The 57671-nt window shown below is 42.2% G+C and carries 58 protein-coding genes (2 of these 58 cut by a window edge); 46 read left to right on the top strand and 12 right to left on the bottom strand.

Features of this window, described 5'->3' with window-relative positions; all coding sequences use genetic code 11:
- Together MKY15_RS01655 and MKY15_RS01650 are read left to right on the top strand one after the other, a co-directional pair.
- Nucleotides 1-828 carry the 3' portion of a nitronate monooxygenase family protein gene (locus MKY15_RS01655; protein ID WP_342538805.1) on the top strand. The gene continues 129 nt to the left of window position 1, outside the view, so only the last 828 of its 957 coding nucleotides appear in the window; its start codon lies beyond the left edge, outside the window; it ends in the stop codon at nt 826-828.
- A gap of 24 nt (nt 829-852) precedes the next feature.
- On the top strand, nt 853-1134 hold the full coding sequence (locus MKY15_RS01650; RefSeq protein WP_342538804.1) for a UPF0223 family protein: 282 nt from the start codon (nt 853-855) through the stop codon (nt 1132-1134).
- A gap of 258 nt (nt 1135-1392) precedes the next feature.
- Here MKY15_RS01650 and MKY15_RS01645 read toward each other — a convergent pair whose 3' ends face one another.
- On the bottom strand, nt 1393-2022 hold the full coding sequence (locus tag MKY15_RS01645) for a DUF1054 domain-containing protein (RefSeq protein ID WP_342538803.1): 630 nt from the start codon (nt 2020-2022) through the stop codon (nt 1393-1395).
- 159 nt (nt 2023-2181) lie between these two features.
- Here MKY15_RS01645 and MKY15_RS01640 point away from each other — a divergent pair, with 159 nt between their 5' ends.
- Together MKY15_RS01640 and MKY15_RS01635 are read left to right on the top strand one after the other, a co-directional pair.
- The gene (locus MKY15_RS01640) at nt 2182-2379 is read left to right on the top strand and encodes a hypothetical protein (protein WP_067211583.1); all 198 of its coding nucleotides are present in this window, start codon (nt 2182-2184) and stop codon (nt 2377-2379) included.
- 118 nt (nt 2380-2497) lie between these two features.
- Nucleotides 2498-3292 (top strand): inositol monophosphatase family protein, encoded by a 795-nt coding sequence (locus tag MKY15_RS01635; protein WP_067211581.1) that lies wholly within the window; start codon nt 2498-2500, stop codon nt 3290-3292.
- Between the two features lie 66 nt (nt 3293-3358).
- Here MKY15_RS01635 and MKY15_RS01630 read toward each other — a convergent pair whose 3' ends face one another.
- Nucleotides 3359-3544 (bottom strand): YlaF family protein, encoded by a 186-nt coding sequence (locus MKY15_RS01630; RefSeq protein WP_067211578.1) that lies wholly within the window; start codon nt 3542-3544, stop codon nt 3359-3361.
- Nucleotides 3545-3643: 99 nt separating this feature from the next.
- Here MKY15_RS01630 and typA point away from each other — a divergent pair, with 99 nt between their 5' ends.
- Together typA and MKY15_RS01620 are read left to right on the top strand one after the other, a co-directional pair.
- The gene (typA, locus tag MKY15_RS01625) at nt 3644-5473 is read left to right on the top strand and encodes a translational GTPase TypA (RefSeq protein ID WP_067211576.1); all 1830 of its coding nucleotides are present in this window, start codon (nt 3644-3646) and stop codon (nt 5471-5473) included.
- 170 nt (nt 5474-5643) lie between these two features.
- Entirely contained in the window at nt 5644-5991 is a 348-nt protein-coding gene (locus MKY15_RS01620) for a YlaH-like family protein (RefSeq protein ID WP_067211573.1), read from the top strand.
- 813 nt (nt 5992-6804) lie between these two features.
- Here MKY15_RS01620 and MKY15_RS01615 read toward each other — a convergent pair.
- A complete protein-coding gene (locus MKY15_RS01615) occupies nt 6805-7008 on the bottom strand; it encodes a YlaI family protein (RefSeq protein ID WP_067211571.1) in 204 nt (67 codons plus the stop codon).
- 13 nt (nt 7009-7021) lie between these two features.
- Nucleotides 7022-7522, bottom strand: a complete 501-nt coding sequence (locus MKY15_RS01610; RefSeq protein WP_187045465.1) for a peptidyl-prolyl cis-trans isomerase — start codon at nt 7520-7522, stop codon at nt 7022-7024.
- A 396-nt stretch (nt 7523-7918) separates the two neighbouring features.
- On the opposite strand from MKY15_RS01610, the gene MKY15_RS01605 reads away from it, so the two are divergent.
- The 3 genes from MKY15_RS01605 (at nt 7919) to pyc (ending at nt 12894) form a co-directional block, all read left to right on the top strand.
- A complete protein-coding gene (locus MKY15_RS01605; RefSeq protein ID WP_067211564.1) occupies nt 7919-8212 on the top strand; it encodes a YlaN family protein in 294 nt (97 codons plus the stop codon).
- A 62-nt stretch (nt 8213-8274) separates the two neighbouring features.
- Nucleotides 8275-9438, top strand: a complete 1164-nt coding sequence (locus MKY15_RS01600; protein WP_067211561.1) for an FtsW/RodA/SpoVE family cell cycle protein — start codon at nt 8275-8277, stop codon at nt 9436-9438.
- Between the two features lie 18 nt (nt 9439-9456).
- Nucleotides 9457-12894: a pyruvate carboxylase gene (gene pyc / locus MKY15_RS01595; protein WP_187045464.1), complete on the top strand. Its 3438-nt coding sequence runs from the start codon at nt 9457-9459 to the stop codon at nt 12892-12894.
- Between the two features lie 105 nt (nt 12895-12999).
- On the opposite strand, the gene MKY15_RS01590 is transcribed toward pyc, so the two are convergent.
- On the bottom strand, nt 13000-13911 hold the full coding sequence (locus tag MKY15_RS01590) for a heme A synthase (RefSeq protein ID WP_067214026.1): 912 nt from the start codon (nt 13909-13911) through the stop codon (nt 13000-13002).
- A gap of 325 nt (nt 13912-14236) precedes the next feature.
- On the opposite strand from MKY15_RS01590, the gene cyoE reads away from it, so the two are divergent.
- The 7 genes from cyoE to MKY15_RS01555 all read left to right on the top strand — a co-directional run bounded on the left by cyoE (nt 14237) and on the right by MKY15_RS01555 (nt 21151).
- Nucleotides 14237-15154: a heme o synthase gene (cyoE, locus tag MKY15_RS01585; RefSeq protein ID WP_067211558.1), complete on the top strand. Its 918-nt coding sequence runs from the start codon at nt 14237-14239 to the stop codon at nt 15152-15154.
- A gap of 100 nt (nt 15155-15254) precedes the next feature.
- Nucleotides 15255-16328: a cytochrome c oxidase subunit II gene (gene coxB, locus MKY15_RS01580; RefSeq protein WP_342538802.1), complete on the top strand. Its 1074-nt coding sequence runs from the start codon at nt 15255-15257 to the stop codon at nt 16326-16328.
- 34 nt (nt 16329-16362) lie between these two features.
- Complete coding sequence (gene ctaD, locus MKY15_RS01575; RefSeq protein ID WP_342538801.1) at nt 16363-18237, top strand: cytochrome c oxidase subunit I; 1875 nt, start codon at nt 16363-16365, stop codon at nt 18235-18237.
- The gene (locus MKY15_RS01570) at nt 18237-18863 is read left to right on the top strand and encodes a cytochrome c oxidase subunit 3 (RefSeq protein WP_067211552.1); all 627 of its coding nucleotides are present in this window, start codon (nt 18237-18239) and stop codon (nt 18861-18863) included. Before ctaD ends, MKY15_RS01570 begins: the two co-directional genes overlap by 1 nt.
- 1 nt (nt 18864) lies before the next feature.
- On the top strand, nt 18865-19212 hold the full coding sequence (locus MKY15_RS01565; protein ID WP_067211550.1) for a cytochrome C oxidase subunit IV family protein: 348 nt from the start codon (nt 18865-18867) through the stop codon (nt 19210-19212).
- 407 nt (nt 19213-19619) lie between these two features.
- Nucleotides 19620-20543, top strand: coding sequence for a cytochrome c oxidase assembly factor CtaG (ctaG, locus tag MKY15_RS01560; protein ID WP_067211548.1), 924 nt, complete (start codon nt 19620-19622; stop codon nt 20541-20543).
- A 146-nt stretch (nt 20544-20689) separates the two neighbouring features.
- Nucleotides 20690-21151 carry a DUF420 domain-containing protein gene (locus tag MKY15_RS01555; RefSeq protein ID WP_067211545.1) on the top strand — a complete coding sequence of 154 codons (462 nt, stop codon included), beginning with the start codon at nt 20690-20692 and terminating at the stop codon, nt 21149-21151.
- A gap of 40 nt (nt 21152-21191) precedes the next feature.
- Here the strand turns inward: MKY15_RS01555 and ytvI are convergent, their stop codons facing one another.
- The gene (ytvI, locus tag MKY15_RS01550; RefSeq protein ID WP_067211542.1) at nt 21192-22250 is read right to left on the bottom strand and encodes a sporulation integral membrane protein YtvI; all 1059 of its coding nucleotides are present in this window, start codon (nt 22248-22250) and stop codon (nt 21192-21194) included.
- A gap of 134 nt (nt 22251-22384) precedes the next feature.
- The gene (locus tag MKY15_RS01545; RefSeq protein WP_067211539.1) at nt 22385-22750 is read right to left on the bottom strand and encodes a YugN family protein; all 366 of its coding nucleotides are present in this window, start codon (nt 22748-22750) and stop codon (nt 22385-22387) included.
- Between the two features lie 234 nt (nt 22751-22984).
- Here MKY15_RS01545 and MKY15_RS01540 point away from each other — a divergent pair, with 234 nt between their 5' ends.
- Nucleotides 22985-24055 carry a CAP-associated domain-containing protein gene (locus MKY15_RS01540; protein WP_067211536.1) on the top strand — a complete coding sequence of 357 codons (1071 nt, stop codon included), beginning with the start codon at nt 22985-22987 and terminating at the stop codon, nt 24053-24055.
- A 13-nt stretch (nt 24056-24068) separates the two neighbouring features.
- Here MKY15_RS01540 and MKY15_RS01535 read toward each other — a convergent pair whose 3' ends face one another.
- A complete protein-coding gene (locus MKY15_RS01535) occupies nt 24069-24800 on the bottom strand; it encodes an aspartate kinase (protein WP_067214025.1) in 732 nt (243 codons plus the stop codon).
- A gap of 110 nt (nt 24801-24910) precedes the next feature.
- Between MKY15_RS01535 and MKY15_RS01530 the strand changes: the two genes are divergently transcribed.
- Nucleotides 24911-26350: a UDP-N-acetylmuramoyl-L-alanyl-D-glutamate--2,6-diaminopimelate ligase gene (locus tag MKY15_RS01530; protein WP_067211534.1), complete on the top strand. Its 1440-nt coding sequence runs from the start codon at nt 24911-24913 to the stop codon at nt 26348-26350.
- A 57-nt stretch (nt 26351-26407) separates the two neighbouring features.
- Nucleotides 26408-26848 carry a YlbF family regulator gene (locus tag MKY15_RS01525; RefSeq protein WP_067211531.1) on the top strand — a complete coding sequence of 147 codons (441 nt, stop codon included), beginning with the start codon at nt 26408-26410 and terminating at the stop codon, nt 26846-26848.
- Between the two features lie 406 nt (nt 26849-27254).
- On the opposite strand, the gene MKY15_RS01520 is transcribed toward MKY15_RS01525, so the two are convergent.
- Nucleotides 27255-28166, bottom strand: a complete 912-nt coding sequence (locus tag MKY15_RS01520) for a glycerophosphodiester phosphodiesterase family protein (RefSeq protein ID WP_340740449.1) — start codon at nt 28164-28166, stop codon at nt 27255-27257.
- 524 nt (nt 28167-28690) lie between these two features.
- Between MKY15_RS01520 and MKY15_RS01515 the strand changes: the two genes are divergently transcribed.
- Nucleotides 28691-28963, top strand: coding sequence for a YlbG family protein (locus MKY15_RS01515; RefSeq protein WP_067211526.1), 273 nt, complete (start codon nt 28691-28693; stop codon nt 28961-28963).
- A gap of 3 nt (nt 28964-28966) precedes the next feature.
- Here MKY15_RS01515 and MKY15_RS01510 read toward each other — a convergent pair whose 3' ends face one another.
- Nucleotides 28967-29362, bottom strand: coding sequence for a methylthioribose kinase (locus MKY15_RS01510; protein ID WP_067211524.1), 396 nt, complete (start codon nt 29360-29362; stop codon nt 28967-28969).
- Between the two features lie 96 nt (nt 29363-29458).
- Between MKY15_RS01510 and MKY15_RS01505 the strand changes: the two genes are divergently transcribed.
- From MKY15_RS01505 to coaD, 3 genes are read left to right on the top strand one after another with little or no spacing between them, the layout of a single operon-like run.
- Nucleotides 29459-30898, top strand: coding sequence for a hypothetical protein (locus MKY15_RS01505; protein ID WP_342538799.1), 1440 nt, complete (start codon nt 29459-29461; stop codon nt 30896-30898).
- Nucleotides 30895-31443: a 16S rRNA (guanine(966)-N(2))-methyltransferase RsmD gene (gene rsmD / locus MKY15_RS01500; RefSeq protein WP_338655773.1), complete on the top strand. Its 549-nt coding sequence runs from the start codon at nt 30895-30897 to the stop codon at nt 31441-31443. Before MKY15_RS01505 ends, rsmD begins: the two co-directional genes overlap by 4 nt.
- 10 nt (nt 31444-31453) lie before the next feature.
- Complete coding sequence (gene coaD / locus MKY15_RS01495) at nt 31454-31939, top strand: pantetheine-phosphate adenylyltransferase (protein WP_067211517.1); 486 nt, start codon at nt 31454-31456, stop codon at nt 31937-31939.
- A 49-nt stretch (nt 31940-31988) separates the two neighbouring features.
- Here coaD and MKY15_RS01490 read toward each other — a convergent pair whose 3' ends face one another.
- Nucleotides 31989-32909 (bottom strand): hypothetical protein, encoded by a 921-nt coding sequence (locus MKY15_RS01490; protein WP_342538798.1) that lies wholly within the window; start codon nt 32907-32909, stop codon nt 31989-31991.
- A 129-nt stretch (nt 32910-33038) separates the two neighbouring features.
- Here MKY15_RS01490 and MKY15_RS01485 point away from each other — a divergent pair, with 129 nt between their 5' ends.
- Nucleotides 33039-34085, top strand: a complete 1047-nt coding sequence (locus tag MKY15_RS01485; protein ID WP_342538797.1) for a SepM family pheromone-processing serine protease — start codon at nt 33039-33041, stop codon at nt 34083-34085.
- A 145-nt stretch (nt 34086-34230) separates the two neighbouring features.
- Here the strand turns inward: MKY15_RS01485 and MKY15_RS01480 are convergent, their stop codons facing one another.
- On the bottom strand, nt 34231-35460 hold the full coding sequence (locus tag MKY15_RS01480; RefSeq protein WP_342538796.1) for a nucleotidyltransferase: 1230 nt from the start codon (nt 35458-35460) through the stop codon (nt 34231-34233).
- A 117-nt stretch (nt 35461-35577) separates the two neighbouring features.
- Between MKY15_RS01480 and MKY15_RS01475 the strand changes: the two genes are divergently transcribed.
- From MKY15_RS01475 to ftsA, 22 genes are all read left to right on the top strand, one after another.
- Nucleotides 35578-36111: a YceD family protein gene (locus MKY15_RS01475; protein ID WP_067211507.1), complete on the top strand. Its 534-nt coding sequence runs from the start codon at nt 35578-35580 to the stop codon at nt 36109-36111.
- Between the two features lie 23 nt (nt 36112-36134).
- Nucleotides 36135-36308, top strand: coding sequence for a 50S ribosomal protein L32 (rpmF, locus tag MKY15_RS01470; protein ID WP_067211505.1), 174 nt, complete (start codon nt 36135-36137; stop codon nt 36306-36308).
- A gap of 395 nt (nt 36309-36703) precedes the next feature.
- Entirely contained in the window at nt 36704-37462 is a 759-nt protein-coding gene (locus tag MKY15_RS01465) for an enoyl-CoA hydratase/isomerase family protein (protein ID WP_338655782.1), read from the top strand.
- Nucleotides 37463-37852: 390 nt separating this feature from the next.
- Nucleotides 37853-39214, top strand: a complete 1362-nt coding sequence (locus MKY15_RS01460; RefSeq protein ID WP_342538795.1) for an acetyl-CoA carboxylase biotin carboxylase subunit — start codon at nt 37853-37855, stop codon at nt 39212-39214.
- Complete coding sequence (locus tag MKY15_RS01455; protein ID WP_067211496.1) at nt 39211-39426, top strand: biotin/lipoyl-binding carrier protein; 216 nt, start codon at nt 39211-39213, stop codon at nt 39424-39426. Before MKY15_RS01460 ends, MKY15_RS01455 begins: the two co-directional genes overlap by 4 nt.
- 103 nt (nt 39427-39529) lie before the next feature.
- Entirely contained in the window at nt 39530-41080 is a 1551-nt protein-coding gene (locus tag MKY15_RS01450) for an acyl-CoA carboxylase subunit beta (protein ID WP_342538794.1), read from the top strand.
- 228 nt (nt 41081-41308) lie between these two features.
- Nucleotides 41309-42211: a 2-dehydropantoate 2-reductase gene (locus tag MKY15_RS01445; RefSeq protein WP_342538793.1), complete on the top strand. Its 903-nt coding sequence runs from the start codon at nt 41309-41311 to the stop codon at nt 42209-42211.
- Nucleotides 42208-42597: a DUF3397 domain-containing protein gene (locus MKY15_RS01440; RefSeq protein ID WP_342538792.1), complete on the top strand. Its 390-nt coding sequence runs from the start codon at nt 42208-42210 to the stop codon at nt 42595-42597. Before MKY15_RS01445 ends, MKY15_RS01440 begins: the two co-directional genes overlap by 4 nt.
- Nucleotides 42598-42692: 95 nt before the next feature.
- Nucleotides 42693-44309 (top strand): bacillithiol biosynthesis cysteine-adding enzyme BshC, encoded by a 1617-nt coding sequence (gene bshC, locus MKY15_RS01435; protein ID WP_342538791.1) that lies wholly within the window; start codon nt 42693-42695, stop codon nt 44307-44309.
- Nucleotides 44310-44501: 192 nt separating this feature from the next.
- Nucleotides 44502-44933, top strand: a complete 432-nt coding sequence (gene mraZ / locus MKY15_RS01430) for a division/cell wall cluster transcriptional repressor MraZ (RefSeq protein ID WP_067211481.1) — start codon at nt 44502-44504, stop codon at nt 44931-44933.
- Between the two features lie 32 nt (nt 44934-44965).
- Nucleotides 44966-45898 carry a 16S rRNA (cytosine(1402)-N(4))-methyltransferase RsmH gene (gene rsmH, locus MKY15_RS01425; protein ID WP_187047944.1) on the top strand — a complete coding sequence of 311 codons (933 nt, stop codon included), beginning with the start codon at nt 44966-44968 and terminating at the stop codon, nt 45896-45898.
- A gap of 16 nt (nt 45899-45914) precedes the next feature.
- Complete coding sequence (gene ftsL, locus MKY15_RS01420) at nt 45915-46286, top strand: cell division protein FtsL (RefSeq protein ID WP_067211479.1); 372 nt, start codon at nt 45915-45917, stop codon at nt 46284-46286.
- Nucleotides 46283-48484, top strand: coding sequence for a penicillin-binding protein (locus MKY15_RS01415; protein ID WP_342538790.1), 2202 nt, complete (start codon nt 46283-46285; stop codon nt 48482-48484). Before ftsL ends, MKY15_RS01415 begins: the two co-directional genes overlap by 4 nt.
- Before the next feature lie 132 nt (nt 48485-48616).
- The gene (locus MKY15_RS01410; RefSeq protein ID WP_082786648.1) at nt 48617-50455 is read left to right on the top strand and encodes a penicillin-binding transpeptidase domain-containing protein; all 1839 of its coding nucleotides are present in this window, start codon (nt 48617-48619) and stop codon (nt 50453-50455) included.
- Between the two features lie 70 nt (nt 50456-50525).
- The gene (mraY, locus tag MKY15_RS01405) at nt 50526-51497 is read left to right on the top strand and encodes a phospho-N-acetylmuramoyl-pentapeptide-transferase (protein WP_067211472.1); all 972 of its coding nucleotides are present in this window, start codon (nt 50526-50528) and stop codon (nt 51495-51497) included.
- Between the two features lie 27 nt (nt 51498-51524).
- On the top strand, nt 51525-52847 hold the full coding sequence (gene murD / locus MKY15_RS01400; RefSeq protein ID WP_067214024.1) for a UDP-N-acetylmuramoyl-L-alanine--D-glutamate ligase: 1323 nt from the start codon (nt 51525-51527) through the stop codon (nt 52845-52847).
- A gap of 199 nt (nt 52848-53046) precedes the next feature.
- Complete coding sequence (gene ftsW, locus MKY15_RS01395; RefSeq protein WP_067211470.1) at nt 53047-54138, top strand: putative lipid II flippase FtsW; 1092 nt, start codon at nt 53047-53049, stop codon at nt 54136-54138.
- 15 nt (nt 54139-54153) lie between these two features.
- On the top strand, nt 54154-54942 hold the full coding sequence (locus MKY15_RS01390; RefSeq protein ID WP_342538789.1) for a cell division protein FtsQ/DivIB: 789 nt from the start codon (nt 54154-54156) through the stop codon (nt 54940-54942).
- On the top strand, nt 54926-55645 hold the full coding sequence (locus MKY15_RS01385) for a DUF881 domain-containing protein (RefSeq protein WP_342538788.1): 720 nt from the start codon (nt 54926-54928) through the stop codon (nt 55643-55645). The genes MKY15_RS01390 and MKY15_RS01385 overlap by 17 nt, the downstream gene beginning before the upstream one ends.
- A 24-nt stretch (nt 55646-55669) precedes the next feature.
- On the top strand, nt 55670-56389 hold the full coding sequence (locus tag MKY15_RS01380; RefSeq protein ID WP_067211465.1) for a DUF881 domain-containing protein: 720 nt from the start codon (nt 55670-55672) through the stop codon (nt 56387-56389).
- A 3-nt stretch (nt 56390-56392) separates the two neighbouring features.
- The gene (locus MKY15_RS01375; RefSeq protein ID WP_067211463.1) at nt 56393-56761 is read left to right on the top strand and encodes a small basic family protein; all 369 of its coding nucleotides are present in this window, start codon (nt 56393-56395) and stop codon (nt 56759-56761) included.
- Nucleotides 56762-56858: 97 nt separating this feature from the next.
- A protein-coding gene (gene ftsA / locus MKY15_RS01370; protein WP_067211461.1) for a cell division protein FtsA crosses the window boundary here: on the top strand, nt 56859-57671 show its 5' portion. It continues 471 nt past the right edge of the window; 813 of the gene's 1284 nt are visible here — the first part of the coding sequence; its start codon is at nt 56859-56861; its stop codon lies beyond the right edge, outside the window.

Raw genomic sequence — 57671 nt, 5'->3', positions numbered from 1 at the left:
ACGGCAATGAGTTTGGATTCAGCAGATGCACTGCGCGTTGAAATTAAAAAAGTGAAAACGCTGACTGATAAACCGTTCGGCGTGAACTTTGCGATTGGACAACATGGACGTCCATATGCCCATATGGTGGAAGTTGCTCTGGAGGAAGGCGTTACAGTAATGTCGGTAACGGGTGGGAATCCCGCGCCATTTTTTGCCCAACTTCAAAATACCAACGTTAAAAAGCTTGTGCTAGTTGCTGCAAAAAGGCAGGCTCAGAAAGCGGAATCACTCGGAGCTGATGCAGTTATGGTTGTTGGACAAGAAGGTGGGGGACATCTTGGGCGTGACGATATCGGAACGATGGTACTTGTTCCACAAGTTGTCGATGCTGTTTCAATCCCAGTTATTGCATCCGGTGGTATCGGGGATGGTCGCGGTTGGATGGCCGCTCAGGCATTAGGCGCCGAGGGGATTGAGATGGGAACAAGATTCATTGCGACGAGAGAGTGTGTCCATGCATCTCAAGCTTATATCAATCTACTTCTTGCAAGTAGTGAAACCGATACGACTGTTATTAAAAGAACACTAGGAGCACCCGCTCGAGCATTAACGGGAAGTTGGACGAAGAAAATAATTGACATGGAAGTTAAAAATGCTGATTATGAAGCGATGAAAGATTTAATCAGTGGCGAAGCGAATCGCCGTTTTATTCATGATGGAGATGCCAATAATGGTTATGGATGGGCGGGTCAGGTTGCTGGGCTTATTAACGATGTACCATCCGTTGCAGAATTAGTTGAGCGTATGGTGAATGAGGCGGAAACAATTCGTAAAAGATGGAACTAAAGAGAGTAAAGGGAGCGAATTAGCATGGATTATAATTATCCAATTAGGCATGATTGGTCGACCACAGAAATTATCGCAGTAGCGGCATTTTATGAGGCGGTTGAAAAAGCATATGAATCAGGAATTGCAAGAGAAAAACTGATGGAGGCATATCGGGGATTCAAAAAAGTGGTTCCTTCCATGGCGGAAGAAAAAACATTGTGCAAGGAATTTGAGGAAGCGAGCGGTTACGTCTGTTACCGTGTTGTTCAAATGGCGAAAGATACAAGTGGTGAAGAAATAATAAAAGGAATGCCCTCGCGTTAAGCGGGAGCATTCCTTTTATCTAAAGCTAAGAAGTATAAGGTTTTCACCTGGAACAGTATCTAGACTCCAGCGCCTAGCCCCACACGACGTGGGTCATGCAGTGGGGAGGGATTGAAACTGCATCCCTCCTTGTTGCGACAGGATGTCGCGATCCTAAGCTGCTTTCCCCTGTCGCTTTAGTCCTTAAGTTAAAGGCAAAGAGCGCCTTTCTCTTAAGGTCTTCCAGCGCTTGTCGGGTCTACCAAGGCGCTTACGCTTTTATTGTTTATTAATGACTACATCATAAACAGGTAGCAGTTGGTCAAAAGTCTCTTCTGCAAATGCCATGAATTCTTCGGTGGAAAGTTTAATGGCGTCTTCACGTGGTAAATGCCGACCGACAAGGAACTCCGCTTTTTTGACAGTTTGTAACCGCTCTAGAAGTTGTTCGAGTCCAACGTCTCCCGCTTGCTCGATAGTTGTAGCTTCGGGTTTCATATGATCGCCAGAAACGATATAAGTACCAGGGAGGCTAGTTAAAACATCCAATTTGCTATCTAGACGCTCGGCAATCCCTTTTTTATCTGAATTCTCATAAATTACCGCTAAAATAATGAATAAATGTGATCCCCATAAGCCAATCTGAAAGTGAGGCAATGCTTTGTAGCCACGTTTAGCAGGTGCGAAGGCGACCCAACTGTCATTTGGTGGATTTACTGTCCGTCTTGCGTGTTTTGCGACATGTGGAAAAAACTCATCAGTCCCATGTGCTGAAAGGCGGTCCGCAAAATGCATACCTAGAGTTCCGAACTTGGGCTGGATTCGATTTTGCAATGCTTCCATCCGCTTTTCTAGCCCTTCAATTGAAAATACATCAAAATCATCTTTTTCCCAAAAAAGACCAACCATTTTCATTACCCCCAATTACATTTACACGTTTATCATAACAGAAAAAGGGGAACAATCTTTAGTAACAAGGCTTATAACTAGAGCGAACTCTGGTCGTAGCATATTTTAAGTATAACTAACGGAAAATTTGGACTATATACTGAAAAAGGGGTGTCAACTATGAAACAAGTCGTCCATGTTATTCGCAAAGCCGATGTAGAGAAAGAATATGTGAAGCTACTTAACCTAGAACTCGATTATGAACTTGCAACACTTTTCGATGCTGTGCAAGAAGATGATGCAAAGCAAAAAATGAAAAGCAAGCATAGGCTTATGGAAATTCACCGTGAGCTGGAGATACTTAATGGCTTCGCATGATTCTGATTGTCGGACCAGAAAAGGCATCCATACACATCCTTTAGAAACAGGGATAGTGTAATGGGATGCCTTTTTCGATATAGTGTACTATAGATAGTCGTTTGGAAGGGGTGGCTTTATGAAGTGGGGAATTATTGATCGTTATGCAAAGTCGTTGATAAAAGAAGCGGGTCATAAAATTCGCGTGTCTTTTTTCAATCAAATCGATATCGATACAAAATCGAGTGCGAATGACCTTGTGACAAATATTGATAAAGAAATCGAACAATTCTTCATCAGCAGGATTAAAAGAGATTTTCCTGACCATAAGATTCTCGGTGAAGAAGGATTTGGCGATGTTGTTCAGACGCTTGATGGGGTCGTTTGGATGCTTGACCCAATTGACGGAACGATGAATTTCATCCACCAAAAACGGAACTTTGCCATCTCTCTCGGAATATATGCAGAAGGCGTCGGTATGCTTGGTTATATTTATGATGTAATGCGCGATGATTTTTATCATGCTGCTAAAGATGAAGGGGCTTATTTCAATGATGAACGGCTACCGCAATTGGAGATTACACCACTAGAAGAAGCCGTTATTGGTATTAATGCCAGTTGGGTGGCTCCGAATCACTTCGTTGACAACGAAAAAATTATTGAACTGATTAGAACGTGTAGAGGGACAAGATCATATGGCTCGGCAGCGCTCGAGTTGGCGTATGTCTCTTCAGGTAGGTTGGATGCATACATGTCTATGAGGCTGTCGCCATGGGATGTTGCTGGGGGCATTGTTATTGCGCAGGAGGTCGGTGCAGTTGCAACAAACATGAAAGGGGATTTCCCGCACCTTCTTGGGCAGGATACATTTATAGTCGCGAGGCCTGGATTGCATCAAGATATTGTGACAAACTATATTGACCTAAAACAATAAAAAAAGGACGTTACAGGCATCGAATACTACGATTACCATGAAACGTCACATTTGAAAAGAATGTTATTAAAGTAGGCCTTGTTCTCTATATTTCTTTTTTGTTTTAAATCCGTTACCCATAATTAGAATCAATGCAACGATGGCTACAATCGCAATCGTGGGGCTGCTCATACCGACTGCAACGCCGATTGCACACATTGAAGCGATAGCGGCAATGGAGTAAAAAACGAAAATCCATTTGATGTTTTTCAAAAAAATACCTCCATCTACAATTAAATGTTTTCGAATTATCTTTACATGTGCTATAATAACACAGTTAATCAACCGAAAAAAGAATAATGGAGTGAAATCATGACTAAACTTAGAAGTGACTTACGTAACATAGCAATTATCGCCCACGTCGACCACGGAAAAACGACGCTTGTCGATCAACTTTTAAAACAATCGGGAATCTTCCGTTCTAACGAACAAGTAGATGATCGTGCAATGGACTCAAATGAAATTGAACGTGAACGCGGAATTACGATTCTTGCAAAGAATACAGCAATTGAATATAAAGATACAAAAATCAACATTTTGGATACACCAGGTCACGCAGATTTCGGCGGAGAAGTGGAACGTATCTTGAAAATGGTAGATGGTGTAATTCTTGTTGTCGACTCATACGAAGGGTGTATGCCACAAACGCGTTTCGTACTGAAAAAAGCGCTTGAGCAGAACTTGAAACCAATCGTTGTCGTTAATAAAATTGACCGTGAATTTGCACGCCCGGAAGAAGTAGTTGATGAAGTTCTTGAATTATTCATCGAACTTGATGCGAATGATGAACAACTTGAATTCCCAGTTATTTATGCATCAGGATTCAACGGTACTGCAAGCTTATCACCAGACGTTTCAACACAAGAAGAAACGTTGCGTGTACTATATGACGCAATTCTAGAACATATCCCTGCTCCAATCGATAATAGAGACGAGCCTTTACAGTTCCAAGTATCACTTCTTGATTACAGCGATTATGTTGGCCGTATCGGTATCGGACGGATTTTCCGTGGAACGATGCAAGTCGGACAGTCGGTTGCCGTTATAAAACGTGATGGTACTGTCAAAAACTATCGTGTTACGAAAATGTCTGGATTCCTTGGTTTGAAACGCGTTGATATCCAAGAAGCTTTCGCAGGAGATCTTGTTGCGGTATCTGGAATGGAGAACATTGACGTTAGTGAAACAATTTGTCCGGCAGATCATCTGGAAGCACTTCCAGAGTTGTTCATTGACGAACCAACGTTACAAATGACATTCCTTGTAAACAATAGCCCGTTTGCAGGTAAAGAAGGTAAATGGGTAACGTCAAGAAAAATTGACGAACGCCTTCAATCACAATTGCAAACAGATGTATCTCTTCGTGTAGATCCAACTGATTCGCCTGATGCATGGACTGTTTCAGGACGCGGAGAGCTTCACCTTTCTATTCTTATTGAAAACATGCGCCGTGAAGGATTTGAATTGCAAGTTTCGAAACCAACAGTAATCGTGAAAGAAGTAGATGGTGTTCGTTGTGAGCCTATCGAACGTTTACAAATTGATATTCCTGAAGAGCATACAGGCTCTATTATCGAGTCGATTGGTGAGCGTAAAGGCGAAATGCTTGATATGATCAACAATGGTAATGGACAAGTTCGTCTAATATTCAATGTACCTGCGCGTGGATTGATTGGTTATTCAACTGAATTCCTTACATTGACAAGAGGTTACGGAATTATGAACCATACGTTTGATTCTTACCAGCCAATGGCAAAAGGTAAAGTCGGCGGCCGCAGAAACGGTGTTCTTGTTTCAATGGAGAACGGTACAGCTACGCCTTACAGCATCATGCAGCTAGAAGACCGCGGTATTATGTTCGTTGGTGCTGGAACTGAAATCTATGCTGGGATGGTTGTTGGTGAAAATACGCGCGAAAGCGATTTGACAATCAACTTAACAAAAGCTAAACAAGCGACAAACGTACGTTCAGCTTCTAAAGACCAAACAGTTACAACTAAAAAACCACGTATTATGTCGCTTGAAGAAGCGTTACAATATCTGGGTGATGACGAGTATTGTGAAGTGACGCCAGTATCGATCAGACTTCGTAAGAAGATACTTGATAAAAACGAACGCGAACGTGTTCAGAAAAAGAAATAATCGCTGTTTAAACATAAGTGATCTTAGTAAAAGAAAGCATCTTGAGTGCCTTACCTCATACAGGTCTAGTCGACTGATAGGTCAGGTGCGGCTTTCTGAGGTCCTTTAACAGTGACGGGATTATTACTATTCCGACCTATAGAAAAGCTTTACAGAAGGGAATGTGTTGAATGAGTGCTAGTGTTGGCGATACAGAGTTCGTATTCGGAAAGATGTCGGGTATTGCACGCTTTATATACGAAGTGATGCCTTCCTATACGGCTGCCGGTTATGTACTTTTTGCCCTCGTCTTCCTCATGTCGGCAATTGTTTATAAACTGGGATTTGCTAGAAAACTGAGGCCTTTACAGACTTTGCTGATCTATGCCTTCTTGTTTATCGGCTGTCTAATTTTGACGTTTCTTGGCTTTTTCCTCCCGATCGTGGAGGCTCTCATCGTGGCGGCTCTTATTTTAATTATCTACCGAGTGCGCAGGATGAATGAGTATAAAGAGAAAAAAGAAGACTCCATCATCTGATGGAGTCTTCTTTTTTAGAATATAAGAAAGTCACGTCTGTTGATTAACTATCTATTTGTATCAAATACTGGTGAGTAGGGCTTAGGGAAATCCATTTTCATTGGATCATTTCCGGTTCGCTTTCGGCTGAATAATCACGACACCTTTACCGAGGGACCCTAGTGTGGCTAGAAGTGAATCCGTCACTTCTAGCCACACTTTTTTCAGTAATTCTGTTGCGAATAGTTGCCTGTCGCGTTCCTACAAAGTTCAAGTGAAAAATGTAGCTGCTTTGAAAGAAAAGAATAGATGACTTTCTATATAGAGTGTAGGTGCCCGAAGATACAATTACGGGCACTCTTGCCCGTCGTACAACGCGTTCCTTACTTACTTTTAGCAAAGATTATTCATGTAATCATGTGATGCCTTATAGAAAGTGACACTTCTTTAAAATAAAAAAGAAAGAACCATAGAGAAAGCATCAGCCGCCAAAATTGTATCTTTGGCGGCCTTTATCCAGATAAGAAGCTAGCTATTCTTTTGTCCCAAAAAGCTTCAGCACTACGTGTACTTATGCATTTGGAGCGCGACGGATGAAGGACACTCATACGATTACCGAAAAAATGTGTAGGAATGCGACGAAGTCGCATCCCTACACATTAAGATATCTCGGTACTGGTATAGGAGTTGTTCAATCCAAAGCAACTGTACTCGGGACGCCTAGTATTTGATTAAGTTGTTTTGTGGTTAACTTTGGTTAATCAACACATGTGTAAGAATGTATAAGTTTTCGACACGGAACAGTGTCTAGGCTTCAGGCGCCTTACGCTTTTCTCAGAAATCTTTTTCGATTGACTGGGAACTTCGGTAGAAAATGAAATTCCCAGTTGCGATTCGTGCAATCGTTTTTTCGGCAATCCGATTATTACATTCCTGACACATATACGTATGGATAGGGCGATTCCGGAGTGTTTTTGCTAGTGGCAAATCGTCTGGAAGTTGCCCGACGTTGTCACAGATGACACATTTTACACGCATTGGAAATCCTCCTTCAGTCAACTCGGATCGCAATGACGTTGCGAATCGGATTATCATTGTTCGAACCGTCTTTGAAGACAACATGCACGGGCCCGCCCTCAAGTAGCGGCTTACCCTCGTCGCTGAATTTGAAAATGATATCATCGACTTTCGTAAGTGGGAATGAGTGACTTTCGCCGTCTGATGTTTCAAATGCTAATGTTCGTGCATTTTCGGCAGGCTCCGCGATTTTTAAAAAGTGACGCAATTGGATGCCGTATGTTCCAGTAAGGACTTTTCGTTTTTCAAACTTTTTTTCTGTTTCCAGGGTAGGCGGGAACGTTGCGCCTTCCATTATTTCACGGGACCAATGTTTCCCCATAGCTCTTTTATATTCTTCTAGTTCATCTTTTTCGATGTGACTTTCTGTAAAGTACGTTTTCAAATCAACGCGACGATCATCGAAAATCCACACGGTCGGGTCAAGTGTGATGACATGACGTACATTTCCTTTAATCGGAATTATTGATTCCAAATGAATATCCCCCTACTTGAATTAAATTATCTTTTGTTTCTAGTATAACGCTTTGATGTCTCAAGGAAAAGCTTTTGCTTTTCGATGGCTTAGGAAACTAGAGAATTTTGTCCTATAGATAAGTTGTAACATAAAGATAATACTACCTAACATCAGTCCATAGCGACTCTGGCAATAAGAAGGGCTGAAGAGGCGGCATTTTTTGTTTGAGAAGGATATAGGTTATGTACTGTTGCTACAGGGAGTGGCGCATTTAGGCTTCGTTCATCTGTTACAAGCACTTGTATTTTTGTTTTGTAAAACGCCAAAGGGAAAACGCTTGCTTTTTCCTGTTCTGAAAGATACAATTTATTGATAATAACCATTAAGAAATAAAAGTTTGATGGGGGCGTCCTCATGGATATAGAATTGCAGGAAACGAATAAGGAAACGTATCAGGAAAAGGCATTGAAGCAACTTCAAGCTGATGCTGATAAGATTGGTCAACTTATAAAAGTACAGATGGACCATTTGACGATGCCGCAGTGCCCACTCTATGAAGAAGTGTTGGATACACAAATGTATGGCTTGTCTCGTGAAATTGACTTTGCTGTAAAGCTAGGTTTGATTGACCGTCCGAAAGGCAATGAAATTCTTTCTTTACTTGAGAAAGAAATGACAGTGTTGCATGAAGTATATACGAGAAAATAAGCCGAAAACTCAAACTGACATAATGGTTTGAGTTTTTTGTTTAATGAAAAAGAGGTAACCCTATGAAAACATATACTAAAAAGCTATTCCGCTATTTTGATTTCCCACTGTTTTTTGTCTACCTGTTACTTTGTCTGTTCGGACTTGTCATGATATACAGTTCAAGTATGGTTGTAGCGGTAGGTAGGTATGATCTTCCGGCAGATTCTTTTTATCAAAAACAGTTGTTAAATTTAAAACTTGCCATTCCCGCTTTCTTTTTGGCGGCTTTTTTTCCGTACAAGAATTATAAACGGAAAAAATTGATGATTTTTGCTGTAATAGGTATGCTATTTCTGTTGTTTCTGGTCCATTTCGTTGGTACAGGTGATCATGTTGGAGCCACTAGTTGGATAAAAACGCCTTTTGGTAATCTACAACCCTCAGAAGTTGCGAAATTGGTCTTAATTGTCTATTTTTCAGGAGTTTTTGCAAAAAAATATGAGTCTGGCACAATCGATAATATTAACCAGTCAATATTACCGCCCGTGGTCATTTTAGTATTAGCAGTGGGTTCTATTATGCTCGAGACTGATATCGGAGGCTCGTTCATTATAATCATCACAGCACTTTCGGTCCTAGCAGCAAGCGGTATTAAAAAAAGAACCTTTATGAAAATTAGCGGGATAATTTCTGTGGGTCTTGTCTTTGCTGCGCTTGTCCTTTATTTCAAATGGGAATCGATTATGACCCCAGGTAGGGCTGGCCGTATACTATCATTCCTGAACCCATTCGATTATATCCAAGGGTCTGGCTATCAGATTGCGAACGGCTATATTGCCATTGGTTCTGGAGGTTTGCAAGGGAGAGGTCTTGGTAACTCTATTCAAAAAATGGGCTACTTACCAGAGCCGCAAACAGATGTCATTATGGCGGTGATTTCAGAAGAATTAGGCCTTCTTGGTGCTATTATCGTAATAGGGGGACTCGGTTTCATCGTCTTAAGGGCTTTATCTATTGCGCTTCAGGCAAAAGATCCCCATGCGCGCATGCTTGCGGCGGGAATTGGAAGTATGATAGGAATTCAAACATTCGTTAATTTGGGTGGCCTGACGGGGTTGATACCGCTTACAGGAGTTACTTTGCCGTTTATTAGCTATGGCGGTACATCTGTTATTCTGTTATCTTTAGCTTTAGGAATATTAACGAATGTCTCAATGTTCGTAAAATATGAAAAAAACAATTAGAAAAGGAAGTGCCTTGTGATGGAACAGATTAAGAAAATTCTTGTAGCCAACCGTGGAGAAATAGCAATACGAGTTTTTCGCGCTTGTACCGAATTGAATATACCGACGGTGGGTATTTATTCAGCGGAAGATAGTGGGTCATTCCATCGTTACAAGGCAGATGAGTCTTATCTAGTCGGAGAAGGTAAGAAGCCGATTGATGCTTATCTCGATATCGAAGGGATTATCGCGATAGCGAAAGATTGTGGCGCGAATGCGATCCATCCTGGTTATGGATTTCTTGCTGAAAACACAGAATTTGCAAGGCGTTTAGAAGAAGAAGGAATTATTTTCATCGGCCCAAGTTCAAAGCAACTGGATATGTTTGGGGATAAAGTAAAAGCACGTGAGCAGGCTGTTAAAGCGGGAATTCCAGTGATTCCAGGTAGTGACGGTCCGGTTTCTACAGTCGGAGAAGTCGCAATGTTTGGCGAATCGAATGGTTATCCTGTCATCATTAAAGCATCTCTTGGTGGTGGAGGACGCGGAATGAGGATTGTGAATTCTGCGGAAGAAGTCAACGAGGCTTTTGAACGTGCGCGGTCAGAAGCGAAATCTGCATTCGGATCTGATGAAGTGTATGTCGAGAAATACATCGATAAACCAAAACATATCGAGGTACAAATACTTGGAGATACATATGGAAATGTCATTCATCTATTCGAGCGGGATTGCTCAATTCAGCGTCGCCATCAGAAAGTCGTCGAAATAGCACCCTCGATTTCACTTGAAGACGGATTACGGGAAGCAATTTGCGATGCGGCAGTAAAGGTGATGCGAAATGTTAATTATAAAAATGCGGGAACCGTAGAATTTCTCGTATCGGATGGCCGATTTTATTTCATCGAGGTAAATCCACGTATTCAAGTTGAGCATACAATTACTGAAATGGTGACGGGTATCGATATCGTCCACGCGCAAATTCATATTGCAGACGGGAAAAACCTTCACGCTACTGAAACAGGCATACCAACACAAGACAAGATTCCGTTATTCGGATATGCAATCCAATCCCGTGTGACAACGGAGGATCCATTGAATGATTTCATGCCGGATACTGGTAAATTATCGGTTTACCGATCGGGTGGAGGATTCGGTGTTCGTCTTGACGCGGGGAACGGTTTCCAAGGGGCTATCATCACGCCGTACTATGATTCATTACTTGTTAAAGTATCTACATGGGGTATGACTTTCCGTGAAGCTGCTTCCAAAATGGACAGGAATTTACAGGAATTCCGGATTCGTGGCATCAAAACAAATATCCCGTTTCTTGAGAATGTTGTGAAGCACAAAAACTTCTTAACAGGTAACTATAATACGAGTTTTATTGATTCAACACCTGAATTATTCCTGTTCCCGAACCGCAAAGACCGTGGGACGAAAATGTTGAATTATATTGGTAATGTGACTGTTAATGGATTCCCGGGAATCGGTAAACAATCTAAGCCGGTTCTACATCCTGTAAGAAAACCGATAATTGACCTTCTTACACCGCCAAAACCGGGTACAAAACAAATTTTGGATGAACGTGGTGCTGAAGGGCTTATCAAATGGATTAAAGAGCAAGACGATGTACTTTTGACAGATACAACATTCCGCGATGCACATCAATCATTGTTGGCTACACGGGTGCGTACTTCCGATATGACGTCAATTGCGGCTGAATCGGCAAGACTGATGCCTGACCTGTTTTCTTATGAAATGTGGGGCGGAGCAACATTCGATGTTGCTTATAGGTTCCTGAAAGAAGATCCTTGGGACAGGCTGTTAAAACTGCGAGAACAAATTCCAAATGTACTTTTCCAAATGCTATTCCGCGGCGCAAATGCCGTAGGTTATACAAATTATCCTGACAATGTCATCCGTGAGTTTGTTAAAAAGTCAGCGGATGCTGGGATTGATGTCTTCCGTATTTTCGACAGCTTGAACTGGATTAAAGGCATGGAAGTTGCAATTGATGCAACACGGGATGCGGGGAAAGTTGCCGAAGCGGCAATTTGTTATACAGGAGATATTCTTGACGATTCCCGAGCGAAATATACGGTTAATTATTATAAAGAGATGGCAAAAGATCTTGAATCAGCTGGAGCCCACATTCTTGCTATCAAAGATATGGCAGGTCTTTTAAAACCGGAGGCGGCTTATCGACTAGTTTCTGAATTGAAAGCAACAGTGGACATTCCAATTCACCTACATTCGCATGATACGAGTGGAAACGGTATCTATATGTATGCCAAAGCGATTGAGGCTGGCGTAGACATCGTTGACACGGCTTTAGGATCAATGGCAGGTCTAACTTCACAACCGTCGGCAAGTTCGCTACACTACGCGCTGCAAGGCGGTAAACGCAATGTACGTGCAAACGTGAAATCACTTGAAGACTTATCGTACTACTGGGAAGATGTTCGGAAGTATTATCAGCACTTTGAAAGTGGCATGATGAGTCCGCATTCGGAAATCTATGTACATGAAATGCCTGGTGGCCAGTATTCAAACTTACAGCAACAAGCGAAAGCGGTAGGTCTAGGTGAGCGCTGGGAAGAAGTGAAGAGCATGTATTCTCGCGTTAATCTGTTATTCGGAGATGTTGTGAAAGTGACACCTTCATCGAAGGTTGTTGGCGATATGGCCTTGTTTATGGTACAGAACGAACTTGACGAAAAGTCAGTCCTTGTACGCGGAAAGTCCATCGACTTCCCGGAATCAGTTATTGAGTTTTTCGAAGGATATATCGGCCAACCATATGGTGGATTCCCAGAAGAACTTCAAAAAATCATTTTAAAAGAACGCCAAGCGATTACTGTACGTCCTGGAGAACTATTGGAAGATGTCAATTTTGAAAAGCTACGGGATGAATTGAATGTGAAATTGGAACGTCCAGTTACTAGCCATGAAGTACTTTCTTATGCCCTTTATCCGAAAGTTTTCGAAGAATATTCGCAAACGAATAAGCAGTTCGGTGATGTATCTGTTATTGATACACCTGAATTCCTATATGGGATGCGTCTCGGCGAGGAAATCGAAGTAGAGATTGAAAAAGGGAAAACGTTGATTGTTAAGCTAGTGTCGATTAGCGAACCGCAATCGGATGCAACAAGAGTCATCTATTTCGAATTGAACGGACAGCCGCGTGAAGTGATTATTGAAGATATGAGTGTAGAGTCCGTCGCAGTTAGGAAACAAAAAGCGGATACCTCAAATGCTGCGCATATTGCTGCTACTATGCCGGGAACTGTTTTGAAAGTTGCAGTCTCAAAGGGAGCGAAAGTGAAAAGAGGAGAACATTTGCTCATCACAGAAGCTATGAAAATGGAGACAACGATACAAGCACCTTTCGATGGTATAGTAAAAGAAATATATGTGGCTGCAGGAGAATCGATAGCTACAGGTGATTTGCTCGTTGAACTGGAGCACTAACATAAAAACAAGAGCACTCGAATTATATTCGGGTGCTCTTGTTTTTTTTGTTAATAAGTTGGGTAGACAAGTAGTAAGGACTGGCCAAGGGCTGGTCCTTACTACTCATTTTGATAGTTTACTTCTTGATACAAGTAGAATCATGTACGTTAACAAACCGAATAACAACGTGATGAATAATGAATGAAGCAAAGCAATATAAAGGTTTAGTCTAGTCAAAACAACCAACATTCCTGTTGTTGCCTGGAGTGCGACAAGTATAAATGCGATACTCCAGCCCCAATAGATGACGCGTTGATTTTTGTAATGACGAAGTGCATGGATCATGATGATTAATAACCAGACGAAAATAAATGCCGCGGCAGTACGGTGACCCATCTGAACCCACTCGAACATGTTACGCGGAAGGGCGAATGCCGCGTTCTGGCATAGTGGCCAGTCCAGGCAGGCAAGACCAGACTCTGTATGACGGACGAGTGCTCCAGTATAAACTACAAAGTAAGAGTAAACGGATACGCCAATTGTATGCCATTTCAACCGTTTACCTATTTGTAACTTATCTGCATCAAACTTTCGATCCACTTCAAATATGAGAAGGGTTAATAGAAGGACTGATGCAAAGCTTAAAAGAGAAATACCAAAATGAAGCGCGAGTATGAAATCACCTTGACCCCATAATACTTGAGCGGCACCAATCAATGCCTGTAATATAAGGAAGAATACGGCCGCGATTGCTAAGAATTTTGTTTCCCTTATATGTCCGATTGATTTCCATGACCAGACAGCTAATATGACAATCAAGATTCCCACAGACCCAGTTACCAGCCGATGTGAAAATTCAATAAGTACTTCTGCGGTAATCTCATCGGGAATAAGTTGCCCGTTACATCCTGGCCAATGTCTGCCGCAGCCCATGCCGCTATCGGTTTTTGTAACAAGCGCCCCTCCAAGTAAGATTAAAAGCATGCCTATTGTCGATGCGACTGCGAACCATTTTAAATATCTATTAGATTTCAAAAAAATGACACCTACTTTTTTATTGATGACCATTGTATAAAAGGTCCCTGCTTTTTTGATGATAACGAAAAATAAGTAAAAAGACAACGAAGATTGGCTGAAAATGCCTCAGTAATGGACCTTTTCACAAATTGTTCATAAAGAAGACGCTTTAACTTCACAAAAGACCCATCGAAATGATTTACTATAGAGGGTGTTGAGTAATAAATGTGTCGATATTTCAAGGAATTCGGTAGAAATTTTGTATATGTATAGAAATACTACCCGAATTTCGCTATAGTTAACTGTAGCGGTTAACGCTCACAACTTTGGAAGGAGGGGTAACTTGTCAAACGGTCATACAATTTCCACACCTGTCGAATCGAATGTAGTGACGGTGTCTCTTTATAAGGACTTCCTTGCGCTCATTAAAATCGGCATTGTTAATTCGAACATGATCACAACTTTTACGGGACTATTTCTTGCTTTTCAGTTCACTGGTAAAAACTTTCTACATAATATAGATTTGCTTGTCTATGCTCTTCTCGGATCGGGATTGATAATTGCTGGATCTGCGGCACTGAACAACTTGATTGATCGTGATATTGATCCAGTCATGACGAGAACAAAGTCCAGACCAACAGTTACCGGGCGATTCAAGGCACCGGCTGTATTGACACTTGCGCTGACTTTCATCGTAGTAGGCGAAGTGCTATTGTTTTCTGCTTCTATAGCAGCTGGTCTTTGGGGACTTGCAGGTATCTTCAGTTATGTTGTACTCTATTCGATGTGGTCGAAACGTAGGCACGTAGCTAATACAGTAGTTGGAAGTGTTTCGGGAGCAATTCCGCCTTTAATCGGATGGGCTGCGGTTGAACCAGCACTTGGTGCAGGTGCCTTGGCGCTATTCCTGATTATGTTTGTTTGGCAACCGCCGCATTTTTATGCGCTGGCGATGCGTCGGACAGACGAATACCGTGCAGCAAATATTCCAATGCTACCTGTTGTAAAAGGTTTTGCAAGAACGAAGAAATCGATGTTGGTATGGGTACTGTTTTTATTTCCATTGCCGTTTCTACTTACTGAGCTAGGGGTAGGCTTCTTAGTACTTGCGAGCGCATTGAATATAGGGTGGCTGTATTTAGCACTTAAAGGATTTAAAGCGAAAGATGATATAAAATGGGCAACGGGTATGTTCATCTATTCATTGAATTACATGACGATCCTTTTTGTGGCCATGATTATCTTCTCGATATTCATCTAACATATTGGAATTCTTTCTTTGCATAGGAATTCATATAAAGAGGTCAGCAGTCCTCACAAGAAGAAAAACATTTTTTTAGAAAGAGAGGTATCATTAAGCGATGATGAAAGGACTCAAAAAGTGGCGTCTTTTTTCTTTATTAGCAGCTCTTACCGTGTTTCTAGCGGGGTGTGGTCAGGAAGGGCTATCCACACTTCTTCCGGCTGGTCAAGTCGGGAAAGATCAATTCAAATTGCTGATGTTATCATCAGGAATCATGTTACTGGTTATTCTAGTAGTAGTGATTATTTATGTAGTTGCAATTGTTCGTTTCAGACGCTCGAAACTGGGTGAGGACTTTGTTCCTAAAGAAGTTGAAGGAAGCCATACATTAGAACTTGTATGGACGATTATTCCTGTTCTCCTTGTTTTACTTCTAGCGGTCCCTACAGTTTATTACACATATAAACTAAGCGATGTCAGTGCGATGAATGAAGTCAATGAGGATGGCGAGTCAGAAAATCTGGTCGTAGATGTTACGGCTAAGTTATACTGGTGGGAATTTGAATATCCTAATCTCGGAATTGTTACAGCGCAAGAACTTGTTGTACCAACTGGAGAAAAAGTATATTTCAACCTCCTTGCGGCAGATGTTAAGCACTCCTTCTGGATTCCGGCAATCGGAGGAAAACTCGATACAAACGTTGAAAACGTAAACAAATTTTATTTAACGTTTGATAAAGAATCGAAAGATGTGCAAGACGGAGTGTTTTACGGGAAGTGTGCGGAGCTTTGTGGTCCATCACACGCACTTATGGATTTCAAAGTAAAATCATTACCCCGTGCTGAATTCGATAAATGGGTTACAGCAATGCAAGCAACTGGTGAAGAAACAACAGATGTTGCTGCAGCTGGTCAAGGTGAAGAATTATTCCAACAAAGTTGTATTGCATGTCATGCGACATCTGCAGTCGGTGAAGGCGGAGATAAGGCTGGACCAAACCTAGCGTCATTTGGTGACCGTAATCGTGTTGCTGGATTTATGGATCACACGCAAGAGGATTTGGTTGAGTGGATTTCAGACACTCAGAAACAAAAGCCAGGAAACTTGATGCCGTCATTCGGTGAACAACTTTCTAACGAGGAAATAAATTCAATTGCTGAGTACCTCATGGGACTTTCAGTAGAAAAATAACTATTAACGTGAATTTGAAGAGGAGGTAAACAAATTGAGTTCAGTTGCTCAAAAAAGAGGTTTTGGCGCAACGCTATGGGATTGGCTTACAACAGTTGACCATAAGAAGATCGGTATCCTTTATCTCCTAGGTGGAGGATTCTTCTTCATAGTCGGCGGTATAGAAGCAATGATCATTCGTTTGCAACTTTTAACGCCAAACAACGATCTCGTCAGTGCAGGAATATTTAACCAAATTATTACGATGCACGGAACGACGATGATTTTCTTGGCGGCCATGCCTATATTAATTGGATTTATGAACGCCATTATGCCACTCCAAATTGGAGCGCGTGATGTAGCATTCCCATTTCTTAACTCACTAGGTTTTTGGATGTTCTTCTTCGGTGGAGTATTCTTAAACGTATCATGGTTCTTTGGTCAAGTTCCTGATGCAGGTTGGACATCTTACGCATCACTTGCAATGGCATCTGAAGGACATGGTGTTGATTTTTATGCAATAGGACTTCAAATAGCCGGTGGTGGTACATTATTAGGGGGGATTAACTTCCTCGTAACGATTATCAATATGCGTGCACCAGGGATGACGTATATGCGTATGCCATTATTCACATGGACTACGTTCGTTGCGTCAGCTATGATTCTGTTCGCATTCCCACCACTTACAGTAGGACTTTTCCTTCTGACATTTGAAAGAATGTTTGGTGCTAACTTCTTCGATCCTGTGATGGGTGGTAATACCATTATATGGGAGCATATATTCTGGATATTTGGTCACCCTGAAGTATATATTCTGATTTTACCGGCATTCGGTATTTTCTCGGAGATCTTTACAATATTCTCTCGAAAAAGACTATTTGGTTATTCAGCGATGGTATTTGCTACCGTCCTTATTGGATTCCTAGGCTTCATGGTTTGGGCTCACCATATGTTTACAGTTGGTCTTGGGCCAACAGCAAACGCGATCTTCTCTGTAGCGACAATGGCTATTGCCATACCTACTGGAGTTAAGATATTTAACTGGTTGCTAACCATATGGGGCGGAAGTATTAAAGTAACAACACCAATGCTTTGGGCGTTGAGCTTCATCCCAACGTTTGTTATGGGTGGAGTTACGGGTGTTATGCTAGGTACTGCACCACTTGATTACCAATTGCATGACACATACTTTGTTGTTGCTCACTTCCACTATGTAATCGTTGGTGGTACTGTATTCGGTATACTTGCGGGTACTCATCTATATTGGCCGAAGATGTTCGGTACAATGCTAAATGAAGCACTTGGTAAAGTTACATTTTGGTTCTTCTTTATCGGTTTCCATTTAACATTCCTAATTCAACACTGGTTAGGTTTCTGGGGAATGCCGCGTCGTGTATTTACATACATGAATGGTCAAGGTTGGAACTCAGCAAACTTAATTAGTTCTGTAGGTGCACTATTAATGGCTATTGGGATTACGATTATGGTTTATAACATTATCGTAACTTCAATTAAAAACGTACGTGTAGCAAATGACCCTTGGGGTGACGGGCGTACGCTAGAATGGGCGATTGAATCTCCACCGCCATTCTATAACTTTGCGCAGACTCCACTTGTACGTGGTCTTGATACAGTGTACATCGAAAAAATGGAAGGTAATCTGTCGGGAATTACTCCGGCTGAACCTGTTCAAGATATCCATATGCCGAACGGTTCTTTCATTCCATTCATGTTAAGTTTAGGTCTGTTCATTGCAGGATTTGGAGCAATGTTCCGTACTGAGGAATCATGGGGAATGGCAGTTCTAGTAATTGGTCTTATATGGACTTTCGCTTCTATGGCAATGCGTTCATTGAAAGACGATCTTGGCTTCTATGTTAAGAAAGAAGACATCTTAAGAGATATGAAACGTAAAGGGGGACAAAAATAATGGATTTGAATAAAAAATTCACCCCTGAGACGTGGCCTGATCATCCGGAAAAAGCAACGTTAGAGGCAAAGAATAAATTTGTTGGATTCTGGCTGTTCCTTGGCGGAGAGACAATCTTGTTCGCAACGCTTTTTGCGACCTATCTTGCTTTAAAGAACAAAGGACCAAGTGGATTTGAATTTTCGACACAAGGGCTTTTTGAATTACCGCTTGTCTTCGTCATGACGTTGCTTTTATTAACTTCATCTTTGACGAGTGTATACGCGATGTATCATTTGAAAAACTACGATTTCAAGAAAATGCAGCTATGGCTTGTCATTACTGCATTCCTTGGGCTTGGTTTCCTTGCGCTCGAAGTGTATGAGTTTGTACACTATATACATTTAGGCTTTACATTTGATAACAGTGCATTTAGTTCTGCATTCTATACGCTTGTTGGTACGCACGGTTTCCACGTAGCGATCGGACTTGTCTGGCTTACGCTACTCATCTTCCGTAACTCCAAGCGCGGACTGAACTTGTATAACGCGCCTAAGTACTATACATTCTCGTTATACTGGCACTTTATCGATGTTGTTTGGGTATTCATCTTCACTGTAGTCTACTTGATGGGAGTGATAGGTTAATATGTCTGACGTTCAAGTTTATAAAAAGTCACCAGCTGAATTTAACTTAGGTCAAAGACGCGCACGTAAGTCAATGCGCGGTCAGATTATGATGTTCTCGCTTATGATTTTCTTAACGATTATGTCATTTTCAATGGTTATGGCTTATCAAGCTGACGTAGCTGGATTTTCTAAGTATTTGATTATCCCAACGCTTCTGCTTTTTGCAGCTGTGCAAGTTGGCTTACAGTTGTATTACTTCATGCACATGAATGAAAAAGGACATGGTATTCCACAAATGTTCATGTATACGGGAGCCATTTTTGGATTCATTGTTGTGTTAACGTTTGTAGCAATTGTTTGGTGGTAATATCAATAGACAAGAAAGCCTATGGAAGATTTTATTCTCCATAGGCTTTTTCTTTTTTTAAAAGCTTAGAAAGTATAAGTTTTTCAACATGGAACAGTGTCTAGCTCCAACCGCCAGGAGGCCCTCAGAAAGTGGCGCACTTAGGCTGCGTTTCCTCCTAGATCATAAGCCGTTCATTCCTCCTTGGTAGCTTCTTGACTACCTCCTCGTTGGCCAAAGTGAGGAGATAGTCAAGAAGCCGTTTAAGACAACACGGGGAGCTCTTAGACTGCCTTCCTTTTCATATCTGCCTGTCAGGGCTGGACGGCGCCTTGCACTTTTCTTATCAATTGTCATAGTTCGTACATTGAGTTACACCGCTATTAGTTTTATAATAAAGAAAGACTTTAAAAAAGGGAGCGATGGCAATGCCTTTAAGTATATTTGGATTCCGAGCTTTGTGGAGTCCGTGGTTCTTACTAATTATCATACTTGGTATGGCCTTATATTTATTATTGACGACTAAAATGCGTCATCGATTTCAGGATACGTATCCCGTTACAAGAAAACAAATAATCTTATTCATGTCCGGGATGGTTATACTTTATGTTGTCAAAGGTTCACCTGTAGATTTACTTGGACATATCTTATTTTCAATTCACATGGTTCAAATGGCGGTTCTATTGCTTGTGGTTGCTCCATTAATCATGATGGGGATTCCTAACTGGATGTGGAAAAAAGTTTTTGATATTGGGATTCTTGACCGCATAATAACTTTCTTTACTAAACCGATTCTCAGTCTATTGGTATTCTGTGGTATGTTTTCCGTTTACCATATTCCACTTATTTTAGATAATGTGAAATTAAGTGCTCCATTGCACACAATTTTTACTATCACGTTATTTGTTGCGGCGGTGTTTTTCTGGTGGCCAATCATTAATACGCTGAAGGGACAGCCGAAGCTTCATGGCTTGAAAAAAATAGGTTATATTATTTTAAGTGCAATATTGATCACTCCTGCATGTTCCCTTATCATTTTCGTAGATGTACCTGTTTATGAAACATATAAATCTGGCGAATCTTGGTTACGGGCAATGGCGCTTTGTGTGCCCGCAAGTACACTTTCAGGATTAGCGGGCTTAGGCATTTCAGGTCCTGAATTATTTACCAATATGCCTACATTAGTTGATCAGCAACTTGGTGGAATTATTATGAAAGTGTTCCAAGAAATCATTTATGTTGGTGTCCTAGGTAGTATTTTTATTAAATGGCATAGAGAAGAGCAGGACAATGCAGAAGAAATTACTGCCAACGCGTTATTGGAACGTCAAAAAATGACGTTATATAGATAATAGGCTATAAGTTGAAAATCTTAATACTTATATAAACAGCGAAGGCACCTTTTAAGGGGAGCCTTCTGTCGCCAACAGATTCAATGGGATTATTTAATTCAACATATACAGATATAGGGAAACTTTACAAATCGGGGGAATAATGAATGAATCTGCCCTTTCTACCTACAATAAGTACGTTTTTTATTGTTTTATCAGCAGTGCTAGTTGCAATAGGATGGAACTTAATTCGTAAAAGGAAAATTGAAGCGCATAAGAAAACGATGCTGGCAGCCGCGGTATCAGCAATTCTTTTTTTAATCATTTACGTTTCGAGAACTATATTGGTTGGTAATACGTCGTTTGGCGGTCCGGAGAATTTGAAAATCTATTATACGATTTTCCTTATTTTCCACATAATACTTGCGACAACAGGAGCAGTATTTGGTGTGGTGACGATTAATGCAGGATTGAAGAATAATTTGGTCAGACATCGGAAGCTTGGTCCAATCACGAGTGTTATTTGGTTCTTCACAGCAATAACAGGTGTTGCTGTTTATTTACTTCTTTATGTTTTTTATAAGGGTGGGGAAGTAACGTCAATGTTTAAAGCAATTCTTGGTTTTTAACGAACAAAACGCTTTCACGAATATGTGAAAGCGTTTTTGTTTAAATCCTGAAATTGATTTTGAAGATTCCGGCTTCACGGGCTGTTGTAAAGAGGATGACAGCTAATGGTCCAATAAATAATCCGAGGAAGCCGAATAGCTTCAGTCCTAGAAACATAGCGATTAGTGTGGGGAGCGGTGATAAGCCGATTTGAGATCCCATCACTTTAGGTTCGATTGTACTTCGTATGATGAGTAAGATTGCTGCCAAAATCGCAAGTTTCGTTCCTGTTGCGATATCGCCGCTGATGAACTGATAAAGTGACCAGGGCGCAAGGACAATAACTGATCCGAGGATGGGGATTAGATCGATAATCCAAATTGTGAGGGACATGATGAGTGCATATTTAGGTGTAATTAAAAACAGTCCGACAAAAGCAACTCCAAGAATAATAAAACTGACAATAAACTGTGCTTTCATAAAACCGAAAAAAGCAGAATTTAGTTTAGCGATTATGAACCGTGCTTTTTCTGCCGTAGAAGTAGTCAAGTGTCTAAATAACATTTTCTTTAATTCAGGTAATTCGAGCATAAATAAGAAAAGTACGATGATATAAACACTCAAGTTGACAAGGAAATTTGGAACTTCAGTCATTAGAGCCATAATCTTATCGTAACTGAGTAAACCCAGAATTGATTCTTGAATAGATTCGAATATGTTTTTGAATTCTTTCTGTATTGCAGTGACAACATCTTTTGGCATTCCAGATGTAAATTGGAATAATTTGCTTTGCGCATCAATCCAGACGCCGGATAGCGAATTGAAATAGTCAGGTGCTACCTTTGTGAAATGTATGATTTTACCCACTAACTGAGTGACTGCATAATAGAAGAACAAAGCTAAAATAACTAGGATAAAAATGAACACTGAAATGACCGACGTTTTTCGACTCCATTTAAACTTTTTTTCGGTAAGTCTAACGATTGGGTCAATCAGTAAAGCCGTAAGAAGTGCAAAAATGATTGGTATTGATATCGGAATGATAAAGATGAAAGTTATAGTAATAAAAATTATAATGAGTATGATACTAATGTTTCGTGTTGTAAGCCATTTTGCCAATGGTTATTCCCCCAAACTATTCACTCTTTCAATTATAGCCAAAATATGGGCAATTGATTAGTCGGGAAAAGTAAAAGGGTAAATAAACATAAAAAAACCAGAGAACATTGAGTTCTCCGGCGGTTATTACATAGTTATTTTTTAAGATTATAAGGCTGTAGTGCTTCGCTTACTGCTTTTAGTGTTGCAACACAGTCTTTGACAAGGCTTTCAGGGAAATGTTCCCCTTCGCCGTATTCAACGCCATGTGGATAGTAATGCTTGCCGACAACTGGTTTTTTAAGGATCATAGTCGCTTGGCGTGTATCAACATCGCCATCAGTTGTATAACTGAATACGCGCAAATAAAACGTGCCTTCTTTGATCATATATTTCTTATCAAATGTTGCGCGTTCGTAGTCCCATTGACCTGCGCGGACAAGGTCGTGTTTTAACATGATTTCATCAAGTATTGATAAGTCAGTAACAATATTTTCAATGCCTGTATCTTCAATATACATAGTTTATATCCTCCTTATATATCGTTGAGCCAATTCCCTATACCTATTTATAATAGAACAAATCACCAGCAGTTGCAATGACAACATTGTGTCAACAAACGTATGATTTAATAAATAAGATAATACTTAACATTTTTCACAGATAGACGAAGTATAATGAAAGAAGAAATCATTTAGTAGTATTATCCTTATAAGAACTGACTAAACTTTATACTCAAGAAAGTAGGTCGAAAAATGAAAGCACTTTGGAAAATAATAATTCTACTCATCATCGTCCTATTGATATTTTATATTATGGATGATCGAGTGAAAGAAAATAAACCGCTTGAGTCGCCTGTGAAACATGGGACGGCGATCCCAGTGCCTGGAAGTGGGGATGGTTTACCGCTACCGCAAGCTGCACGGCCTGAATCGGGCCTGTCCCTGTTTGTCGGTAAGAGTGTAGACAGTCTATTTGAGCAGTTGGGTAAGCCAGATCGAATTGAACCCTCAGACTATGGTTACGATTGGTGGATATACGATAAAGATCAACAGTTAATGGTAGGCGTTTGGGAAGGGAAAGTAAATCAAGTTTATACTGCGGATTTATCCTCCGATATTGAGCCTTTTGAGATTGGGCAGGATGTGAAAGACATCTATCGATTTACGATTGTTGAGTCAGAAGTGGCTGTACAAATTGGAGAAAGTATCTATACATTTACATTGAACGGGGATGATGTGAATAATAGGCTGCTTATTGAATATGAGAATGTCTATGCGCAGCTTTATATCGACGGTGTGGATGGGGAATTGGAAGCGATACGTTTTATTGATCCAATTACACTAATTTTGCACCAGCCCTATGACATGGCTTATATGGGGGAAATCGTTAGTGCGGATCGTCCATCGTCAACAATGCAGATGGAAGTAGATCGTGCAATGGAGCGTCAAATCTTCAGTTTAACTAATATTTATCGGAAAAACCATGGATTGAATGAACTTTTGAGTGATTACGATCTTGCTGTTGTAGCACGAAAACATAGTGAGGATATGGCGCTTGAAAATTACTTTTCCCATGAATCTCCTGTGACCGGTAATCTTGCGGATAGGTTAAAAGAGGCAGAAATTGAACATCGTAAAGCACGGGAAAATATTGCTTTCAACTATGTGGATGCAATTGAGGCAGTCCATGGTTGGCTTAATTCTCCCGCGCACCGTGATGTCTTGCTTGAAAAGGAAGTCACACATCTAGGGACAGGTGCATATGGAAAATATTATACACAGGTTATGATTCGTGAGCTTGCAGAAGAAAAAAGGCAGCAATGAAGTTCATTGCTGCTCAAGGAATAATCCAAGTTCCTGTCTCCGTACTGGCGACACCTCTTATATAAAGAGGTGTCGCCGTTTTTTTTGCATGTAATGCAGCCCGTTTTTGAATGATTGGCCTTTCACAATCTAGAAGTGGTATGAAATCGTCCAACTTCAGCAGGTCCAGTTTACGGGGGTTCTCCACTTTGCGCGGATCATGAGTCATAACGCCAGGTACATCTTTAAAAAACTCTACATGGGACGCTTGGAGTGCTCCTGCAAGCGCGATTGCAGACAAGTCGCTGCCACCTCTCCCAAGTGTCATGACATGCCCGTTGTTGTCGATCCCTTGAAAGCCTGGAATAATAATACAACGGGTTTGTTTAAGGTTTTCAGCAATGGACGCAGGGTCGATGTGGTCAATCGTAGCATCTCCAAATTCTCCAACAGTCATTATACCAGCCTTAATGCCATGCAGGACAATGTTGGGGACACCTGCTCGTGTTAGTTCGGCTGATATAACTGCGGCAGCAATGAGTTCGCCACAGGACACTGCAAGGTCGCTTGCGGCTGCTGAAGATGAAAAAGCATCCGTAAGCTGAAGAAGGCTGTCCGTCGAATAAGGATCGCCGTAGCGACCAATAGCAGATACGACAACAACGACATCGCCAAACTCATTTAGTCCATCTTTTATATGGTTAATGCAATTCAATCTCATTTCTTCATTTTTCATTGCTACTCCACCGAATTTCTGGATGATCATAAGGCTCCCAACTTTCTTCGTGACGTTCATTGAGTTCTTTTCATACGATAAAGTATGTTCGCTCTCAATATATTCATTTTCACAGAAAAATGTTCGGGAAGGGGAGAGTGGTGCTGTTTTTAACGGAGCTTATAAAAGACTGGCCTTGTACAGTCAATGGCGGGGAACTCAGGACTGTTGTCACGGGAATAACCGAAGATTCTTCACGGGTAAAGAAAGGATGCGTGTTTGTAGCCAGAAAAGGTAATCAAAGCGATGGCGTGAAGTATATTAAAAAAGCAATTGAACAAGGTGCTGCAGCTATTGTTATTGATAGAACAAATTTGACAGAAATACCAGCTGATGTTGTTGTCATTACGGTTTCGGATTGCACAAAGTTCATGTCTCATGCAAGTGCGCAATTAGTTGGTAATCCTGCCAAAAGAATGAAAATGATTGCGGTGACTGGAACAAATGGAAAAACGACAGTTACACATTTCATCGGTCAGTTATTAAGCAAATTTGGAAATCGGGTGGCTGTTATCGGTACGACAGGCATTTTTATCGATGGCGTTAAGATTGATTATGAATGCCCCAAAATGACAACATTACCCGCGGAATACCTCCATCCTTTATTAAAGAAATGTGTTGATGAAAATGTTAGTCATATTGTTCTTGAAGCATCATCACTTGGATTGTCTTCGAATCGTTTAGATCATTGTGATATCGACATTGGAATACTATTGAATATTGGGACTGATCATTACGAAGAACATGGTGGAAAGTTTGCTTATATAAATGCGAAAAAGCGTTTAATTCAAATGGCGAAAACATTCATTGTTAACAATGATGATAAAGAATGTGTGAAAATGGTTCAAAATGCAACTGTTCCACTGGTTTATTTTGGGACGAATTCGTCAGCAGACGTCCAAGTCCCAGAACTAAAAATGAATCCTGATATACTGGGTCATTATAATCGGATGAATACATTAGCAGCAATTAGTGCACTTCTTGTCCTTGGCTATTACTTAGATGATATTTTGCTGCACTGCGAACTGTTACAGCTTCCAGAAGGTAGATTGCAGCAACTTGAGCGGGATGGTGTAAAAGTTTACGTAGATTATGCTCATACGCCAGATGCGCTTGAAGCGGTACTGCAAACGCTATCCAATTCGTGTTATGGGAGACTGATTACAGTCTTTGGGTGCGGCGGCCAACGAGATAAAGGAAAAAGGGCTGAGATGGGTGAACTCGCTGTCCTGTACTCTTCAATTGTCATTGTTACATCAGATAATCCAAGAAATGAAGATCCTAAAGCAATTATTTCGGATATTATGGAGGGTTTCGGAGGTGAGTGTTCGGCGATTGAAGCCGAACTAGATCGGAAATATGCAATACGAAAAGCGATTTTTTGCGCGGCGCCGGGTGATATCGTCCTAATTGCTGGAAAAGGTCATGAAAAATCGCAGCACACGGCTGATGGTCTGATACCATTTTCTGATCTCGAAGAAGCAGCACGTGCTCTTTCTGAAAAAACGTTTTTGGATATTAAAGAAATAAATATGGAATAGATGCAAGTTTACCATCTCTTCTGTTATGATAAATGGATGATTGGAGGGGATCATTCTATGATGACAGACGAATGGATCACCATCATTGAAGACGCAGAAGACTTAACGGCAATGTTGCTCTCTTCTGAAGCGGTAGCTGAATACCGCAAAGCCCATGATGATGTCTATTCAGACAATGAACTTGTGAAGTCAATTCAAGAGTTCACGGCAATGAAGGAACGTTATGAAGAAGTTCAACGATTCGGAAGATACCATCCGGATCATAATATAGTAATGAAAAGCATCCGCGTACAAAAACGTGAGCTTGATATGAACGAACGGGTTGCGGCTCTTCGATTGGCTGAGAATGACGTTCAATTTATATTTGACGAAATTGGTTCAATTATCGCTAAATCGGTTTCGGATGAAGTAAAAGTTCCGGCTGGCAGTGCATTCTTTTCCGACTCATCTTGCGGAGGAAGTTGCGGCACCGGCGGAGGCTGTTCGTGTTCGGCTTAAAGAAAGAAAAGCGCAAGCGCCTGTGAAGACCCGAAAAGCGCTGGAAGGCCTTAAGATAAAGGCGCCCTTTGCCTTTAACTTAAGGACTGAAGCGACTCGAGGGGCTAGGCGCTGAAGCTAGACAAAAACAAAAGAGTAAGCGCCTGTTCAGAGGCGACAGGCATAAGACGGGCTGGCGAAGCGGCGTTCTTTGCCGCACAGCTGGACCGACTTATGACCCGAGCCTCTAGGCGCTGGAGTCTAGACGTAAAACATCATCTTTCGCAGGTTATCCACAGTCCGAGAATTTATAAATTCCTAAGCAAAAACAAAAACGTAAGTGCCATCTAGCTTAGGGAGTCTAGACATAAAAAAAACAGGTTGCATCCATGTCGGAAAGTCGACATGGATGCAACCTGTTTTTTGTTTAATCGCCTACGTTTTCTTGGACAATTTTCATCGCGACGGTCGGTCTGTCTGTGATGAAACCAGCTGCTCCAACATGTAAAAGTTTAACGAACGACTCTTTATCATTCACACCTTCAAAATAAACTGGAATATTAATTTGGGTAAGAAACTTCATGAAACTTTCAGTGCCGAGAGAAAATACGCCCAGTTTTTCTGGAATTCTGAACAAGTCTGCACGGGGACTATAAAGATGACCGAACATGCTTGTAAAAGAGGCGTATGCTCTTTTTACTTCGTTATCACCCGCACCGGTTGCAACTTTGTTTTGTGCGTACAAGTTAAATCTGTCGGTCTGTTCATCATATGAGCTTGTTACTGCGACACAGTCTTCAGCACCCAGCTCTTCAAGAAGTCTCCAAAGTTTGGAAGGAATCAAGCTACCTTCGTATGTATCAGGAGAATCTTTTAGATTAATAACAATTAGCATATGCGGAAACTTCTGTATTAGTTCACGAAGGGTAATAATTTCTACGTTTTTTCCACGGTAAGAATGATTTCCATCCTCATCTTCAAATTGATAACCTGCATCAGCCATTTTCAATTCGCTAAGGGTATAGTCGGCAATTCTTCCAGAGAAATCTGTTGTTCGATCTGCAAATTCATCGTGAAAAACAATGATTTCCTCGTCTTTTGTTAACCGGATATCAACTGCAAAACCATGTACGCCAAGCTCGGCCGATTTTGAAAATGCGGCCAATGTATTCTCAGGAGCCTCTGCTAGTCCACCTCGGTGGGCAAGAATGACTGGATTATCGAAATCGAGTGCTTTTTTACCTTCACGTGGTACCGGTTTTGCGACAACTTTGGAAGCTGCCCACGCGGCAACGCCTGCCGCACCTACTGTAAGGACCACATTTGTTTTTCTACCCATTTAGTTTAGATGCCTCCTTAAGAATCAGCTCTATTTTTCCCATTATAGGGCAAAATATTGACGTTGTCAGCAATATTCAGTGTCCAGATTCAGGCGTCTTCCGCCTTCCTTCTTGAATATAAAGGCAAAGAGCGCCTTATATTCAAGTCCTCCAGCAGGGTGGGATTGAACTGCATCCCACCTACTTGTCGCATCTAGCGGGCGCCTTCCGCTTTTCTTATTGTCCAGGTTCAGGCGTCAGCCCCTCGAGTCGCTTCAGTCCCCAGGATAAAGGCAAAGAACGCCTTTTTCTTGGGGCCCTCCAGCGCTTGTCGGGGCTACACGACGCCTTCCGCTTTTCTTATTGTCCAGGTTCAGGCGTCAGCCCCTCGAGTCGCTTCAGTCCCCAGGATAAAGGCAAAGAACGCCTTTTTCCTGTGGCCCTCCAGCGCTTGTCAGGGCTACACGACGCCTTCTGCATTTCTATTGTTGCAGGGCTTTTCAGTCCTATGGTATTGTATGGGTTAGGAAAAGAGGGGAAATCTATGATCGATCGTCAAGGTATTATTGTCTATCTTCATCATTTAAAACAAGCAAAGTCATTTCGAAAATACGGTCATGTCCATTATATATCACGCACAATGAAGTATGTTGTCCTTTATTGCAATATGGAAGATGTCGATACGGTCATGGGGAAAATAGAACGTCTTCCATCTGTAAAAAAGGTTTTGCCGTCCTACCGCCCATTTGTGAAAACGGAATACGAAAATGCCAAACCGGATAAAGCGAAAGAATATGATTATAAAACCGGGTTATAAGAACTATCTTAATGGAGGGAGCAGCTTGTTGATACGCAGAATACCAATTGTGTATTGATAAAACAACTCAGTTTCCGCAAATACTGAAGAGTTTTTCAACTCGATAACTGCTGGCGTGCTCCCAACTTTCTCTGCTGTTTCCTCAAAAAGTAGCCTTCTTTTTGATTTGATGGTATTCTGCTGGATAATTCCTTCCCGGCAAATGTAAATAGGCATGAACTTACCGTCATTTGCAGGTTCGAAGGCTGCCGCGAGTGACAGTGCATGACCTGAAGGTGTTTCTGAGGATAAGATGAACGTCCTATGCAGGCGGTCGCTATTCGACTTGATTAATTCGCATAGTTCATAAACATCTCCATATCCTTCGCCAAGCTCTATGAATCGTTGATTTAATATCATACATAACACTACCTTTCTAAATACGTAAATCTAGACTTATCATACCATTGTGAGCGCCAAGGTGCATTCATCAATTCGTCCTAGGGGGTATAGGATTTGAAATTTATCGTAAGGACTATGTTTCTTTTACTGATTGTGAACGGTCTTCTAATTTATATGCATTATTATCAAGCGGTAGGCGCAGACAGTAAAGAGCCTAGCGTTGTAAAGTTCACCCAAGAGATTGAAGTGGTAAATCGTCCCGATGCTCTTCATATCCGCCAGCATTTCAGTGGCTTATTGGACATGCGGTATGAAATTGTTTGGCCAAAAGCCAGCACCAATCGTTCTTGTTATCTTGCGGACGCAACATCCTGCAATCGAATGGATGAGAATTCTATCGCTTTTCTTGAAGGGGAGAATGGACGACAATCCATTTCGTATGAAATACCCAAAAAAGGACCTCTAAAACAAACAGCTCTATTCAACGAACCGTTCGCTACACTACATGCTTCTTCTGCCTCGTACACATTATTCCATATGACTGATGAAACAGGGGTTGGTGGATTATGGGTAAATGGTTTGGAGCGAGTGGGTACTAAAAAAATGACGAACATCAATTATTCATTATTCCGTGGCAAGGGAGAAGTCAAGGAACTTTATTGGCAGCGGAATAATTTGCCTGTGCTCTATGCTGGGGATAGGCTCTCGGTATTTGGGGAAAGCGGCAATACTGAGCAACTTGGGGAAGTGGATAACGTACTTAAAGCAATTGATGCCAATCATTCAACGATTGTAATTGATGATACACGTCAGGCTGTTAATGCTACCCGGTTTATCGTTTCAAAAAATGCGGATGTGGATAAAGTATCGGTTCGATTGCTAAGGGAAAGTATGTATGCGCGTTTTACAATACCCGAAAACGAACGCATGACGGCCGAACTGGTAGCTTCGATTCTAGGAGAAACGCCAACAGGACTCGGGAAATCACGTAAAGCTTATCAAGTCCTTACTGAATCAATTACAGTAGAGGAACTTGGGAAATTCAAAAAAGTGTTGAATAATATGACAGGGCAAGAGCTTAATGCATCTGTTTTGGACGCGATAGCCGGAGAGATAACAGGCTTTAAGACATCTTACTTTACGAAAAATATTCATGATGATACAACTGCTCATCCGTTTCTTATCGAAGATCCACGGGAAATCAAATTTGATGGCACTAGCACTACAGATATTCGAATTCTATTGAAGGATGGAAAGACCCTGTATCCAGCGAAGAGAATTTTAAACCTTGCGGGCTATACCATCAAGACGAATGCGCGGTCCATTTACATTGAAAATGGCATCAGGAAATTTAGATTTCCTAGGAAAGAACTATTCTATGTCTATAATGAACAAAAATACGATGTTGTAACTATGCCATTCGAAGTACTGGAAGGTGATTTATATTTTGAAGAGAGTTGGTTTAAACGGTTGTTCCTATTAAGTGTCGAGAAAACGGCAGATACGATTGATATCATCAGAATGTCAACGCTGGTAGAGGAGGGCGACAAGTGAGAGTTGTTGCAGGAACTAGAAAAGGTATTCCCTTGAAATCTTTACAGGGAACGGACACACGCCCGACATCGGATAAAGTGAAAGAGTCCGTATTCAATATAATCGGGCCTTACTTTGATGGTGGAATTGCCGTAGAATTGTTTGGGGGCAGCGGATCTCTTTCCCTTGAAGCTTTATCAAGAGGAATCGATGAGGCATTCCTATTTGAAAAAAATGTGAAAGCGTGTGCGATTATTAAAGCGAACGCGGAAAAATGCCGATTTACGGAAGAATTACATATCAAGCGTGCGGATGCTAGAAATGCGGTTAAAGTTTTGCAAGCGGAAGGGAAGAAAGCAAAACTTCTTTTTATCGATCCCCCGTATGCGGAAACAGCATTTTATAATTTGGCACTTGAATTTGTAGAAGCAGACCTTCTGACTGAAAACGCTGTCATCGTTTGTGAGCATGAAAAGCAATTGGAATTACCAGAAGCGTACGGCAGTTATAATAAGATAAAAAGTTCAGTGTATGGAAATAGCGCTGTATCTATTTATGAGAAATGAGGTTTCAATAATGTCGAAAATTGCAGTTGTGCCCGGAAGTTTTGACCCGTTAACGAATGGGCATTTAGATATTATCAAGAGAGCAGCGAGGGTTTTCGGTGACGTCAGAGTTGCTGTGATGAATAACTCCTCAAAAAACTCACTGTTTACTGTCGAAGAGCGTATGGCGCTTATTGAAGAGGTGACGTCTGTGTTTCCGAATGTGAAAGTGGAGTCGTCTTCTGGATTGCTTGTTGATTATGCCAAGAGTGTAGGGGCATCTGTAATTGTTCGCGGATTGCGTGCCGTTTCCGATTTTGAGTATGAAATGCAAATTACGTCTATGAACAGGTTTCTCGATGAGAGTATCGAGACATTTTTCATCATGACGAACAATCAGTATTCGTTCCTCAGTTCGAGTATTGTCAAAGAAGTGGCAAAGTACAGCGGTGAAATCTCAGGACTTGTGCCAATGCAAGTTGAAGAGGCGTTGAAAAAGAAATATCAAACTCGATGATTGTTAAATGGTTATGATGAAATTAAACTTTCATCATAACCATTTTATATTAATAAATAAGGTAGAAGATTACCGGAACGACAATGATGCTCCAAATTCGTCCGATTACGTAAGGGGTCATCGAGATTTTGCAGGTCTTTGCGATGACAAAAACTTGCATATGGATACTCAATCCGTTCATGGAAATGATTGCAGCGATAAGAAAAGGGAAAAACGGCAAGCCGTAAAAGTGATCTGTTGCTGATTGAACACCTGATGTCATTTCGAAAATGGCTAAGGCAATTGTTTTCGAAATCCCCATCTCCACAGTGAATGCCGAAGTGAAAACTGTTGACAGCACGGTTCCGAGAGAGGAAAAGAAAATGACCGTGGTTGCGACAAGAATAATGATTGTCGAACTTTCCTTGATAGCGTCTAGAAGTGGCACCCCTTTTACTTTCTTTTGAGGTTGTGAAAGAGGTGTTTCTATTTCGCTTTCGCGGTGCAGAAAAGCTACTGCAAGTAAAAAGAAAAAAATATTCGCGATGTGGATGGCCGCAAGTAACTTCCACCCTGAACTTACATTTCCGAATAGTTCTGTTCCAACGAAGCCGATGATAAACATCGGCCCGGGTGCATGGCATGCAGCTAGAAGTAGACCGCTTTGCTTCTGAGATAATTCACCGTTTTTCATCATTTCGGTTACTGTTACGGCACCGACCGGGAATCCGCCAAATGATCCGAGTACATATGCTTTCAAAAAACGCCTCCACTTCGGTACTTTCTGTGTACGATTGGGCATTTTTAAAAGCCATTGTGTCAATATGATATAGGGCAGTAAATAAGGAAGCAGTGCATGGATAAATAACTGTGCGCCCGCTTCGGCTCCGGCATGTGCAACGCTTGGCTGTAAAATGAACAGAATGATAAGTCCCCAAACGACTGAAAGATTTATCATATGATAAAGGCGTGCATGTATTCCGTTGACCACGCACTCGGCTCCTTTCGATTTCCAAGCATGACGAAAAAATTAGGTATAAATCTTTTGTCAGTCTTTTTTTGGTGCTACACTTATATATATGTAAAGAAAGTACAGGCTATTAACGGAGGTGGTCCTAAAATGAGAAAGAAACGATTCAGTATGATAGGTGTTTTGCTTGTTATCATAGCCATTTTGTTCATTTACCCGCTCGATTCTTATATATCGCAGCCAGGAGGAGCTTATGACTTGGATCCACTCGTTGAAGTGGTAGGCGGAGATAACAACGATATTGGGACATTCAGTCTTATGACGATTTCCGTTTCAAAAGCGACACCAGCTTCTTATGTTTTATCGAAATTCACCGATAAGAAGAAGCTTCTCCCTGCTGAAAATGTAAGAAGAGATGGAGAAAATGACAAGGAATATAATATCCGGCAGAAGAAACTCATGACTGGTTCACAGTTCAATGCAATTACAGTTGCATTTGAAAAAGCGGGTATTCCTGTTGATATCCAGTATGATGGTGTATTTGTCATGATGGTCCTCGAAGGAGGCGCGGCCGACGGTATCTTGGAACTTGGAGACAAGATTCGTATGGTTGACGGTGTGGAGTTGAAAGAATCAGGACAATTCTTTACGCTTATTGGAGATAAGAAATTGGGTGATGAAGTAAAGATTTCTTTGGATAGGGATGACAATAAGCTCGATGTAACACTTGTCTTGAAAGAGATACCTGATAGTGATGGACGGGCAGGACTTGGCGTACGTTTTGAAGAGGATCGAACACTCACGACTGATCCAGAAGTCGATTTCAAAACATCGAATATAGGTGGACCATCTGCGGGTCTGATGTTCACGCTTGAAATTATGAACCAGTTGCTTGATGAAGACCTCACAAAAGGATATAACATTGCTGGAACTGGAGAAATGTTGGAGGATGGAACCGTCGGAAGAATTGGGGGCGCGGACTTTAAAGTGATTGCTGCTTCTCGCCAAGACGTGGAAATATTCTTCGCACCAGCAGATGATTTACCTGATGAAGTAAGGGCGGCAAATCCTGGAATACTGACTAATTACGAAGAAGCTGTAAAGATGGCAGAGAAAATCGGCACAAAAATGAAAATCGTGCCGGTGGAAACTGTAGATGATGCACTTGATTATTTAGCGACGTTGGAAAAGAAGTAAGTTGTTTGGTGTGGTCTTTTCTATGCAGTGTGTGGTGCCAGTAACTGCCATGTAAATTTAGCGAAGGCGCCTTACAGGGGTAGCCGAAGCCATCCCCGAGTACCGAAGCGGAGTTGAACGGAATCTTTATCTCAAACTAACATCTTCACTGAATGATAATTGGGTGTGTATTGTAATCAACACCGATTCGGGAACTAGAAGTGCCGTTTCCGATACCGAGTGCGTACATATCCGCTGCGTGGATATCGAAATCAAGTGAAGGATTTGAAAAGGCGGCTGCTTTGCTAATTAGAGGAAGCTTCAGCCTTTTTTTATGTTCATTCAAATATAATCTTCCGGCAGATGTCATTCCAAGTAATCGTAGATAGGAAGGAGTTTTCATACTGCTCCGTATATCGTACGTAAACCCGGTAAATATATGAGTAAGCATGCGCTGAAGTCGGGTCCAAGTGTACCTTTTGGATTTCACGTCCTTCATGAAGCCTTCAAATGTGCCGTTATCGGCTGCCGCGCGGTACAACAGATTCTCAATTCCTTCCGTTACGTCTGCAATCATCGCAAGTCGTTTTGGTCCTTCCCGTAAAATTGTGAAACGGAGCTGGGGATAGAAAGTCGGCCAGTTTCCAAAAGATTGATTTTCCGCTTGCCAATCGTGTAGAAGTTCGAGTGCTGTATCTGGCATGAAGTCTGTAATCGTTCCGAGCTTCTCTGATTCAAAAAAGGATTTTCTGATGCCGGTTGCACTTGCAATTGGGTTACCTGCTACAGCGTCGTCATGGTACTGGGCGACAATGCGCGGGATTGTGACGGCTTTCATTTCGGAGTCAATATTCCTAGCAGCTTCCATATAATGAAAACCTAAAATGTTGTTCGGTTTCGAGAGATCAGCAAGTGGTCCTTCGATTGTTGAGGAATTGGCGGCCATGGTGTAAGCCTCATTCAACGCTTTTGGATAACTGAGTCCCCGGCTGACAGCATCTTTCACAGTTTGTTCATAATTGTCGCCGGCTTGTTGGAGAAGAAGAAGACTTCTTTCGAAAGAGTTAACTTCACCATCTTCGCTACCGAAGCAGAAAGCACTGCACTGAGCAGCGTCCAGTAGCTGAATAGCACCTCTGGCGAAGGATGGGGCATTAGATGTCGCGAATGCATAAGGAAGCTCCAAAACGATGTCCACACCGTTTTTCAAGGCCATGTTTGCCCGGGACCATTTATCAACAAATGCAGGTTCCCCCCGTTGTAGGAAATTACCGCTCATGACGGCAATAACAACATCCGCGCCAGTTGTTATTTTTGCTTGTATCGCGTGATAAAGATGCCCGTTGTGAAACGGGTTATATTCGACGATAATTCCTGAAGCTTTCAAATTCGACACTCCTTTGCTACAATGAATATTAATTATACCTATGCGGCTGACGAAGTGACAAGAAAATATCTTGACATCCCTTTTCGCCCATTATATAATCAACATTGTTGTCTTGAGGTGATAGACATGAAATGGTCAATCCATCAATTGCAGAGATACAGACAAGGTGCGATGCCGCTTGACGAAGCTGTCGACCTTGAATCCGTGAAAAAACGGAATCCGGAAATCCGGAATATTACGCCTGTCCGAGTGACCGGAAGTTGTACAATCAGCTCCAAGAAATTGATATGCCGATTCCGGCTCGAAGGTACGTTGACATTACCCTGTTCACGAACATGGGAAGACGTCGAATTACCATTCGTAATCGAAGCTGACGAACAGTTCAGCTGGGATGAAGAAGTTCTCGCATCAGATGATGAAATTCATCCTGTTGTGGGTGAGGTAGTCGATCCGACCCCTGTATTTGAGGAGCTCGTCCTCCTTGAAGTGCCGCTTCAAATTTTCAGCGAAAATGCTGATGATATGCAAGAGGCTGAAGGAAAAGGCTGGTCATACGCGACTGACGAGGTGTACAATGCCAGGCTCCGTAAGGAACTGGAAACGAAAGTGGATCCTAGACTTGCCGATTTGGCAAAGTTCTTTGAATCCAAGGACGAATAGGCGAACGTAAGGAGGTGCCCCAGATGGCTGTACCAAAAAGAAGAACATCCAAAACAGTTAAAAACAAGCGCCGTACGCATTATAAATTGCAAGTACCGGGAATGACTACTTGTACTAACTGTGGCGAAATCAAATTGGCTCACCGCATTTGTAAATCATGCGGTCATTACAAAGGAAAAGAAGTTGTAGGCGAATAAGTAAGATTTGCCTATGAAGGCTACCGTGAGACCATGGCTCACGGTGGCCTTTTTTCTATACCCAAGAAAAGCGGAAGCGGCCGCTTAGATGCGACAGGCATAAGACGGATCGGCGAAGCGGCGTGTCCTTTGCCGCGCAGCCGGGCCGGCTTATGACCCGAGCATCTGGCCGCTGTAGCTGGACAACAAGAAAAGCGGAAGGCGTCGTTTAGCCCCGACAAGCGCTGGAAGTCCACAGGAAAAAGGCGCTCTTTGCCTTTTCCTGTGGACTGAAGCGACTCGAGGGGCTGACGCCTGAAGCTAGACAGTAAGAAAAGCGGAAGGCACCCCGGAGTGCCGAAGCGTATTTGAAGGAAATCTTTATTCAAATTATACACACAATGGGGGGAATGGACATGTCTTACACAATTGCTATCGAAAATGGAATTGCTACATTTACAATTGACCGTCCTGAAATGCGCAACGCTATTAACTATACGGTTATGGATGGCCTCGAACAATTTCTAAATCGTATTGAAAATAATGAAGATGTCGCATATGCGGTCATTACGGGTTCGGGTGATCGGGCATTCTGTTCGGGTGGAGATTTATCTGAATTTCATACCTTGCGTACGGCCGATGAGGCGTATCCGATGCTAAGCAGAATGTCGGGGCTATTATACCGGGTTGCCACGCTGCCGATGCCTGTCATTGCGCTCGTCAATGGTGCTGCCGTAGGTGGTGGTTGTGAAATTGCTACTGCTTGTGATTACAGGGTCATGTCATCCACAGCAAAGGCTGGTTTCATTCAAGGGACACTTGCTATTACTACGGGTTGGGGCGGTGCTACGCTGCTATTTGAAAAAGATGGCAAGCATGACCGTGTGTTGCGCCTACTGTCTGAAGCTGGGGTGCATACGGCTGATGAAATGTTTGAAGCGGGTTGGGCAACTGAAACTTATGAGGGCACTGCTGAAAACGGGCTTCAACGGTTTCTTGCCAAAATGTCCGCGCATCATCCGGCTGTCCATCGAGCGTATAAAACGATTGCTATTCGGAAATGGACAGCTGATTTTATTCGTGACCGAATGATTGAAGAGTCGCGTCAATGTTCAATTCTTTGGGGAAGTGATGCACACCATGAAGAAGTGGCGCAGTTTTTATCGAAAAAATAAATTGTTTCAACGACCGCTGTACATGTCCTATGCATGTGCAACGGTTTTTTAATTGAATTAAATAAGTTAAGTATTGTCCCTTAGTTATAAGGCGTTTTTTGCTTTGATTGGGACCGTCCATCTTGTTATGACCGGCATGGGGCCAGTTATGCTCGCCTTGAGTACGATTATGACCGGCATGAGCCCTATTATGCTTGGCATCAGCCGTATTATGACCGCCACGACTTTTTAATCGCACAAAACCATTTTGAAGTTAAAACTTCCGGAAATTGACTAGTTGAAATGGCATGAAAAGATGTTTTTTTCAGACAAAGGTTGAAATCGCTTTCATTCATCGTATAAACTAGAGAGGGATGGAGAAATACACATCAAATTGTTTGGGGGATTAATATGGATAAAATACTGATTGCGAATCGTGGGGAAATCGCTCTTAGAATCATAAAGACTTGTAAACGTCTAGGTATTGCCACTGTCGCTGTCTATTCTGAAGCAGACGCGGACATGCCGTTCGTGAAAGAAGCGGACGAGGCGTTCTTGCTAGGACCTGCACAAGTTCAACAATCCTATTTAAAAGCAGATGATATAATCGAAATTGCGGTTCGTGCGGGAGTAGATGGCATTCATCCGGGGTACGGACTTCTTTCTGAAAATGCAGAATTTGTACGTAAAGTACAAGCTGCGGGAATCCAATTCATTGGGCCTGATGCAGATACAATTGATAAGATGGGTGACAAAATCGGTTCACGTGTAACGATGAAAGCTGCAGGGGTGCCGGTCGTACCTGGAACTGATGAAGGAATTACTTCTTTGGAAGATGCCGTGCGTGCAGCAGTTGAGATCGGTTATCCGATCATGCTGAAAGCGAGTGCTGGCGGCGGGGGGATCGGTATGATTCGTTGTGAAGATGAGCAAGCGCTCAGTCACCAATTCCAATCCGTAAAGAATCGAGCGAAAGCATATTTTGGGGATGATGTTGTTTTCCTTGAAAAATTCATAACGAATGCCCGTCATATCGAGGTGCAGATTTTCGGAGACAACTTCGGAAATGTTGTCCATTTGTTTGAACGTAATTGTTCGGTACAACGACGTAACCAAAAAGTGATTGAGGAATCACCTTCACCACACTTGCCGGAAGAAGCGCGCCATCGTCTTTATAAAGCGGCAGTCGATGCAGCAAAAGCGGTTTCTTATAAAAATGCAGGAACGGTCGAATTTATTGTCGATGAAAATAATGAACACTACTTTTTGGAAATGAATACTAGACTTCAAGTTGAACATCCGGTGACTGAAGAAGTGACTGGGTTTGACCTTGTCGAATGGCAACTTGAAATTGCGAACGGCAATAAGCTTCCTGTGATAGACCAAACGAGCATCAAGTCGACAGGCCATGCAATTGAATTCCGTATTTACGCGGAAGATCCGGTTAAATTCTTGCCATCACCGGGGACAATTAATAAACTTGATTGGGGAGATACTACGGGAATCCGTATTGACTCAGGATATGTTGAGGGTGGGAAAGTGACGCCTTTCTATGATCCACTCATCTCAAAAGTAATTGTCCACGCAACAACTCGGGAAGAAGCGATTCAAAAATCGGCAGCTTTCCTTTCAAAAGTAGAAATTGAAGGTTTGAAAACGAATATACCGCTATTCAATAATTTTCTGAAATCCGAGGAATTCCTTACAGGTGACTATTCGACAGCGGTTTTAAACACATGGAGCGCAAAACAAAAGGAGGAAACAATAAAATGACAGCATTAAAAGCAACGATGGCAGGTACAGTGTTTACAGTGAACGCAGCGGTAGGGGAAGAAGTAACAGCGGGACAAGTTATCATCGTACTCGAATCGATGAAAATGGAAATTCCGGTTGAAGCGGAATCGGCTGGAAAAGTAGCAACGATTAATGTCCAAGTCGGCGATTTCGTTAACGAAGAAGATGTTCTAGCTACAATTGAAATCTAGAAAAGCGTAAGCGCCTTGGTAGACGCTGGAGCTGGACATAGAAAAGCCGTGTAGCTAGACATAAGGGAATGCGGGAAAATGGTTGATGAAAGGGGTTTTATAAATGACTAAAATAACACAACAGACGGCTTACAATGAAAAATTTGAAGCGAAATTGCAAGGGATTTTTGCAGGGGGCCATCCAAAATATCACGAAAAGTTGAAAGAGCAGAACAAACTTTTCGTCCGAGATCGATTGGAACTTCTTTTCGATGACGGGGAATATACAGAAGACGGTAGGTTTGCCAATTGTGAAGCAGGGGATTTACCGGCGGATGGTGTTGTTACGGCGATGGGGAAAGTGAACGGCCAGACGGTTTGTGTGATGGCGAATGATTCAACGGTGAAGGCAGGGTCATGGGGAGCCCGTACGGTTGAGAAGATTATTCGTATTCAGGAAATTGCAGAGAAGAACCGTGTACCAATGCTATATCTTGTCGATTCAGCAGGAGCTCGTATTACAGATCAGCTTGACATGTTCCCGAACCGTCGCGGTGCAGGGAAGATATTCCACAACCAAGTGAGGTTATCGGGTTTCATCCCGCAAATTTGTGTTCTATTCGGTCCTTCCGCTGCAGGTGGTGCGTACATACCCGCATTTTGCGATATCGTTATTATGGTAGAGGGCAATGCGTCGATGTATTTAGGTTCACCGCGCATGGCCGAAAAAGTAATCGGTGAAAAAGTAACACTGGAAGAAATGGGCGGTGCCCGCATGCATTGTTCAGTGAGTGGTTGCGGCGATGTGCTTGCGGCGAATGAAGAAGAAGCGATTGCGGAAGCGCGTCGTTATCTAGCATATTTCCCTGCGAACTTTACAGAAAAACCCGCTTTAAAAGAAACAGTGGAGGCGAAAGTAGGCCGAACGCTTGAAGCAATCATTCCGGAAAACCAAAACGCGCCATTTGATATGTATGAAGCGATTGACGCATTAATTGATGAGGGCAGTTACTTTGACGTTAAGAAATTATTTGCCGGTGAAATTATTACAGGTTTGGCTAGAATCGAAGGACAACCGGTTGGTATCATTGCCAATCAACCGAAAGTAAAAGGTGGAGTTTTGTTTGTGGATTCTGCAGACAAAGCAACGAAATTCATTAATCTTTGTGATGCATTCTCTATTCCTCTTCTATTCCTTGCCGACGTTCCGGGCTTTATGATTGGAACGAAAGTTGAGCGTGCAGGAATTATTCGCCACGGCGCGAAATTAATTATGGCGATGAGTTCAGCAACTGTTCCGAAAATCTCAGTTATTGTCCGGAAAGCTTATGGAGCTGGATTGTACGCGATGGCAGGTCCAGCGTTTGAGCCGGATGTCTGTATCGCGTTACCGACTGCTCAAATTGCTGTTATGGGACCTGAAGCAGCAGTAAATGCAGTCTATTCGAATAAAATCGAAGCGATTGAAGATCCAAAAGAGCGGATTGCATTTGTTCAGGAAAAACATAAGGAATACAAAGAAGAAATCGATATTTATAAGATGGCATCTGAACTGATTATTGATGAAATTGTAGCACCATCAAGCTTAAGAGGTGTGCTTGCGGATAGATATCGTTTCTACAGTACAAAAGATGTTCCACAACCACCAAGAAAACATCCAGTTTATCCTGTATAATCGAGTATAGAACAAAAAAGGTCCACTGAAGTTCAGGTGGGCCTTTTCAATTAAAGAAAAATAAGTGTACGGTTTTTGATACGGAACAGTGTCTAGCTCCAGGCGCCACCCCCTCGGGTCTTAAGTCGTTTTGCTGTGGTGGCTGAAGTGCGCCTCCTCGCAAACCGTCTTATGCCTGTCGGGGCTGAACGGCGCTTTGCGCTTTTCATTTGAAAGGAGGGATAACGTATGGAGGTAATCATTGCTGGTGCAGGCTCAATTGGACTACTGCTTGGGTCATTTTTGTCCGAAGCTGGAATAGACGTGACGTTTTACGTGAGAAGAGAAGAGCAAGCCGAACTAATTCGAGCAGAAGGAATTCAACGCATTAACCAAGACAATACTACAGACGTATTGCGTGTGCATGCGACGACGGATATCCGAAATCTATCGGCTACCGCGCTTTGGGTTGTGGCGGTCAAATATGCAGGTCTCCGTGATCTCCTTTCAGAAATGCAGGAAACACATATAATCAATCCTGTCCTGTTCGTCCAGAATGGCATCGGGCATTTGGAATTGGTGAAAAGTTGTGAATTTCCGCATGTTGCATTTGCGACTGTCGAGCATGGAGCGCGCCGGATAGATGACCGTACTGTCTCACATAATGGGGTTGGGATGGTAACAATTGCAACTGCCCACGGTGACGACAGCCTATTCGATTTAATTGGACAGGTACATTCGGACATATTTCCAATAAGGCGTCATTCAGATGCGGAACAGATCCTTCTGCGAAAAGTACTGATTAATTGCATGATTAATCCATTGACAGCCATTCTCAAGGTGGAGAATGGTGAGTTGCTTACAAACGATTATTGCCTCACACTTTTCAATGCCTTGTATGAAGAACTGCTAGATGCGTTTCCAGAAATGCAGTCGATTCTCTCGTACGAAGACGTAGCGGATGTCTGTAGAAAAACTGCACGCAATCGCTCGTCGATGCTAGTGGATCGTTTGGCTGGCCGACCGATGGAAATCGAGACGATTGTTACTGCTGTAATTCGAAAAGCAAATGGACGTAACAAGTCGTTACCGTTTCTTACGACATATGAACAGATGTTGTTTGCCGTTGAGTGGAAAGGGGCGAAGCTATGAATGAAGTGGTTGCTGCTTTTCTAGGGATGATCATTTTGTTTCCGTTCATTGTGACGATTGCCTTCATGGTTGTTATGCGGAAGATGGGTAAAGCTCCAGCGTCCATCCTTGGGCTTGCCGCGGACGTCACGACTCCGTTGCTATTTATAGCGGTCTATGTCGTATCACGAGCGATATTTGGACAAGGAATATGGGTTTACATAATAGGGATTGCAATCATCATTGCGATTGTCTATGCCTTCATTGAGCGCAGCAAAGTGAAGGAATTCCAAATTGCTCGGCTCTTGCGAAAAACATGGCGATTTTACTTTCTCGTTTTATTGGCCGCCTATGTCATTCTTTTCATTACCGGTATGGTAATGAAGATCGTCGAATATGTAAGATAGGTATCGGTGTTTATTGTGTAAGCGTATATTTTTCAATCCTGTAGCTTGAAATGTTATACTCTGTTCATACCGATAGTTACAAAGGGGCATGAATAATGGAATTAGAATCATTAGCATTACAAGAAAAAAATAAAGTGATGCAATCGTACAATAACGATAAAGAATTTCTACATACTTTTTTTGATTATGAAAATGAAGAAAGCTCTTATCCCGCTAGGCTAAAGGAACTCGCAGGTCGTACGTTTGAAAGGCGTCAGCTTGCAGAAACAATCCGTTCATTCATGGAACCCTTTGGAATATCAGCGAATGCTAATACGCATATTGAAGAACTTGCGGAAAATGCAGTTGCCGTAGTTGGAGGACAGCAAGCGGGTATTTTAACGGGACCCTTATACTCTGTTCACAAAGCAATATCAGTTATCTTACTTGCGAAAAGGCAAAGGGAGAAACTTGGTGTGCCTGTTGTTCCAGTGTTTTGGGTCGCAGGTGAGGATCATGACTTGAATGAAATTAATCACGTCTATACGGAAATGGAAGGCCGCGCAACGAAACATCAATACCGTGGGAACTTCATACTGAAGCTGATGGCATCCGATGCGCAGTATGACAAACAGGTGATGGAATCGTTAGTGAAAGACATTTTTGGCAAGTTTGGTGAAACGGCATATACAAAAGACTTGTTGGATGAAGTCCTTGGTGCGGTGGAGCAGGAAAAATCGTTTACACAGTTTTTCGTTAGGCTCATGAACGGTCTTTTCAAAGAAGAAGGTCTATTGTTCATAGATTCAGCATCCAAACAGTTACGGGAGCTAGAAAAATCCTATTTTGTTCATCTAATTGAAGAATCTGAGCAGCTTGCTGAAGTCATTTCGAAAAAAGAAGAATTGTTTGCAGAAAAAGGTTTTGGTTCTCCGATGGGTGCTGAATTGGATGCGGCGAATCTCTTCTACATTCATGACACGGGTCGAGTTCTACTTTCAAGAAAAGATGGTTTTTTCGTCAATGAAAGCTCAGGCCTCCGGTTTTCGAAAGCCGAGATGCTTAGAATCGCTCAAGAAGAACCTTGGCTATTGAGTAATAATGTCGCGACAAGACCGCTGATGCAAGACATGGTCTTCCCGGTACTTGCATTCGTTGGAGGGCCTGGAGAAATTGCTTATTGGGCAGTCTTGAAAGAGGCGTTCCATCATCTAGATATGAAAATGCCGATTATTGTACCGAGAATGTCCATGACATTGGTAACACCACAAGTGAAGCATGCATTAGACGAAAAAAACTTCACGTTTGATGATGTCATGTCGGGAGCGGTATTTACTGCGCGGGAGCAATTCGCTAGTGGGTTACAGGATGAACGTTTCGATTCGGTTGTGGATGAAACGGAGAAGATATTGGGTCAGCAGTATGAAAAAATTGCTGAATTTACTGAGCAACAAGGACCTATGATGCAAGAATTGCTCGAAAAAAATCTTCGTTTCCATACAAAGCAGTTGGATTATCTTAAAGGAAAAGCGGAAGAAGCAGTATTGTTGAAGCATGACGCTGAACTTCGCACATTTGGCATACTGGAAGGGGAATTGTTTCCAGAAGGTGTGTTGCAAGAACGACTTTACACTCCGTACACTTATTTGAATAGTTATGGACCAACCCTTATCCGGGATATTTTAGGATTACCATTTGTAATGGACGGGACCCACAAAATCATCTATTTATAAGTGGTGAACTAGAAAGACACTCTTGCAAGCACAGTTCGTGCTGCGAGGGTGTCTTTCTTTATATTCAGAAAAATCGCACTGAAACAAGTACTATTGACACATTTTCACGTTAAAAGAGCATAAATGTTAGGAAACAGGTGGAGGAATGTGGGGGGATGTGGTACATTAACTTCATATAGTGGGGTGAAGAGTATGTTCATGGGCGAATATCAGCATACTGTCGATATGAAAGGTCGCTTGATTGTTCCTTCGAAATTTCGGGAACATTTAGGTGAGGGCTTTGTATTGACTCGCGGCCTGGACAATTGTCTCTTCGGTTACCCGATGGATGAATGGAAGCGTCTCGAGGAAAAGCTTAAGGCTTTACCCGTGACGAAAAAAGATGCTCGTGCATTTGCAAGATTTTTCTTTTCTGGGGCAACGGAGGTTGAACTGGACAAGCAAGGTCGCATCAATATTCCGGCATCATTACTCCAATATGCAAAGGTTGAAAAAGATTGTGTCGTAATTGGAGTTTCAGGCCGTATTGAAATCTGGTCTAAAGCATTGTGGGATGCCTATTATGATGAATCTGAACAATCGTTCAATGAAATTGCAGAAAACATTATTGACTTTGATTTTTAAACAAAATGAATTTTTGAAAGTGGGCGGTTCCGATTTTTAACCATACAACAGTTTTACTTTATGAAGCCGTCGAAGGCCTAAATATAAAAAATGATGGCATCTATGTCGATTGCACTTTAGGTGGAGCCGGTCACAGTATAGAAATAGCTAAGAAATTATCGCCAGAGGGCAGACTTATCTGCTTTGATCAAGATATAACGGCGATTGAAGTTGCAAAAGAGAGATTGAAGGATTATCTCCCTCAAGTAACGTTTGTCCATTCGAATTTCAGAAACTTGAAATCTGAATTGGAGAAAATAGGGATTTCTGCAGTAGATGGTATTCTTTATGACTTAGGTGTTTCATCACCACAGCTTGATACAGCTGAACGAGGATTTAGCTATAATTTGGATGCGCCACTTGACATGCGCATGGATACGGATGCGCTATTAACCGCACATGATGTTGTGAATGACTGGCCGTATGAAGATTTGGTACGTATCTTTTTCCGTTATGGCGAAGAAAAGTTCTCGAAAAGAGTTGCGCGTAAAGTTGAAGAAGTAAGACAGCAATCTCCAATCGAAACCACTGCTGAACTTGCTGAACTGATCAAGCTAAGCATCCCAGCGGCAACAAGACGGACGGGCGGGCATCCCGCGAAAAGAGTATTCCAAGCAATTCGAATCGCTGTGAACGATGAACTTGGTGCAGCTGAGGACTCTTTAACGGATGCGATTACATTGCTTAATCCTGGAGGACGTATTAGCGTCATTACATTCCATTCATTAGAGGACAGGCTATGTAAAACGATATTTAAAGAAGCATCCTCTTTACCGGATCTTCCACCGAACTTGCCAGTAATACCGGAAGGCATGGAGCCTATATTGAAGCTAGTGACTCGAAAACCAATTGTTCCCGGTGAAAAAGAGATAGAAGAGAATAAGCGGGCAAGATCCGCTAAACTCAGAATCGTTGAAAAGAAGTGAAAGGGGAAATGTGTGAATGGCATTAGAACAAAGAAAATTCCAGACGTCAGCTATACGTGAACTTGAAACACCAGTAGTTCCAAGAAAACAGCCTCAAATACGACCTTCTCGAAAAGTCTTTTCTGCCGGGGAGAAATTCCTGTTCGTGCTGTTTGCAACAATCCTTGTCCTATTCTCAACAATGATTTTACATACACAAGCACAGATTAATGATACAAACAGGGAAGTGCAGTTGCTTGGAAAGGATGTTTCAGAAACAACAAAACAAAATATGGAATTGTCCATCCAAGTGAAAGAAAAGTCTACATATGATCGGATATGGAAGAAAGCGAAGGAACTTGGCCTGAATCCAAACGAGAACAACGTAAAGGTTGTGCCTGGACAATGAAAAAAAAGTTTCGATTCCAATGGGGAGCCTTTCTGATGTTTTTGGTATACGGAGGGCTCTTTTTCCTTTTGTTTGGAAGAATATTATTCATTCAAGCAACAGGACAAGCGGAAGGAAAAGTGATGGCGACGCTTGCAGAGTCGAAATACGCAAGAGAATCGGTATTGAAAGCGGATCGGGGGACGATTGTCGATCGTAACGGAGAGCTAATCGCCTCCGATACGTTGAGTTACCGGCTCATTGCCGTATTGAGTAAAGATGCAAGCAAAGGCTCGAAAAAACCGTTGCATATCACTGATATTGAAAAAACTGCAGAAGTACTTGCCGAATATTTACCACTTGAAAAAGATGCAATTGTATCTCGCCTGACAAATGTGAAAGCAGAAACATATCAAGTGGAATTCGGGAAGGCTGGCCGTGATATTAATCACGAAACGGTTATGGCGATTAAAAAGCAGAAACTACCTGGACTCCTTTTCATTGAAGACCAAACAAGATATTATCCGAATGGCGTTTTTGCATCGTATTTAATTGGCTTTGCGATGAAAGAAGAAGATAGTGAAAGAAATGTAACTACTGTTGGGAAAATGGGTTTGGAGAAAACCTATAATAAAGAGTTAAATGGCACTGACGGCAAAGTAGATTTCAAATCAGATGGCTTCGGTTTCATGTTACCGAAAGCAGAAGAAGCAATTGTCGCTGCCAAAGACGGTTATGAAATTCAGTTGACTCTCGACAAGACCATTCAAAACTTCATGGAAGATGCAATGAATCGTGTTGAAAGCGAATATTCACCCAAAAAAATACTCGCTGTAGTAGCGGATCCAAAAACGGGCAAAATATTAGCAATGAGTCAGCGTCCTGCATTTCACCCATCTACCCGTGAAGGGCTTACGGAGAACTGGTTGAATCAGGCTGTAGAAACGACAATCGAACCGGGCTCTACGACTAAAATGTTTACAGTTGCTGCGGCGATTGAAGAAAAAAAGTGGGTTCCAACCGACTTCTTTAAATCGGGACAGTATACACTTTATGATCGAACAATACGCGACCATAATATTACAGGCTGGGGCTACATTTCATTCCTTGAAGGTTTCCAAAGGTCTTCGAACGTCTCGATGGCTTATTTACTGGAACGGATGGGTGATAAAACATATATTGAGTATTTACGGAAGTTTGGATTTGGAGAAAAGACTGGAATTGATTTACCGAATGAAGCACCAGGAAGAATTTTAGATACGTATCCAATCGAAAGATTGACAACTGCTTTTGGCCAAGGATCAACGGTCACACTAATGCAGATGATGCAAGCAGCAACAGCAATCGCTAATGAAGGTGTCATGATGAAACCTTATGTGATCGATAAAATTACCGATCCGAATACGGGGGAAATCATAAAAGATCAGAAGCCGGAGGAACAAGGAAGACCAGTTTCAGCCAAAACAGCAAAAGAAGTAAGGGAATTACTTGCTTCGACAGTTACCTCTAAGTATGGAACCGGTAAAAAATTTGCTCTTAATGGCTATACAGTAGGCGGTAAAACAGGTACTGCCGAAATTCCGAATCCATCGGGTAATGGCTATTTAGCTGGACACGGAAATTATTTGTACTCATTTCTCGGTATGGCACCTGCAGAAGATCCCCAGTTACTAACATATGTGATTGTCCAGCAGCCGAAGCTGAAAGCAGGAGAAATCGGTTCTGATCCGGTTTCGAAACTGTTCACCTCTATTATGGATAACAGTTTGCGCTATATGAATATTGTGCCGAGTGGAGAAGACATAGTTGAGCCGACTGTCATTCGTGACTACACAGGGAAAGATTCGGCCGATGCAATTGTAAAATTGCAAGAAGACGGCTTTGTCCCTGAAATCATTGGTGAGGGTGGGGAAATCGATATACAATATCCGTATGCCGGTACGAAACTCGTAGAAGGCTCGGTCGTCCTATTGCATACAAAAGGTGAAACCGCATTGCCTGACTTTACTGGATGGTCGAAAAAAATGGTGCTTTCGTATAAAATGTTATCTGGGCTTGATTTACGGCTTAACGGAGATGGCTATGTAACTGAGCAAAGCCTGTCAAAAGGGTCTGTAATCGGGCTAGAAGAGCCAGTTGTCATTAAGTTGCAGTCGCCATCAGAAATCTATAAACCCGTAGAGGAAGACACCGAGGAAGAGGACGTTGTAGGTGGCTAACGAATAGCCGTCCATGTCACATCATACGTTGATAGAAAAACGAGAGGTGTGTAACCGCTGCGGACGTTTATACAATTGCAATCTAAAAAAAGGTTACGAGCAGTATTTGTCATATTTCTAATCTGTCTAGGGATGGTCGTTGCAAAGTTATTCCATGTACAAATCATTGACCATGAATTGCTGAAAGGTCGCGCGGAAGCGAACTGGGATCGTGAAATCCCATTCGGTGGAGTACGCGGGGATATTGTTGATCGAAATGGGGATTTGATTGTCGGCAATAGATTGGCGCCGACACTTTATTTCATGCCATCTCAAAATCGAGAAGTGAAAAGTGCAGCGACTGCGCTTGCAAGTATTCTAAATGTAGATGCAGCCAAGCTAGAAGAGAAAATGGCAAAAAGAGAAGTTATGGTTAAAATAGCGCCTGAAGGAAAAAATATTACCAAAGAGCAGGCGGATGAAATAGCCCTCCTGCAAATAGATGGATTATATACAGGCGTTGATTTCGCAAGGCATTATCCGAACGGAGAGCTACTATCAAGATTGGTAGGTTTTACGGGTTATGATGGTAATGGATTGGCAGGCATTGAATACGCATACGATGAAATTCTAAAAGGAACGGGCGATAGGATTCGTTTATATACGGATGCTAAAGGAATTCCGCTTCCGCATGTGGACGACGGTTTTAAAACCGGGGACAAAGGTGCGTCTGTTGAGTTGACAATCGATTTACGTATGCAGGAGATTGTTGAGCGTGAAATGTTGCAGGCGATGGAAAAGTATGATGCCACTCAAGCACTGGCGATTGTCATGAACCCTAAAACAGGCGAATTGCTGTCGATTGCCTCCGCACCGACTTTTCACCCTGCGGAATATCAAAACGTAGACCCAAGCATTTACAATCGTAACTTACCTGTTTGGATGACTTTCGAGCCGGGTTCGACATTCAAAATTCTAACGCTTGCCGCGGGACTTGAAGAAAAGGTCATTGATCTTCATAAAGAGCATTTTTATGATCCAGGTTATGTAATGATTGGAAAAGCTAGATTACGTTGTTGGAAAAGAGAAGGACATAAGGATCAGACTTTTCTCGAAGTCGTTGAAAATTCATGCAACCCGGGATTTGTTGAAATCGGGCAGCGATTAGGGCCGAAAAAGTTAAGCAAATATATCAAGGACTTCGGTTTTGGAGAATCAACAGGATCAGGAATTGCAGGCGAATCAAAAGGGATTCTTTTTTCTGAAAAAAACTTTGGACCTGTGGAACAAGCGACAACCGCATTTGGTCAAGGGATTTCAGTGACACCGATTCAGCAAGTTCAAGCAGTTGCAGCAGCGATAAATGGCGGTTATCTTTATCGTCCGTATATCGTGAAGGAAATTACAGATGATAAGGGAAAGACACTTCAATCATTTGGTCCGGAAATGCAGCGACAGGTAATCAGTGAGGAAACATCTAAGCAAGTAAGGGAAGCGCTAGAATCGGTTGTTGCAAATGGTTCGGGCCGTAATGCGTTTACAGATGGACTGCGTGTTGGCGGAAAGACTGGTACCGCACAAAAGGTTGTCGATGGTGTTTATAAAGACGGTGATTATATCGTTTCGTTTATCGGGTTTGCACCAGCAGATGATCCCGAGTTACTCGTCTATATTGCAATTGATAGTCCGAAAAACTCCATTCAGTTCGGAGGCGTCATAGCAGCGCCTATAGTAGGTCGAATCATTGAAGAAATTGCCCCGCTAGCTGGCATTACGAGTAGGGAAGGGCAAATTGAAAAAGAATATAGATGGGGCGATTCATTAACACATCGGGTCCCGGATCTGACAGGAATGACAAAAGGGAAAATCACTAGCCAATTGTATACGTATCGTATCGAATGGCACGGTTCCGGGGAACAAGTGAAATACCAGTTACCTGTAGCTGAAACATTAATCACGGTTGATGATGTTATTCACGTTTACACTGAATAACCATTTAAATGCAAAGTCTGGTACAGCGCAAATAAGTTGCTGCATCAGAAGTTAGAAGGAGAAAAATATTATGACACTTGTCACTACATTGACGGCCATTGTGGTCGCGTTTATCATTTCAACATTATTGGGATTTGTTATTATTCCAGCCCTTAGGAGATTGAAGTTTGGGCAGAGTATCCGTGAGGAAGGTCCCAAAGCCCATCAGAAAAAGGCAGGTACACCTACGATGGGCGGGCTTATTTTCATCGGTTCAATTATCATTTCGACGCTTGCCCTTTCGTACATATATGACGTGCTGACGACACAGACGATTGTCTTGTTACTCGTTCTTGTAGGTTTTGGCATCATCGGTTTTCTAGATGATTTTATAATCGTCGTCTTGAAAAGGAATCTTGGGCTGACATCTATTCAAAAGCTGATTGGCCAAATTATCGTTGCGGTTGCTGCATTCTTCCTTTTGAAGTTAGGACCGTTCGATACTGCGGTACAAATTCCTTTCACAGAATTTGAAATTGAGCTTGGTGTATTCTATGTTGCATTCCTCGTTTTTTGGCTTGTCGGATTTTCCAATGCAGTAAATCTATCTGATGGATTGGATGGACTTGTTGCGGGGACATCATCTATCGCTTTTGCCGCATTTGGAGTTCATGCTCTTATATACGGACAACATGATATTGCGGTCTTTGCCTTTGTAGTTACAGGAGCAATGCTTGGTTTTTTAGTTTTCAATGTCAAGCCTGCAAAAGTTTTCATGGGGGATACAGGATCCTTAGCACTAGGTGGGGCACTCGCGATGATTTCGGTTTTGATTAAACAAGAATTCCTACTTGTCATCATTGGAATTGTTTATGTCATTGAAACGCTTTCTGTTATTATCCAAGTCATTAGTTTCAAAACGACGGGTAAACGGGTATTTAAAATGAGTCCGATTCACCATCATTTTGAATTATCGGGTTGGTCCGAGTGGAAAATTGTTATTGTTTTTTGGGGAGTCGCGTTTTTGGCGGCAATAGTCCCTGTCTTGTTGGAGGTGTTGTAAGTGAAAAATGCCAATCAGTTTAACGGAATGAAAATACTTGTTCTGGGTCTGGCGAAGAGTGGCTGTGCTGCATCATCGCTATTACATGCATCTGGTGCTCATGTAACGGTTAATGATGCATCACCTGAAGCAGGTAATGAAGAAGCGGCAGAGCTTCGCTCGAAAGGTATCCGTGTTATATGTGGTGGTCATCCTGCTGATATTCTTGACGCTGGATATGACATCGTTGTGAAAAATCCAGGCATCCCCTACAGTAATTCAGTTATTGTGGAAGCAATCGGCAAAGGAATTCCGGTGTGGACAGAAATTGAACTTGCTTCTAGGATAAGTGAAGCACCAATTGTAGGGATTACAGGATCGAACGGTAAAACAACAACAACAACGTTGCTGTACCATATGCTTAATATTGGCAATAAGCACCCACTAATCGCGGGAAATATTGGGACGGTCTCTTGTACTGTTGCCGAAAAAGCTACGCAAGACAACATCATCGTCCTTGAGGCCTCGTCCTTTCAACTAATGGGGATCGATACGTTCCAACCTAAAATAGCCATTTGGACGAATTTGTATGATGCACATCTCGATTATCATGGAACTTCTGAAGCGTACGCGGTGGCAAAATATGGCATCACAAAAAATCAAACAGCAGAAGATTACTTTATATATAACGATGATCAGCCGAAACTTCGAAAGTATGCTGCTCGTTCATCTGCTGTGAAAGTTCCTTTTTCTTTGACTGGAATGAAAGAAAACGGTATATCGGCTGATGATGAGCAAATATACTGGAATGGGAAACCTTATGTATTGCGATCCGTCATAAAGTTGCCGGGACAACATAATCTTGAAAACATTCTTGCTGCAACTGCGGCAGCAATTCTTTTAGGTTGTGACAAAAAAGCAATTGAGAGCGTGTTAAGTTCCTTTACTGGTGTTCGGCACCGGATGCAATTCGTTAAGGAATTACAAGGCCGGAAGTTTTACAATGACTCAAAAGCAACGAATACGCTAGCTACGAAAAGTGCATTAGCTGCGTTTGATGTACCGACTATTCTAATTGCTGGTGGATTGGATCGAGGCCAGTCATTTGAAGAGTTGCGCCCCTACATGAGTGATGTAAAAGCAGTCGTCGCTGTGGGAGAAACAGCCGGGAAGTTTGCGGAATTTGCAGCGTCATGCGGTATCGAAATCATTATGATGGCAGAAGATGTACAGGACGCTGTGCGAAAAGCTTATCCGCTTACTGTAGCGGGAGATATTATCCTGCTTTCACCCGCCTGTGCCAGTTGGGATCAGTACCCAAGTTTCGAAGCCAGGGGCGATCAGTTTATAGAAGCGGTTATGGAACTATAAGTCTCACCGGTGTTCGTTAAATACGGTATATAAACTAGCGTAGGCGCCTTACAGGGGGAGTCGAAGCAATAAGACTGCCAGTGATTTTCGGTCCGGCTTATTGTGGGAGGCATCCCCTAGCGCCAAGCGTTGTTGGTAGGATTCTTTATTTCAACATATCTATATAGTCATTTAGTTGATTCAGCAAATTTGCGGAAGGATGCGTTCACTGGAAGCTAAGTTGAAAACGTCATTTATCGTTTCTGCCGTAGCGCTATCATTCATCGGATTGGCTTTTGTCCATTCCGCCGGTTCGTATTGGGGGGCGGTGCATTATGCCGACTCCTCTCCGTTTATCGTGAAACAAGCAATTTATATGGCGGTGTCAATCGGCATTGCACTTGTAATTATGAAAAGCCCTCTGACATCGAGTCCGAAAACATGGACATTTGTATATTGGATGACAATCTTGTTACTCGTTGCTGTCCTTATTCCGGGGGTTGGCGCAATGCGGAACGGATCACAAAGCTGGATTGCACTTGGCCCGTTCAGTATTCAACCAGCCGAGTTCGTCAAAGTTGCACTTATTGGGAAACTGGCGTGCAGCTTGGACAAAATTCAAGGAAAAGGTATTTTTCAGTTTAGCCACTTTGGACTGATTCTGCTACCTGCTGCTCTTATCATGTTGCAACCCGATCTTGGTTCCGCTGTTATTATGATTGTCTCTGCGTTCGTTATTCTATTCATTGCAGGATACCCACTAAAATTTTTCGCTTTTCTTGGTTTTGCTGGAATAGGTGCTTTTGTTGCACTAATTGCCGCGGCGCCTTACAGATTGGATCGCATCAAATCGTATATCGACCCATGGAGTGATCCTCTTGGTAAGGGCTTCCAAGGAATTCAGTCGTTGTTTGCGATTGCGCCCGGAGGATTGGTGGGTCATGGTTACGGCAATAGCCGTCAGAAGTATCTCTATTTGCCCGAACCACAAAATGACTTTATTTTTTCGATTATCGCGGAAGAATCAGGATTCATTGGGGCGACGTTGGTATTGTTGCTGTTTACCGTTTTATTGGCATCAACTTTCGGAATTGCAATCAGAACGAAAGGACGATATGCATTTCTGATGGTTGCAGGCATGGGTTCAATGATCATTTTTCAAACGTTTTTGAATGTCGGTGTGGTATCAGGGCTTTTGCCTGTAACGGGTGTCACATTGCCTTTTATAAGCTATGGCGGCTCATCTTTGATGACGACGTGGATAGCGGCAGGGACCATCATGCATTTTACAGTGGGCAAAAAAACGAGTTGATAGAGGAGGGGCAAAATGGACAAAGTCATTGACATCGAAGAGCGAATTCCATCCTTGCGGGAAAAGCGTCGCAGAAAAACGAATAAAAAATTCCTGTTCATGTTGACTGTGTTTGTTGTTGCACTCCTAGCTATCCTTTATTTTCAATCACCCCTTAGTAAGCTAGAGACGATTAAGGTTAGTGGTGCCGTTCTACATGAGCAGGCATTTTATGAAGAAAAAAGTGGTTTAACAATAGACAACTCTCTTTGGAGCTTCAGTACCGGTGACATCGAAGAATCTATGGAGAAAATTGAAGGCGTACAAAAGGTATCGGTGTCACGGGAATGGTTTAGGAATATTGAAATCGTAATTACCGAATGGAAGACGATTGCCTACCTTGAAGACGGGGGACAATATAGTTTACTGTTAGAAAGTGGGGAAACGTTCCCAACCGGTATGTTGTTGCCTGAGGCTGAATCGCCTGTCTTAAATAATTTCAAAAACCCTGATACACTGAAGCGGATAACAGCACAGTTGCTGAAACTGGACGACACTGTCTATCACCTGATTTCAGAAATTATTGTTACAGGGGATGAAAAGGATTCGGATAGTATTACGGTCTATATGGACGATGGATTCGAGGTCCGCGCATTCATCTCAACGTTTGCTGAAAAAATGGCCTATTATCCAGATGTAACAGCCCAATTGAACAGTTATGAAAAAGGTGTAATAGATATGGAAGTTGGGACGTTTTTCACTCCTTTTAGTAAGGTATACGGGTTAGTAGAGGAGGAAGAGCCGATCGATGAAGAAGGTGAATGATGCATACAAAAAGAGGGGCAGAAGTATTCTTTTTTCAGTTGTATTTCTTGTGCTGGGTTTCATCCTCGCGTTTTCATATCGAACCCTCGGCATAAACCAGGAGAACGATAGTACCCAGTCGCCTGCATTTTACAAGGAAGAGGATTACCGAGAAGGACTAATCAGTCAGCAGGAACGAAATAAGGAACTGACCGATGAAATCGCCGCCAAGCAGGAAGAGATACGTGAGTATGAACGTTCTTTCTCCATGGGGGAGAAGGATCATGCCAGTCTCGTTGATGAGGCGAAAAATCTTCGCTTGCTGCTTGGTGCAATCCCTGCTATCGGACAAGGTCTCAAAGTTACTTTGAAAGATGCCGATTATGATCCTGTTGAACAGAACCCGAACGATTATATTGTTCATGAAAGTCATATACTTCGGGTCGTCAATGAATTAAGGATTTCAGGAGCGCAAGGATTAGCGATAAATGGACAACGAATTACATCAAACTCTTATATAAAATGCACAGGACCAGTCATTACGGTTGATGGAAGAACTTATCCGGCGCCATTTGTTATAGAGGCGATTGGTGATATGAACGTTCTTTCTTCAGCCTTACATTTAAAAGGTGGTGTGATCGACAGCCTGATCAGGGATAATATCGTGGTCACTACAGAACAATCAAAGGATATTAGGCTGTCGGCTTTGCGCAATGAGAGTTGAGTATTGGTGTAGGGGGTTGGACGGGTGAGAAAAACAATACATTGGAGATTCACGCTGATCTTGCTCCTTGTCGGGTTTATGACTGCCATCCAATTCAATTCGATGAAAAACCCAGAAGAACGAGATACGAGGGACATTTGGGCAATCCGTCAAGACCTGGCAAGTGAAAAGCAGTTTCACTCTGAATTGCTTTCTGAAATTCGGGAGTTGGACAAGACAATACTCACATACAAATCGTTAAATATAGAAAACACTGGAAGGGCGCTAACCCAAACAGTGGACAAGCTCTATCGGCAAGCGGGTGTTACTGACGTTGAAGGACCGGGCATTATTATCAAAGTTCGGCCAGCTGCTGAAAGTGTGGCCTTCGGTGTACCAATCACCGGAATATCTCCAGATCTACTCACTCGTTTTGTCAATGAGTTGAATCGTTTTAAAGGCCTCATTTTTGAAATTGATGGCAAACGATATACGATACTGAGCTCCATCAGAGATATTAATGGAATGACCACTGTGAATGGGTTGAATGTTTCAACACCGCCCTTTTCCATGAAAATCATTTCTCCGACCTTTGCAGACAGTGAAAAAGTATACAATTATTTAGTAGCCTCGGCGATTCACGATGACTTTTATCTGGATGATTTAATCCTTGAAGTTGGAAAACCAGAAATGGCGGTGGAAATCCGCGGTTATCCAGAAAGGCTGGAAAATCAGTTTTTAGAGGAATTGCCGAAAGGGGAATGACTTATGTGGTTACCATTACTTGGTCTTGTACTCGGAATTTCGATGGGTCTATTATCAGACATTCAAATTCCACAGGTATATGAAAATTACTTATCAATTGCTGTACTGGCTGCCCTTGATACGCTATTCGGGGGCATCAGGGCTCATTTACAGCAAGTATACGATGATAAGGTGTTTGTATCTGGATTCTTCTTTAACATAGTACTGGCGGCCGCACTGGCATTTTTAGGAGTGCATCTAGGAGTCGATTTATATCTTGCGGCAATTTTTGCATTCGGTGTAAGGTTATTCCAAAATATCGCCGTTATTAGAAGGATTTTGCTTGTTAAATGGGCAGAGCGAGGGAAAGTTACCAACACAAATGCACATTAATGAAGGGGTTTGAATAAGAGATGTCGAAAATATTTAGACAATGCACTCCCAATGCAATAGAATGGGAGTTAAGAGTTGATTTGGGAGGTGCCAGTAATTGAGCCAATCAGAATTATATGTATCACTTGATATAGGTTCTTCGTCAGTTAAGGTGTTAGTAGGTGAAGTGGATGGCGGATCCTTGCACGTTATCGGAGTTGGCAATGTTCAATCTGCGGGAATTCGGAAAGGGACAATCATCGATATTGATGCAACTGTCCAATCTATCCGAAAAGCGGTTGACCAGGCCGAAAGAATGATAGGGATGCAAATCCGTGAAGTCATTCTGGGCATTCCTGCAAATGGCGTTTCGTTACAGGACGTCAAAGGAGTTGTTGCAGTTAACTCGGAAAATCGTGAAATTACTGATGACGACCTCGATCGGGTTATGAAATCAGCGCAGGTCATGTCAGTTCCACCTGATCGGGAAATCGTTAACATCATTCCGAAACAATTTATTGTTGACGATTATGATGAAATAACGGATCCAAGGGGAATGATCGGTGTCCGGCTTGAAATGGACGGAACGCTTATTACTACATCAAAAACACTTATTCATAATATACTACGCTGCGTGGAACGAGCAGGTCTTGTAATCCAAGAAATCTACTTGCAACCGCTTGCTGCCGGTACGTTTGCTCTGACGAATGATGAAAAGAATCACGGCAGTGCATTTATTGATATCGGTGGTGGTTCTACCACAGTCTCCATTTTTGGCGAAAACCGATTCATGGCGACAGCAGTCATACCAGTTGGCGGGGATCATATTACAAAAGATCTTTCAATTATTTTGAAAACGCCAACTGAGCAGGCAAGAAAAATTAAGCATCAGTATGGACATGCTTTCTCAGATGATGCATCGGATGATGAA

Source organism: Sporosarcina sp. FSL K6-1540 (genome assembly GCF_038620285.1).
Lineage (GTDB): Bacteria > Bacillota > Bacilli > Bacillales_A > Planococcaceae > Sporosarcina > Sporosarcina psychrophila.
Note: the sequence above shows the minus strand (reverse complement) of the source record. Positions and strands in the feature narration are given on the sequence as shown.

Excerpts from the sequence above, each read along its gene's own strand:
- MKY15_RS01390 (WP_342538789.1), top strand. The coding sequence starts at position 54,154 with ATGGACAAAGTCATTGACATCGAAGAGCGAATTCCATCCTTGCGGGAA.
- ftsL (WP_067211479.1), top strand. The coding sequence starts at position 45,915 with ATGGCATTAGAACAAAGAAAATTCCAGACGTCAGCTATACGTGAACTT.
- MKY15_RS01650 (WP_342538804.1), top strand. The coding sequence starts at position 853 with ATGGATTATAATTATCCAATTAGGCATGATTGGTCGACCACAGAAATT.
- MKY15_RS01600 (WP_067211561.1), top strand. The coding sequence starts at position 8,275 with ATGAAAACATATACTAAAAAGCTATTCCGCTATTTTGATTTCCCACTG.
- MKY15_RS01410 (WP_082786648.1), top strand. The coding sequence starts at position 48,617 with ATGGTCGTTGCAAAGTTATTCCATGTACAAATCATTGACCATGAATTG.
- typA (WP_067211576.1), top strand. The coding sequence starts at position 3,644 with ATGACTAAACTTAGAAGTGACTTACGTAACATAGCAATTATCGCCCAC.
- rpmF (WP_067211505.1), top strand. The coding sequence starts at position 36,135 with ATGGCTGTACCAAAAAGAAGAACATCCAAAACAGTTAAAAACAAGCGC.
- MKY15_RS01450 (WP_342538794.1), top strand. The coding sequence starts at position 39,530 with ATGACTAAAATAACACAACAGACGGCTTACAATGAAAAATTTGAAGCG.
- pyc (WP_187045464.1), top strand. The coding sequence starts at position 9,457 with ATGGAACAGATTAAGAAAATTCTTGTAGCCAACCGTGGAGAAATAGCA.
- MKY15_RS01615 (WP_067211571.1), bottom strand. The coding sequence starts at position 7,008 with ATGCGTGTAAAATGTGTCATCTGTGACAACGTCGGGCAACTTCCAGAC.
- MKY15_RS01635 (WP_067211581.1), top strand. The coding sequence starts at position 2,498 with ATGAAGTGGGGAATTATTGATCGTTATGCAAAGTCGTTGATAAAAGAA.
- MKY15_RS01645 (WP_342538803.1), bottom strand. The coding sequence starts at position 2,022 with ATGGTTGGTCTTTTTTGGGAAAAAGATGATTTTGATGTATTTTCAATT.
- mraZ (WP_067211481.1), top strand. The coding sequence starts at position 44,502 with ATGTTCATGGGCGAATATCAGCATACTGTCGATATGAAAGGTCGCTTG.
- coaD (WP_067211517.1), top strand. The coding sequence starts at position 31,454 with ATGTCGAAAATTGCAGTTGTGCCCGGAAGTTTTGACCCGTTAACGAAT.
- MKY15_RS01620 (WP_067211573.1), top strand. The coding sequence starts at position 5,644 with ATGAGTGCTAGTGTTGGCGATACAGAGTTCGTATTCGGAAAGATGTCG.
- MKY15_RS01565 (WP_067211550.1), top strand. The coding sequence starts at position 18,865 with ATGTCTGACGTTCAAGTTTATAAAAAGTCACCAGCTGAATTTAACTTA.
- MKY15_RS01640 (WP_067211583.1), top strand. The coding sequence starts at position 2,182 with ATGAAACAAGTCGTCCATGTTATTCGCAAAGCCGATGTAGAGAAAGAA.
- mraY (WP_067211472.1), top strand. The coding sequence starts at position 50,526 with ATGACACTTGTCACTACATTGACGGCCATTGTGGTCGCGTTTATCATT.
- MKY15_RS01605 (WP_067211564.1), top strand. The coding sequence starts at position 7,919 with ATGGATATAGAATTGCAGGAAACGAATAAGGAAACGTATCAGGAAAAG.
- MKY15_RS01465 (WP_338655782.1), top strand. The coding sequence starts at position 36,704 with ATGTCTTACACAATTGCTATCGAAAATGGAATTGCTACATTTACAATT.
- MKY15_RS01570 (WP_067211552.1), top strand. The coding sequence starts at position 18,237 with ATGGATTTGAATAAAAAATTCACCCCTGAGACGTGGCCTGATCATCCG.
- MKY15_RS01455 (WP_067211496.1), top strand. The coding sequence starts at position 39,211 with ATGACAGCATTAAAAGCAACGATGGCAGGTACAGTGTTTACAGTGAAC.
- ftsW (WP_067211470.1), top strand. The coding sequence starts at position 53,047 with ATGCGTTCACTGGAAGCTAAGTTGAAAACGTCATTTATCGTTTCTGCC.
- MKY15_RS01485 (WP_342538797.1), top strand. The coding sequence starts at position 33,039 with ATGAGAAAGAAACGATTCAGTATGATAGGTGTTTTGCTTGTTATCATA.
- MKY15_RS01540 (WP_067211536.1), top strand. The coding sequence starts at position 22,985 with ATGAAAGCACTTTGGAAAATAATAATTCTACTCATCATCGTCCTATTG.
- MKY15_RS01445 (WP_342538793.1), top strand. The coding sequence starts at position 41,309 with ATGGAGGTAATCATTGCTGGTGCAGGCTCAATTGGACTACTGCTTGGG.
- MKY15_RS01385 (WP_342538788.1), top strand. The coding sequence starts at position 54,926 with ATGAAGAAGGTGAATGATGCATACAAAAAGAGGGGCAGAAGTATTCTT.
- coxB (WP_342538802.1), top strand. The coding sequence starts at position 15,255 with ATGATGAAAGGACTCAAAAAGTGGCGTCTTTTTTCTTTATTAGCAGCT.
- murD (WP_067214024.1), top strand. The coding sequence starts at position 51,525 with ATGAAAATACTTGTTCTGGGTCTGGCGAAGAGTGGCTGTGCTGCATCA.
- MKY15_RS01415 (WP_342538790.1), top strand. The coding sequence starts at position 46,283 with ATGAAAAAAAAGTTTCGATTCCAATGGGGAGCCTTTCTGATGTTTTTG.
- MKY15_RS01510 (WP_067211524.1), bottom strand. The coding sequence starts at position 29,362 with ATGATATTAAATCAACGATTCATAGAGCTTGGCGAAGGATATGGAGAT.
- MKY15_RS01375 (WP_067211463.1), top strand. The coding sequence starts at position 56,393 with ATGTGGTTACCATTACTTGGTCTTGTACTCGGAATTTCGATGGGTCTA.
- MKY15_RS01440 (WP_342538792.1), top strand. The coding sequence starts at position 42,208 with ATGAATGAAGTGGTTGCTGCTTTTCTAGGGATGATCATTTTGTTTCCG.
- MKY15_RS01475 (WP_067211507.1), top strand. The coding sequence starts at position 35,578 with ATGAAATGGTCAATCCATCAATTGCAGAGATACAGACAAGGTGCGATG.
- MKY15_RS01525 (WP_067211531.1), top strand. The coding sequence starts at position 26,408 with ATGATGACAGACGAATGGATCACCATCATTGAAGACGCAGAAGACTTA.
- MKY15_RS01545 (WP_067211539.1), bottom strand. The coding sequence starts at position 22,750 with ATGTATATTGAAGATACAGGCATTGAAAATATTGTTACTGACTTATCA.
- MKY15_RS01460 (WP_342538795.1), top strand. The coding sequence starts at position 37,853 with ATGGATAAAATACTGATTGCGAATCGTGGGGAAATCGCTCTTAGAATC.
- ctaG (WP_067211548.1), top strand. The coding sequence starts at position 19,620 with ATGCCTTTAAGTATATTTGGATTCCGAGCTTTGTGGAGTCCGTGGTTC.
- MKY15_RS01515 (WP_067211526.1), top strand. The coding sequence starts at position 28,691 with ATGATCGATCGTCAAGGTATTATTGTCTATCTTCATCATTTAAAACAA.
- bshC (WP_342538791.1), top strand. The coding sequence starts at position 42,693 with ATGGAATTAGAATCATTAGCATTACAAGAAAAAAATAAAGTGATGCAA.
- MKY15_RS01535 (WP_067214025.1), bottom strand. The coding sequence starts at position 24,800 with ATGATCATCCAGAAATTCGGTGGAGTAGCAATGAAAAATGAAGAAATG.
- MKY15_RS01520 (WP_340740449.1), bottom strand. The coding sequence starts at position 28,166 with ATGGGTAGAAAAACAAATGTGGTCCTTACAGTAGGTGCGGCAGGCGTT.
- MKY15_RS01555 (WP_067211545.1), top strand. The coding sequence starts at position 20,690 with ATGAATCTGCCCTTTCTACCTACAATAAGTACGTTTTTTATTGTTTTA.